The organism is Lelliottia sp. (genome assembly GCF_045627565.1).
Taxonomy (GTDB): Bacteria; Pseudomonadota; Gammaproteobacteria; order Enterobacterales; family Enterobacteriaceae; genus Enterobacter.
Genome location: NZ_JAZQNX010000026.1, coordinates 115344 through 171217, shown reverse-complemented (window position 1 = coordinate 171217; position 55874 = coordinate 115344). Strand labels below are relative to the sequence as shown.

The following is a 55874-nucleotide window of genomic DNA, read 5'->3' as shown; positions in this document are numbered from 1 at the left end:
CGAACTATACTTCTGAGAACAGGATATCGACCCGTGGATGACGGGTAAAAAGACGCGGAGCAGGAGGAGAGCCATGCCCGGGCGATTTGAACTGAAACCTACCCTGGCGAAAATCTGGCATGCGCCAGACAATTTTCGCATCATGGACCCGCTGCCGAACCTCCATCGCAGAGGCATTATCATTGCCGCCCTGCTGGTGGTGGTGGGCTTCCTGCTTCCTTCTGGCGATGACAGCGATACCGTGCCAGCGAGCCGCAACGCGCAGCTGGATATCCAGTCGCAATCACAGCCACAGCGCGATCAGCAGCCCATGCAGACACAGCTGGTGACGCCGTCAAACGATCCCGGACAAGTCGCGCCGGTAGAACCTGAACCGATCCAGGACGATCAGCCTCAGGAACAAGCCGCCGCACCACAGGCACAGCAACCTACGGGTATTGATCAGCAATGGCGTTCGTATCGCGTTGAGCCGGGAAAGACGATGGCGCAACTATTCCGCGACCACAATTTGCCACCGACGGACGTCTATTCCATGGCGCAGGTAGAAGGGGCAGGGAAACCGCTCAGCAATTTGCAAAACGGTCAGATGGTTCAGATCCGCCAAAATGCCAGCGGCGTGGTGACGGGTTTGACGATTGATACTGGAAATGGCGAACAGGTGTTATTCACTCGCCAGACAGACGGGAGTTTTATCCGCGCGAAATAATTCTCCGCCCGGTGACGCAACGTTCACCGGGCCGACTTTTTAAACTGTTTTTTTACTCGCCTTATTTACCCACCAGATTCCTGAACACACCAGCACCAGCGCAATAGCATATTTGATATCCAGAATATTTTCGCCAAGGAAAATGGCCGAAAGCACCGTGCCTGCGACAGGTATGACAAAGTTGAACGGGGCGATCATGCTGACGCGGTTAACTTTCAGCAACATGCTCCATAGCGCAAAAGCGACGGAAGATAAGAGCGTCAGGTAACCCAGGATTGCGACGGCCTCCATGCTGTGCACTTCCAACGTCCCGCCCGTCGAATAGCCGCCCACTACCAGCACCAGTCCGCCAATCGCCAGTTGCCAGCCGGTCATCACGGTGGGATCGACCGTTTGAGAGATACGCTTCCCGTACAACGTGGCGGCAGAGAGGATAAAGGCGGCCAGAACCACAAAACCATCGCCTTGCCAGACAAAACTAAAGTCCATCAGCCCACTATTGAAATTCACCAGCATCACACCCGCGAACCCCAGAATACAGCCAATGGTTTTGTTATAGCTGAGCTTGTCGTTTTGATAGATAAAGTGCGCCAGCAGGACGCTGAAAAAGGTCCCGGTGGCGTTCATGATCGAACCTTTCACGCCCGTGGTATACGCAAGGCCAATATAAAAGAAGGTGTACTGAATCGTGGTTTGCGTCAGTCCCAGCAGAGAGAGCTGCCCAAACTGTCGCGGGGTAAGTCTGGCGATGGGTTTACGCTGGGCGAGCGCAAAGATCAGCAGTAACAGCCCTGCGAAGAGAAAACGATAACCGGCAAATACCACTTTAGACGGGATATCATCGGTGGCTATCTGGAAGAGTTCATAACCGCTTTTGATTGCCGGATAAGAGCTACCCCACAGCAGACAACATAACGTCGCGCAGGCATAAGCAACATTTTTACGGGCAAAAACGGGCACAGGCGGAGCGGAGTTCATGGCAACTCTCAAAAATAAAATGACGTTTCAATTCATTATCAGAGATTACGGCAGCAATTGCTACCCTACAGGGAGAGTTGTGAGAGGTGCGGTGAGACAAAAAGCAAAACGCCGACACAAGGCCGGCGTTTTTACGCTAACTCAGTAATAAATTACTCAGCGACAACGTTTACTACCAGTTTAGCGAACACTTCGCTGTGAACCTGGAAGTCCACTTCGTGCTCACCAGTGGTACGCAGAACGCCGTTCGGCATGCGAACTTCGCTCTTAGCCACGTCAACGCCAGCTGCAGTTACAGCGTCAGCGATGTCGCGAGTACCGATAGAACCGAACAGTTTACCTTCGTCGCCAGATTTAGACGCGATAGTAACGGTGCCCAGTGCGTTGATTGCTTCAGCGCGAGCGTTAGCAGCCGCCAGAACGTCAGCCAGTTTGGCTTCCAGTTCAGCACGACGTGCTTCGAAAAACTCTACGTTTTTCTTAGTAGCAGGAACAGCTTTACCCTGTGGAACCAGGAAGTTACGAGCATAGCCCGCTTTAACGTTAACCTGATCACCCAGGCTGCCCAGGTTTGCTACTTTATCAAGCAGAATAACTTGCATTACCTTATCCTCTTAAAGTCGTATTAATGGACTGTGCCCGATTACTGATGACGATCAGTGTACGGCAGCAGAGACAGGTAGCGTGCGCGTTTGATAGCGCGAGCCAGCTGACGCTGATATTTTGCACGAGTACCGGTGATACGGCTTGGGACAATCTTACCGCTTTCGGTGATGTAGTTTTTCAGCGTTGCGATATCTTTATAGTCGATCTCTTGAACGCCTTCCGCGGTGAAACGGCAGAACTTGCGACGACGGAAATAACGTGCCATATGGCTAGTCTCCAGAATCTATCAAATCAATCTGCTCGGCATGCAGAACCATTTTGCTCAGACCGTTCTTTGCCTTGTGGCAAGAAATGAACCCCTGAACGGTTACTGCGCTACCGACCGTTATACTGTGAGTAATGGCCTGGTTTTCGTGTCCGCTAATAATAACGGGCATTTGGCACCATGCCTGCCGGTGAAACCCGGCTTCCTCCTGCACAGAACGATGCTCAAGCACGAACTGGCAATGAGGAATTCCTGATGGGCTGACCTTACGAAGGGGGGTCCTGCACACGGTACCGGACAACACCAGACGGTTGGTCATCAGAAATTACTCTTCAGAATCCCCAGCATCAGAATCATCTGCGGTTTCGTTTGCGAAATCATCGCGACGCTCACGGCGCTCGTCTTTCGCTTTAACCATCGGAGATGCTTCAGTAACTGCGTTTTTAGTACGCATTACCATGCTGCGGATAACGGCGTCGTTAAAGCGGAAGTTAGTTTCCAGCTCATCGATCGCTTCCTGCGGAGCTTCAACGTTCAGCAGAACGTAGTGAGCTTTGTGCAGTTTGTTGATCGGATAAGCCAGCTGACGGCGACCCCAGTCTTCCAGACGGTGGATCGTGCCTTCTGCTGCAGTGATTGCACCAGTGTAGCGTTCGATCATACCCGGAACCTGTTCGCTCTGGTCAGGATGGACCATAAAAACGATTTCGTAATGACGCATCGAATTGCTCCTTACGGATTATTCAGCCTCCTGTCTGGGTCAGCCGAGGCCCATGGAGGCAAGGAACGTTGTTAAAGGTCGGCTGAAAAATTGACGCGCCATTCTAATTGCGAACCCCCATAAACTCAAGCTGAATGCACAAATAATTCGCACAAAGCGCAAAGCCAGTCTAAGTGGATGATTTAAAATTAATCGCATTCGAAAGCGCCATTTTTTTGAACAACAGCATCAGAAATGGTCGCTAACCCCCGAGGGATAAGTGATTACACTTTAATCAGAACCTATTCGATATCAGAAGGAGAGCAATAAACCGTCACACAGCACGTAGTCGTGGAGCGCATATCATGAAAAAAATCGCAATCGCCATAATGGCTGCGCTTTTGCTCAGTGCAAATGCAACGGCAGCCATCAAGATAGATGGCCGGCAGGCCAGGAACATGGATGATGTGCAAAGCTTAGGCGTAATCTATATCAATCACAATTTCGCCACTGATAGTGAAGCAGATCAGGCACTTAATGTAGAAACCGATGCTCAGGGGGCGCAATATTATCACGTGATGTTAACGCGTGAACCCGGCAGCAACGGCAACATGCACGCCAGTGCAGATATTTACCGATAACGCTTTGACGCTAGCACCAGGAAAGCCAACAAAGAGAACATAGCCATAGATTGACTTGCCCCCTGCCCGGGGGCTTTTTTTGATGAATGGCTCCGGAATACCACCGGTTACAACTGTTTCGGTATCCCAGATCACTTATTCACTTCTGCCCGTAGTAGGCATTGGGGCCATGCTTGCGCATGAAATGTTTGTTCATCAGGTAACCATCAATCCCCTGAAGCTGCGGGTTAATCCCACGGGCAATCCATGCCATTTTTGCCACCTCTTCCATTACCACCGCGTTATGCACGGCGTCGTGAGCATCTTTGCCCCAGGAGAACGGACCATGCTGATACACCACGATGCCCGGCGTATGTAACGGCTCACGCTCACCCAGCGTGTCGATGATCACCTTCCCGGTATTGAGCTCGTATTCGCCTTCCACTTCCGCCTGCGTTAATGCGCGCGTGCAGGGAATGTCGCCAAAGAAGTAATCAGCATGTGTCGTGCCCAGCGCCGGAATGGGTAGCCCAGCCTGCGCCCAGGCCGTTGCATGCGTGGAGTGTGTATGCACCACACCGCCAAGTGACGGATAGCGCCGGTAAAGCGCCAGATGGGTGGCAGTGTCAGAAGAAGGACGCCATTTACCCTCGACGACGCGCCCGTCAAGATCGACAACGACCATATCGTCGGCTGTCATGGCGTCATACGCTACGCCGCTGGGTTTAATCACGATCAGTCCCTGCTCGTGATCAATCGCGCTGACGTTGCCCCAGGTGAAGGTCACCAGACCATAACGCGGCAGATCCATGTTGGCTTCAAAGACCTGCTGTTTGAGTTTAAGCATGCTCAGCCTCCAGCAATCCTGCCCGCGCCATACGCTCACGCACCCAATCGCGCGCTTTCGTCACCTCTGCCGCCGGGTCATCCGACGTTTCGCTCCACATCTCAATCAGGTAAGGCCCGCAATACCCCGTCTGTTTGAGCGTCTGGAAACACTGTTCGAAATCCACGACCCCGGTGCCGAACGGAACATTTTTGAATACACCAGGACGGGTGTCTTTAACGTGTACCGCCACGATATGTCCGATACCCGCCTGCAGTTCCATCTGCACATCGTTATCCCATGCCGACAGGTTGCCGATGTCGGGATAGAGCTGGAACCACGGATTGTTCAGGTAGTGCGCGTAGCCCAACGCCTTACTGATGGAGTTCATCAGGGGGTAATCCATGATCTCCATCGCCAGCGTGACCTGTGCACGGCTTGCCATCTCAACGCTCTCTTTTAGACCGTCACGGAAACGGCGGCGCGTCTCATCGTTGGCTTGCTGGTAATAGACGTCATATCCCGCAAGCTGGATCACCCGGATACCGACATCCTGCGCAAAACGAATCGCTTTACGCATGATCGCCAGCCCCTGCGCGCGTACCGCATCCTCTTCACTTCCGAGAGGGAATCGCCGGTGGGCACTCAGACACAGGGAAGGCACACGTACACCCGTTTCAGCAATGGCGCTCACCAGCGCCAGGCGCTGCTCGCGGCTCCAGTCGAGGCGAGAAAGACGCGCGTCTGTTTCATCTACTGACATTTCAACAAAATCGAAACCCAGCTGTTTCGCCAGTTGCAGGCGTTCCAGCCAGCACTCCCCCGCAGGGAGTGCCTTTTCATAGATGCCAAGTGGGACCTGTTTTGACAACATACCCGCTCCTTAGCCCCAAAGCTGAGCGATTGAGCGTTTAAACTGACGCGCCGCGTCCACCGGAGAGGCCGCATCACGAATGCTGCGACCGGCAATAAAGACGTGGATAGGAATGCCCTGGAACAGCGGCAGATCCTCCAGCGCCAGACCACCGGTGACGGTGACCTTAAAGCCCATATCCGCCAGGCGTTTAATCGCGCTGATGTCCGCCTCACCCCATGCGACGCCAGCGGCCTGCGCATCACGGCTACGGTGATACACCACCTGCTGGATACCTGCATCGCGCCACTCCTGCGCCTGCTCCCAGGTCCAGAAACCGGTCAGCTCAATCTGGACGTCGCCGTTAAACTCTTTCGCTACATCCAGCGCACCCTTCGCGGTGTTGATATCTGCACAGCAGATTACGGTGACCCAGTCGGCATTCGCTTCAAAACACATGCGGGAGAGAATTTTACCTGCGTCGGCAATCTTGGCGTCCGCCAGCACAATTTTGTGTGGATAAAGCGCTTTCAGATCACGAACGGCGCGAACGCCCTCGCCCACACACAGAATGGTACCCACTTCGATGATATCTACCTCTTCCGCGATCAGGCGGGTGGTTTCGTAAGCGTGAGAGAGCGTTTGGTTATCAAGTGCAACCTGCAACATAGGTAATGACATTTTCACTTCCTTCTTAAACTGCCGCCGCAGTGGCGTAATCGATTAAATCCAGTACTTCCTGCTCGGTGCGGCAGGCACGTAAACGGTCAAAATTGGCTTCATCATCAAACAGATTGACGATCTGCATGATGCCCACTTCCTGATGGGTGTTGGCATCCACGGCAGCCATGGTGATCAGGATGTCGACCGGGTCGTTATCGTCGTGGTTAAACACCAGAGGCGTTTTCAGCGTCACGAGGGCAAAGCCGGTTTTTTTGACGCCCTCTTCCGGACGGCCATGCGGCATTGCCAGGCCTGGCGCAATCACAAAGTAGGGGCCGTGCTGAGCAACACCATCAAGAATGGCCTGGTAGTAGCGCGGCTCGACAACGTCAGCCTTAACCAGCAGATCCACGCCCAGTTTTACTGCTTCCTGCCAGGTGCTGGCCTCGGCCTGTAAAAGGATGGCGTTATTCTCCGCCAGGGAATCACGTAGCTTCATGTCACGTCCTTACTTCACGTCTTGTGGAAAGTGTTCTTTGATCACTTCCAGCAGTTTTGGTCCGAAATCCGCTGGCGACAGCATGTTGCGCACGCCCACCACATACTTATTACCCGTCACGGTTATTTCACCGGCGATATGGGTAGAAGCGATGATGATGTCCGCGCCGTTCAGTTCACTTTTGTATTCACCCACTGCGCAGCTGTTTACCGTGTGGTCGATGTTTGACTGGGTTAAAAACTGGTCCACTTTCATCTTCATGATCATGGAGCTACCTTGCCCATTGCCACACACAGCCAGGATACGTACGGTCATAATCGAAACTCCTTAATGAGCAGACACTTCTGCTGTTTGTTTTTCTGCATCTTCTTCGGCGCGCAGAGAGCGGCCCGCGAAGAACATATAAGCCAGAGCAATCAGGATGATGACGGCCATAAAGATCAGCCCGACAGAGGCGAAGCCCTGCATCATCGGCGGTGCCAGAATTGACCAGTCCGCCATGCCCATCCAGGCGCTCATACCGGTGAGCTTGACTGCCCACACGCAACCGAAGATTTCAACCATGCCCATCACCAGGCAGATTTTGAGCGCCGCGCGCCAGCCGCCGAAGTGGTTAGCAAACACGCCGATGGTGGCGTTGGAGAAGAACATCGGGATAAAGCCAGGAATAATCAGGATGGATGAACCGCAGCCCACCAGAATGCCCACCGCAATCAGCTGGCCGATGGTGCCCCACATAAAGCCCCAGACCACTGCATTTGGTGCAAAGCTATAGATAGCCGCACAGTCAATCGCCAGCACTGCGCCAGGGATCAGGCGTTGCGAGATACCGTTGAAGGCTTCTGACAGTTCAGCAACGAACATGCGCACGCCCTGGGTAATGATGAAGATCGCCACGGCGAAGGAGAAACCGGTCTGCAGGATATAAACCGTCCAGTGGGTTTTACCCGCCATCGCCTGCACAACGTCGATCCCAAAGGAGAGCAAAATGGCGCCGAAGAAGACGGTCATGACAATCGCGGTGGAGACGATGTTGTCATGGAAAATATTCAGCCAACCCGGCAGCTTAAGGTCTTCAACACTCTCTTCTTTTTTGCCCAGGTACGGCGCAACTTTGTAGGCAATCCAGGAGGCAAACTGCTGCTGGTGACCGATGGAGAAGCCGCAGCCGTCAGTGACGTCCTGCGTTGGCTTGTACATCATGTTGGAGGTGATACCCCAGTAGAGCGAAACCAGCACCGCAGTGCAGATGATCGTGGTCCACATGGGGTAGCCGAAGATATAGAAAGAAACCGCAATCAGCCCCGCCTGCTGGAACATAATGTGGCCCGTCAGCATGATCGTGCGAATACCGGTTATGCGGCGCAACAGCACGTAGATGATGTTGAGCGCCAGCGCGAGCAATACCGCATACCCTACCCAGCTATAGGCATCCCCCATGCGATCGATGGTAGCCATCATTGAAGCGTAGGTATCAGAGATCGCGCCGTTGATGCCATACACTTCCGACATTTTGGCAACGACCGGCTTAAAGGTGCTGGTCAGAATGCCGGAACCCGCCTGCAGCAACATGAAACCGATGATGGTTTTGATGGTGCCCTTAATAATGACGCTGACGCTTTTGCGCAGAAGGATATAACCCAGACACGTCACGATACCCAGCAGCAACGGGGCGTTGGTCATTACCTGATTAAAGAACACGGTAAAGACGTTGTAGAGGATCTCCATAACTCTCTCCAGAAATGAGAACACGAGGGGTAATCCCTGTGTGATTGGTGCCATCACTCTAGTAATCACAAATAATCACCACAAGATTGCATTTGATTATTTGTGACGTATCACGCAAATTATTTCCATGGTATTAGCAATGATTTTCAATTCCAATTCACCAAATCAAATAAAACATTAATAATCATCAAGTTAATGACTGATAGTTGATATCCTAACAACGTATAAACGGATTTTACGTGATATCAAAAAGATAAATTTCCGCAATTTAGCCGTTGCAAAGGCATGCAAAGAGTGCCAGAGTCAATCACAACAAATCACCAAATGATTACTTTTGATTAAAGCCAGGAGTCAAACGATGAGTAAAGTGAACACCATCACCCGTGAATCATGGATTCTGAGCACCTTCCCGGAATGGGGTAGCTGGCTGAACGAAGAGATCGAGCAGGAACGCGTTGCTCCTGGCACGTTTGCAATGTGGTGGCTGGGCTGCACCGGTATCTGGCTGAAATCAGAAGGCGGGGCGAATATTTGCGTCGATTTCTGGTGCGGCACGGGCAAACAAAGCCACGGCAATCCGCTGATGAAAAAAGGGCATCAAATGCAGCGCATGGCGGGGGTTGAAAAGCTTCAACCGAACCTGCGAACCACGCCGTTTGTGCTTGATCCATTTGCTATTCGCCAGATCGACGCCGTTCTCTCTACCCACGATCACAACGATCATATCGACGTGAACGTGGCAGCCGCAGTAATGCAGAACTGCGCGGATGATGTGCCGTTCATTGGGCCGCAGACCTGTGTCGATTTATGGATCGGCTGGGGCGTGCCAAAAGAGCGCTGCATCGTGATGAAACCGGGTGATGTGGTGAAAATCAAAGATATTGAGATCCACGCGCTGGACGCCTTCGATCGTACCGCGCTGATCACCTTGCCTGCCGAGCAGAAAGCCGCTGGCGTGCTGCCTGACGGGATGGACGAGCGTGCGGTGAACTACCTGTTCAAAACGCCGGGGGGTTCTCTGTATCACAGCGGCGATTCCCACTATTCCAACTACTATGCGAAGCACGGTAACGAGCACCAGATTGACGTGGCGCTGGGTTCCTACGGTGAGAATCCGCGCGGTATCACGGACAAAATGACCAGTGCCGATATGCTGCGCATGGCGGAAGCGCTGAATACCAAAGTCGTTATCCCGTTCCACCATGATATCTGGTCAAACTTCCAGGCCGACCCACAAGAAATCCGCGTGCTGTGGGAGATGAAAAAAGATCGTCTGAAGTATGGCTTTAAGCCGTTCATCTGGCAGGTGGGTGGCAAGTTCACCTGGCCGCTGGATAAAGACAATCTTGAGTATCACTACCCACGTGGTTTCGATGATTGCTTCACCATTGAACCAGACCTGCCATTCAAGTCCTTCCTCTGATTGTGACGCTCAATCGCCAGACCCTGTGTCTGGCGATTTCATATTTCTTTTAGTATTTTCATGCTATTTCAAATATCATCTTTTCAAATCAATTCTTATCGGAATAGCTCATGACGGAAGCGCAACGGCATCAAATTTTATTGGAACTCCTGGCGCAAACAGGGTTTGTGACCGTCGAGAAAGTGATCGAACGTTTAGGGATCTCCCCCGCAACAGCGCGGCGGGATATCAACAAGCTGGATGAAAGCGGAAAGCTGAAAAAAGTCCGTAACGGCGCAGAGGCCATCAGCCAACAGCGTCCTCGCTGGACACCGATGAACATTCACCAGGCACAGAACCACGATGAAAAGGTGCGGATCGCCAGAGCCGCTTTACAACTGGTGAATCCCGGAGAGAGTGTGGTGATCAACTGCGGCTCTACGGCGTTCCTGTTGGGCCGGGAGATGTGCGGGAAACCGGTGCAAATCATCACTAACTATCTGCCGCTGGCCAACTATCTCATCGACCAGGAACATGAGAGCGTGGTGATCATGGGTGGCCAGTACAACAAAAGCCAGTCCATCACCCTCAGCCCGCAGGACAGCGAAAACAGCCTGTACGCCGGGCACTGGATGTTCACCAGCGGCAAAGGCCTTACCGCAGATGGCTTGTATAAAACCGATATGCTGACCGCCATGGCAGAACAGAACATGCTGAATGTTGTGGGCAAACTCGTTGTGCTGGTCGACAGCAGCAAAGTGGGCGAGCGCGCAGGTATGCTGTTCAGCCGCGCCGAGCAGATCGACATGGTGATCACCGGCAAAAATGCTAACCCGGAGATCCTCCAGAAACTGGAAGATCAGGGTGTAAAAATTCTGCGCGTTTAAAGGTGCTGGCGGAAAAACGCCACGGTCGCCTCCAGCGCCGTCGGCGTAATCCGGTGGCGCACACCCGCTTCCCACAGGCAGGTCAGGTTGCCATCCAACCCTTCACGCTGCAGCGCCTGCTGGAGACGGAACGTCTCACCCGCAGGAACCACATCGTCCGCGTCGCCGTGCCACAGCAGCAACGGGCGATCGGCCAGACGCGGCAGCGCATGCGTGACCTCCCAGTCCGCGAGTGGAGAAACGCTTGCGTCGATATCGCCCGTTGGCGGGAAAAGCGTGTGAGCAAGCGTGGTGAAATAGCCCGACCCCATCAGGCTCGCGACGCATTTCACTTCCGGGTATCGTGTCATGATCCCCAACGCCGTCATGCCGCCCATTGAACCTCCTGCCACGGCCAGTCGGTCATCAGCCACCCATCCCGCCTGATATAACGCATCTCGTAATCCGCTGAACTCCATCAAATTGCCGTGAAGAATGGGCCAGAACTGGCCCAGTCGCGCCTGTTCATCACCCGAAAATCGCGCGCCATGATCGGGGGCATCAGGCATCACGACACGAAAGCCCGCCTGCGCCAGTGCCACGGCAAAATAGCTGTACACCAGTTTTGATGACGTAAAGCCATGATAAAAAATAACAACCGGCAACGGCTGCTCACGCATTCCCGCCGGAAAAGCGTGTAGAATTTCGTGTTCGCCAAGCCGCTGCGTTGTAAGTTCAATCATGGTCGATCCTCTTGTCTGATAGGTGATTCATAATGTTGAGAACTGGATTACGCTTTCACGACATTTTCATTCGAAATTTACGTCACAGATAACAGTTTGGGAACATTCCCCCAAAAGGAAATTCGCAGACATCTACACTATGACTATCAGGAAACGAGATATGGTTATGCGCAGGTTCGCTGCTTTATTGCTGGTGTCGCTATTAATGGGCTGTAGCGCGTTGCAAGGCACGCCACAACCCGCTCCCGCGGCCACCGATCATCCTCAGGAAATTCGCCGTAATCAGACCGAAGGATTACAACGACTGGGTACCGTCAGTGCGTTAGTTCGCGGTTCACCGGCGGATGCAGAGGATGAAATAAAAGCCAAAGCTGTCGCTGCGAAAGCAGATTATTACGTCATCATTATGATTGATGAAACAATCATAACGGGACAGTGGTACTCACAAGCCATTTTGTACCGCAAATAACTGTCAGCATTTAAACGACATTTACACTGCTTTGCGTCCATAGACGTTTTCCTGTCCACAATAAACTCCATGCCTGTGACAAAGGAAGTGAGTTTATTTGCGAAGGATTGCCCGGCGGATACCGGAGAAATGTGAAATGGAGCTGACAATGAAACGATCTCTTGCTTTGACCTCACTGCTGCTCTCAGCTGGGCTGATGAGCACCACCGCGCAGTCAGCGGAATTTGCCAGTGCGGATTGCGTCACAGGCTTAAATGAAATTGGTCTGATCTCCGTGACTAATATTTCAGGGAGCCCGCAAGATGTTGAACGTGTGATTGCCTTAAAAGCGGATGAACAAGGTGCTTCGTGGTATCGCATCGTCCAGATGCAGGAGGACCGTCATGCCGATCAGTGGCGAGTGCAAGCCATTCTCTACGCCTGAAACGCTCCCAAAAAAGCCACTTAATTTTAGTGGCTTTTCTATTTTTACAAATCGTTTATCCTGACTGTTGCTTATTTATCACATCAATGTAACATTTTGTTACATAAGTTTGGTAAATGTTATCCCCGCTCTGCCGTTGAACTGCCATACCTTTTCGACAATGAGCAATTTATGATCAATTTTTTCCGCCGTTCTGGTTTGGGCACCAAGCTTTCGCTGCTTACCGGTACGAGCGTTGCTACGCTCTTCCTGTTATTCACCTTTCTCCTGAGTCAAAAAGCCAGCCAACAGCTCGAAGCCCTTGCTGTGGAAGATCTGCATAACCAGTCCACGGGCGTGGTGGATATGGTCGAGATGTTCAACACCAGCCTTAGCGAAGAAGTCGAGAGCTACACCAAACTCTTCGGCACATTTCTGCCCCAACCGCTGAGCAGCGATGCCAGCCAAATGCGTACCATTAACGGGCAAAATGCACCTCTGCTGAAAGGGGGCGAATCTGAACTCCACGAAAACAATACCTTTTCTGATGATTTCATGAACCGTACCGGCGCGATTTCAACCCTGTTTGTTCGCAGCGGTAATGACTTTATTCGTGTGGCGACGTCACTGCGCAAAGAAAACGGCGATCGCGCCATCGGCACCGTGCTGGATAATTCCAGCGCCGCGTTTGGCTCCGTGAGCAAAGGCGAAGTCTATCGCGGTCTGGCATTGCTGTTTGGCAAGCGCTACATCACCCAGTATCAGCCGGTTAAAGATGCGAGCGGCCAGGTGATTGCGATCGTTTTTGTCGGCGTGGATATCACCCGTTCCTGGAACGTGATGCGTGAAAAGATCCTCAATCGCCGCCTCGGCGACAGCGGTCATTTCTATGTGTTAGATCGCGGCAACGGCAAAACGCGCGGGCAATACCTGTTCCACTCCAGCGAAGAAGGAAAATTGCCGAAGTGGGATAACGAGATTCAGCAGCAACTTCTGAGCGGAAAATCCGGCACTCTGGAACGTCAAAGCGACGATGGCCGTACGCTTAAAATGGCGTATACACCGTTGCCAGGCTGGAACTGGACAATCATCGGTGAAGTGGATAAATCCGTGTTGCTGGCCAACGTCAACGCCTTGCGCGATCGCTTCCTGCTGGCGGGAATCGTGCTCTCCGCGCTGTTTGCCGCACTGTTCGTTGTGATTATTCGTCACTGGTTAACCCGTCCACTGCGCGACGTTATCGATTTGGCTCGTCAATACGCTGCGGGCGATCTTCGGGCGGAACTGCCCGTCAATCGCCAGGATGAAGTCGGCCAGTTAATTGGCGCGATTAACGGCATTGGTGCCGGATTGCAGCAGATCGTTCAGCAGGTTCGCGAAGCGGCAGGTGAAATCCACCAAGGGACTAACGCACTGGCTTCCGATACCGGTGAAATTTCTGAGCAGATTAATAAACAGGCGAGCAGCGTTGAAGAAACGTCGGCGAGTATGGAGCAACTTGCCGCGACTGTGCAGCAAAATGCGGCGAACATGGAGCAAACTCAGCAGTTGGTTGGTGAGACCTCGCGCGCCGTGCATCACGGCGGTGAAACCGTCGGAAACGCTGTTGCGACGATGGATGATATTCGCGACGCATCGAAACGTATCGAAGACATCACCCGCGTGATTGAGTCCATCGCGTTTCAGACCAATATCCTGGCGCTGAACGCCGCGGTGGAAGCCGCGCGTGCGGGTGAGCATGGCAAAGGTTTTGCCGTTGTCGCCCAGGAAGTGCGTGCGCTGGCCGCCCGCAGTGCCAATGCGGTAAAAGAAATCGAGCAGCTGATCGGCGATACGCTGAAGAAAGTGAGCGAAGGCCACCAGCTTTCCGAGCAAACCCAGCACGCGATGGCGTCAATCATTACGCATATCGATAACATCAACCAGTTGGTGACCGAGATTAACCACGCGTCGCATGAGCAATCTGCGGGGATACATCAGGTCAACCTGGCGATGACCCACATTGGCGAAGCGTCGCATATCAACGCCGATCGCGTTTCACGCAGCGAGCAAACTGCACAAACGCTGCGCGAGAAGGGATCGCATCTGGCTGAAGTGGTCAGCATTTTCCGCTTAAAACACTAAACCACCCGCCCCGTGGCGCGTAACAGCAGGTCATTTTTGACCTGCTCGCTCAGCACCAGGCTGCCACGGGCATCCAGCATCATGCGGCACCACGCCTGCGCCACCGGGGGCGATGCGTGCCGCAGCATTTGTGCACCTGCGCCCAATAAAAATATCTGCTGGGTGATCTCCCGGCCCTGCGACTCCTGAGGCTTACGCAGCTTCTGCTGCAGCTGCCGCCAGCTGCGATCAAAATGTCGGTCCTGCCCTTTTACATGGGAAAAATCCTCCTGTAGTACGTCGAGAATGGCAGGTTGCTTCGCAAGGACACGCAAAACATCCAGGCACATAATGTTGCCCGACCCTTCCCAGATGCTGTTCACCGGCATTTCGCGGTAAAGACGCGGCAATTCACTCTCTTCGCAATAGCCTGCGCCGCCCAACACTTCCATCGCCTCCGCCACAAAGGGGATTCCGGCTTTGCAGACACTGTATTTCGCGGCAGGCGTAAAGAGCCGCGCCCAGGCGGTTTCCTGCGGGTCTTCGCGCTGATCCCAGGCGCGCGCCAGACGAAACAGCAGCGCGGTTTGCCCTTCAAGCTGCAACGCCATGCGACTCAGCACTTCGCGCATCAGCGGCTGGTCGACCAGATTTTTGCCAAACGTCTGGCGTTGGTGAGCGTGGTACAGCGCAACAGAAAGCGCACGGCGCATGAGTCCGTGGCTGCCCAACGCGCAGTCAACGCGCGTCAGTCCGCCCATTTTGAGGATCTGGCGTACGCCTTCGCCTTCCTCCCCCAAAATCCAGCCAGAAGCCTCCATGAACTCCGCTTCGCTGCTGGCGTTGGAGCGATTACCGAGCTTATCTTTCAGGCGTTCCAGCCGAACGGCGTTGCGCTGCCCGTCAGGCAATATGCGCGGGACGAAAAAGCACGAAAGCCCCCCTTTCGCCTGCGCCAGCACCAGATGCGCATCGCTTTGAGGCACGGAGTAAAACCATTTATGTCCCACCAGCCGATAGCTACCGTCGCTGCATTTTTCAGCGCGCGTGGTGTTGCTCAGGACATCCGATCCGCCCTGCTTTTCGGTCATTCCCATCCCGATCAGGAGTCCGCGTTTTTGCCCGCCAGGCGCGACATGCGGATCGTAACGATCGCTCATCAGCGGCGTCAGCCAGTTGTGAAAAGGTTTAGGGAGGGATTGCTGTAACAACGGCGTGGCGGCAAACGTCATGGTGACAGGGCAAAGCGTACCGGCTTCCACCTGGGCATGGAGAATGAATCGTGCCGCGCGCGCGACAAACGATCCCCTGCGGGCCTGATCTTCCCACGCCAGGTTATGGACCCGATTCGCACACAGTCCCTGCATGAGCAGATGCCACGCCGGATGAAACCGTACATCGTCCAGCCGCTCACCCGCAGCGTTATAGCGTAAAAGTTCAGGGGGATTTGCGTTAGCAAGCCTACCAAGCTCCAGCGATTCCGCCGTGCCCAACTGCTGGCCGATACTGGCGAGCAACTCTATGTCCCACTCCGCCCCCTCGCGGATGACGGCGTCGCGCAGTGCGCAATCGGAAAGAAACAGATTACTGTTGGAAAGGGGTAACGGCTGATTAAAAACGGTATGTGTCTGCCAGTGCATGGTGCGTCCCTCCTTCAATGGCAATGAAGGTCATTATGGACAACGAGCGCGGAGGCTGCATGGGAGTCGGGTCACAAGGCAGCGATCTTGCTGAGATCATTCGTGAAACAGGTCACACAATATAAGAATAAACTATTTCACTCTGGCCATTCTGTTGAATAATTTATTCTCACCTTCCAGAAGAGAATCATTATGCAATCTTCCCAACGTGCGCCGGATGCGCATAAGCGCGCTTTAGTTGCAGGCTCTATTGGTAACTTTATCGAATGGTATGAGTTTGCGGTGTATGGCTTTATGGCCACCGTTATTGCGAAAAACTTCTTCCAGCTTGAAGGTGAAGCGGGAACGACCAGCCTCATCCTCACTTACGCTTCGTTCGCGATTGCGTTTTTCTTCCGCCCGTTGGGCGCGGTTGTGTTCGGACGAATGGGCGACCGTATTGGGCGTAAGCCCACGTTGATCATTGTGCTGGTGCTGATGACGCTCGCGACGGCAGCGATCGGTATCGTGCCGGTCTACGCCAGCATTGGCATTGCCGCGCCGCTTCTCATCACCGGGCTGCGCATTTTACAGGGGCTGTTTGCGGGGGGTGAATATGGCGGCGCTGTATCGCTGATGACCGAATTTGCCCCGCGCGGCAAACGCGGGCTTTACGGTGCATGGCAGTCCTTTACCGTGGCGCTGGGTCTATTAGCCGGTGCAGGAATTGTGGCGTTGCTCTCTGTCGTCCTCACACCCGAAGCGCTGCACGACTGGGGCTGGCGCATTCCGTTCTTCCTCGCGCTGCCGATGGGCGTGGTCGCGCTTTGGCTGAGGGTCAGCATGGAAGAGACGCCAAGCTTTGTGAAGCAGCAGGAAAAACCGGTCGTTGCGAAGGCGCAGGCCGGTGCGGCGCTCAAGGCCATCGCGATGGGGATAGGACGCGTGATGGTGTGGTCGGCTGCGGGTTATACCTATCTGGTCATCATGCCCACATATTTACAGTCAGCGCTGCACACCGGCTTTAACCAGGCGCTGCTGATTGCCGTGATCTCGAATGTCGGATTTGCGCTAACCATTATTCCATCGGGGATATTGAGCGACCGAATCGGTCGTCGCACGGTGATGCTGATCGCCACTGGGCTATTGCTGGTTCTGGCGCTACCGCTGTTAAAAGTGTTACAGGCAGAGTCCACCACGCTGGCGATTAAAGCTATTGTCGTCCTGATTGCAGGCGGCTTGGTGGGAATGCTGGCAGGGCCAGGACCGGCGATGCTGTCGGAGATGTTCCCGACGCGCGTGCGTTACACAGGACTTGGGCTGGCGTATTCGTTGTCGAACGCGATTTTCTCAGGCTGTGCGGGCTTAATCATTACAGGCTTGATCAAACAGACGGGAAATCTGGATATTCCGGCGTACTACGTGATGGCGACGGCGGTGGTCAGTATGGTGGCGCTGATGACGCTCAATAAAGATGACCATTTGCGGTCGTTAGAGGAGTAAGGTTGCCACTGGCTGGTACTCTGACCTACGGTAAAAAATAAGGCCATCCTGTGGACGGCCTTACTGTTTATTTGGTGCGCTGACGAACCGCTTCAAACAGGCAAATACCGGTCGCAACGGAGACGTTCAGAGATGACACGCTACCCGCCATCGGGATGCTGATCAGCTCATCGCAATGTTCGCGAGTCAGACGACGCATACCTTCGCCTTCTGCGCCCATCACCAGTGCCAGACGGCCAGTCATTTTACTCTGGTAAACGGTATGATCGGCTTCACCCGCCGTACCGACGATCCAGATATTCTCTTCCTGAAGCTGACGCATAGTGCGCGCCAGATTGGTCACGCGGATCAACGGAACGTTTTCCGCTGCGCCACAAGCCACTTTCTTCGCCGTTGCATTCAGTTGCGCCGCACGATCGCGTGGAACGATCACCGCATGCACACCTGCTGCATCGGCACTGCGCAGGCACGCGCCGAGGTTGTGTGGATCGGTCACGCCGTCGAGGATCAGGAAGAACGGGTTATCCAACTGGGCAATCAAATCCGGCAGATCGTTTTCCTGGTACTGACGACCCGGTTTCGCACGGGCAATAATCCCCTGATGGACCGCGCCTTCACTTTTTTCGTCGAGGAACTGACGGCTAGCCAGCTGAATCACTACGCCCTGAGCTTCCAGCGCATGGATCAGCGGGAGCAGACGTTTGTCCTCACGGCCTTTCAGAATAAACACTTCCTGAAAACGCTCTGGAGCGCGCTCCAGCAGGGCCTGCACCGCGTGGATGCCGTAAATCATTTCACTCATTGATGGACTCGTCTTTCACTCTGTTAACGGATTACCCTCACCCCGACCCTCTCCCACAGGGAGAGGGTCGAAAATGCTCCCTTGGGAGGGGTGAGGGAAAAAATTACTCAGCGATTTTTTTCTTCGCTGCGCGTTTTGCTTTGGTGGCAGCGGCTATTTTTTGCGTTTTAGCCGACGGTTTTTTCGCGCCCTTCTCCGCTTTCTCAGATTTCGCTTTTGGGGATTGTGGGGCTTTTGGCTGTTTCGGTGCCGCTTTGCCTTTGTCACCCCGGAAAGCGCTATCTGGCTCGAAGTTCACCTTTTTGCCTGCCTGACGACGTTTGCCGTTGCTCTTACCGCCAGCCCCTTTTTTCGCACTTTCACGCGCGGTTTTACCCACATTACGCGGCGCGCGTTCGCTGGAAATCAGGCTGAAATCAATCTTACGCTCGTCCATGTTTACGGCTTCGACGCGCACTTCTACGCGATCGCCCAGACGATACGTTTGACCGCCGGACTCACCGGTCAGGCGTTGTCCCACCTGATCGTAACGATAGTAATCGTTGTCCAGCGAGGAGACGTGCACCAGACCATCGATAAACAGCTCATTGAGACGGACGAAGAAACCAAAACCGGTCACGCTGGCAATCACACCTTTAAAGACGTTGCCCACCTGATCCAGCATAAAGTCACACTTCAGCCAGTCCGCAACATCACGCGTGGCTTCATCGGCGCGACGTTCCGCCATAGAACAGTGCTGACCTAACTGCAGCACCTCTTCCATCGAATAATGGTAGCCGCCGGTTTCGGTTGTGTTCCCCTTATGCCCCTGCTCTTGCGCTACCAGATATTTAAGGGCGCGATGCAGCGACAGATCCGGATAACGACGGATCGGCGAGGTAAAGTGCGCATAAGACTGCAGCGCCAGACCAAAGTGACCACGGTTTTCTGGATCGTAAATCGCCTGTTTCATCGAACGCAGCAGCATGGTTTGCAGCATTTCTGCGTCAGGACGATCGGCGATCGCAGTCAACAGTTCGGCGTAATCACGCGGCTCTGGCTTGCTGCCGCCCGGCAGTTCAAGACCCAGCTCCGCCAGAACAGAACGGAAAGAGGTGATGGCTTCAGTCGTCGGCTTATCGTGGATACGGAACAGCGCAGGCTCTTTGGCTTTCTCAACGAAACGCGCCGCCGAGATGTTGGCTAAAATCATGCACTCTTCGATAAGCTTGTGCGCATCGTTACGCTGGGTCTGCTCGATACGTTCGATACGGCGCTCAGCGTTAAAGATGAACTTGGCTTCTTCACTCTCAAAAGAGATCCCGCCACGCTCTTCGCGCGCTTGCTCCAGCGTTTTGTAGAGGTTGTGCAGCTCTTCGATGTGTTTGACCAGCGGCGCATATTGCTCGCGCAATTCCTGATCGCCCTGAAGCATATGCCAGACTTTGGTATAGGTCAGGCGGGCATGCGAGCTCATCACCGCTTCATAGAATTTGTAGCCGGTTAAGCGCCCTTTAGTAGAGATGGTCATTTCACAGACCATACACAACCTGTCGACCTGCGGGTTCAGAGAACACAGGCCGTTGGAGAGCACTTCTGGCAGCATCGGTACGACCTGCGACGGGAAGTATACCGACGTACCGCGACTGCGCGCTTCGGCGTCGAGCGGCGTGTTAGGGCGAACATAATAGCTGACGTCAGCAATCGCCACCCACAAACGCCAGCCGCCGCCGCGTTTCTTCTCGCAGAACACGGCGTCATCGAAATCACGCGCGTCTTCGCCATCGATAGTCACCAGCGGCAGATCACGCAAGTCCACGCGACCGACTTTGGCCTCTTCCGGCACCTGTTCGTTCAGATCTTTGACCTGTTCTTCAACCGCGTGCGGCCAGACATAAGGGATTTCATGCGTACGCAGCGCCATGTCCACAGCCATGCTGGTACCCATGTTATCGCCCAGCACTTCAACGATTTTACCGATCGCTTTGGTGCGGCGGGTTGGGCGTTGGGTGAGTTCAACCACCACCACAAAGCCCATTCGCGCGCCCATCACCTCTTCCGGTGGGATCAGGATGTCGAAGCTCATACGGCTGTCGTCCGGCACCACAAAGCCCACGCCGGCATCGGTAAAGTAACGACCGACAATCTGGCTGTTTTTAGGCACCAGCACACGCACGACGCGCGCTTCGCGACGGCCTTTACGATCGGCCCCCAGCGGCTGCGCCAAAATCTGGTCGCCGTGGATGCACATTTTCATCTGTTCAGATGACAGGTACAGATCGTCTTTACGCCCTTCGACGCGCAGGAAACCGTAACCATCGCGGTGACCGATAACGATGCCTTTCAGCAGGTCCAGACGTTCTGGCAGCGCATAGCACTGACGACGGGTAAAGACCAGCTGACCGTCACGCTCCATGGCGCGCAGGCGGCGGCGAAGGGCTTCAATTTGCTCTTCACCTTCAATATTTAATTCAACGGCAAGTTCTTCACGATTGGCGGGTTTTTCGCGCTTTGTTAAGTGTTCGATGATGAACTCGCGGCTTGGGATAGGATTCGCGTACTTTTCTGCTTCGCGGTCCTGGAAAGGATCATGTGACATAGCGGTTCCTCCGTTGTCAGCTCCGGCGAAAATTTTCTTCATTCCACCAGCAATAATTTATACAGCGGTTGATTCTCTTCAACCAAATCGGCCAGCGTGTAGTTATCCAGTTCCATAAGGAAACTTTGCACAGCCTTAGAAAGTGCCTGTTTGAGGCGGCATGCGGGGGTGATGTGGCAAAAATCGCTGCTGCAATTTACCAGAGACAGCGGCTCCAGTTCACGCACCACGTCCCCTACACGAATACTCTGCGCGGGTTTACCGAGACGAATTCCCCCGTTTTTCCCGCGGACGGCAGTCACGTATCCCGCACGGCTAAGTTGATTGATTATTTTGACCATATGATTACGGGACACGCCGTAGACCTCTGTAACTTGAGAGATACTGGTCATCTGCCCTTGTGGCAACGACGCCATGTAAATCAGCGCACGTAAGCCGTAATCGGTGAAACTCGTTAACTGCACATCAACCTCAGGAAAAGGGAAAAACGCGGTGTAACCGCAGAGATATTCAATAATGATGATAAACCAGCCAGATAGTTAACGGCGAATTTATTTAAACGGAAAGGGGTAAAAGCGGAAACAGAGGGCAAAAACCAGATGGAATGGCGTTTATCCGGCCTACGGATCGCTCCGTAGGCCGGCAGTCACGAAATTATGCGTCGAACGGGTCGCGCAGAATCATCGTTTCACTACGGTCAGGGCCGGTAGAAATAATATCGATCGGCACTTCAGTCAGTTCTTCAATACGCTTGATGTAATCCAGCGCCGCCTGCGGCAGGCCGCTACGCGCTTTCACGCCAAAGGTGGTTTCTGACCAGCCAGGCATGGTTTCGTAGATTGGCTCGATGCCTTCCCAGTCGTCAGCAGCCAGCGGAGTGGTTGTCACTTCGCGACCATCTGGCATACGGTAACCGATGCACAGTTTCACTTCTTTCAGGCCGTCCAGCACGTCAAGCTTGGTCAGGCAGAAGCCCGACAGGGAGTTGATCTGCACGGCACGACGCACGGCGACCACATCCAGCCAGCCGGTACGACGACGACGACCGGTGGTCGCGCCAAACTCGTTACCTTGTTTGCACAGGAATTCGCCGGTTTCATCAAACAGCTCAGTCGGGAATGGACCTGCACCCACGCGAGTGGAGTAAGCTTTGATGATACCCAGAACGTAATCCACATAACGCGGGCCCAGGCCGGAGCCGGTCGCCACGCCACCCGCAGTGGTGTTAGAGGAGGTCACGTACGGATAGGTACCGTGGTCGATATCCAACAGCGTACCTTGTGCGCCTTCGAACATGACGAAATCGCCACGCTTGCGCGCCTGGTCCAGCAGATCGGACACATCCACAACCATACCGGTCAGGATATCCGCTACCGCCATGACATCATCCAGCACTTTCTGGTAGTCAACAGCGTCAGCTTTGTAGAAGTTCACCAGCTGGAAGTTGTGATATTCCATCACCTCTTTCAGTTTGTCAGCGAAGGTGGCTTTGTCGAACAGGTCGCCAACGCGCAGACCGCGGCGAGCAACTTTATCTTCATAAGCAGGGCCGATACCACGGCCAGTGGTGCCGATAGCTTTTGCGCCACGCGCTTTTTCACGCGCCACATCCAGCGCCACGTGATAGTCGAGGATTAGCGGGCAAGCTTCGGAGAGCAGCAGACGCTCACGAACCGGGATACCACGGTCTTCCAGGCCTTTCATCTCTTTCATCAGCGCAGCAGGAGACAGCACGACACCGTTACCGATGATGCTGGTCACATTGTCGCGAAGAATACCTGATGGAATGAGATGGAGGACGGTTTTTTCACCGTTGATTACGAGAGTATGGCCCGCATTGTGACCACCCTGATAGCGTACAACATATTTAGCACGTTCAGTCAGAAGATCAACGATCTTCCCTTTACCTTCGTCACCCCATTGGGTGCCCAGTACGACAACGTTGTTACCCATTTTTAAAAATCACCGATTGCTTAAAAATGGATTCTACCACCGCTTTTTCAGATATACAGCACTTTTTGCCCGCAATATAAGGCAAATCCGACCACTTTTTGATCAGCCAATCGTTTTCCTCAACATGTAGTAGATAACGATACCGGCAACCACAAGACCCCCTCCAAAACGACGCAAAATATTATCCGGCAGTTGGCTCATGGTGGCGATCATGCGTCGCCAGGCACGCGGATAAAGCATCGGCCCCAGGCCTTCCAGCACCAACACTAACGCTAGTGCCAACAGGATGGTTGAATTCATTTTGGATCCTTATAAAAGAAAACCACCGCCTCGGAAGAGAGCGGTGGTTTGATCACTCAAACGGCGTTGAGTTTATCGCGTGGCGTTGCCTGGCGTCTTCATATAACGGAAGAAATCGCTATCCGGGCTGAGCACCATCACATCCTGGTTGCTCTGGAAGCTGTTTTCATAAGCACGCAGGCTACGGATAAAGGCATAGAAATCCGGATCCTGACTGAATGCATCAGCAAACAGTTTCGCGGCTTCTGCATCGCCTTCACCGCGCATAATGCGGCCCTGACGTTCAGATTCTGCCAGCGTTTTCGTCACTTCATAATCGGCAGTGGCGCGCAGCTTTTCAGCTTCTTCCTGACCTTGTGAACGGTGACGACGGGCAACCGCTTCACGCTCAGCGCGCATACGGTTGTAGATCGCTTCGGACACTTCGGCAGGCAGGTTGATCTGCTTAATACGCACGTCAACGACTTCGATACCCAACGCAGCCATACTGTTCGGGTTGATCACCGGCGCTTTGCCGTTAGTCTCGGTCTGAACACGTTCAGCTGCTTTCGCAATCGCATCATCTGCGGCTGGCGTTGCCACTTCGTCTTCGGTACCCGCAGAACCGGAGTTCAGCGCATCACGGACTTCAATCGTCAAACGACCACGAGAATCGGTTACGATATCTTTCACATCCAGACGACCAATTTCAGAACGCAAACGGTCAGAGAACTTACGTTTCAGCAGCACTTCCGCCTGAGAGACGTCACCGCCGCCCGTTGCAAGATAGTAGCGGCTAAAATCGCTGATACGCCATTTGATGTAGGAATCGACGATCAGGTCTTTTTTCTCTTTGGTCACGAAACGGTCGGCCTGGTTATCCATAGTCTGGATACGGGCATCAAGCATTTTCACTGATTCGATCATCGGGAGCTTGAAATGCAGACCCGGCTCGAAAACCAGCGGTTTGTTTTCATCGTCACGCAGAACTTTGCCGAAGCGCATGGTGATACCGCGTTCGCCCTCTTTCACTACAAAGATTGAGGCATAAAGCACTACCAGCACGATGATAATTATCGCAATAACTGACTTACGCATCGTTATTCCCCCTGACGCTGGCTGTCGTTACGCTGCGCGTTAGCGCGACGTTGGTCCATGATGTCACCATCGGTTGAAGACGACGTGTTTTTGGCGTTAGAGTTGCTCCCGGACGCAGGAGGCAGGCGCAGCAGATTGTTAGCTCCGCTGTTATCCTGTTTCGCGCCGGATGCATTACCGCCTTTCAGCATCTGGTCCAGCGGCAGAACCATCAGGTTGCCACCTTTGCTGTCATTCACCAGCACTTTACGGGTATGGCTCAGCACTTTCTCCATGGTCTCGATATACAGACGTTCACGGGTAATTTCCGGAGCGGCTTTATATTCAGGCAGGAGCTTAGCAAAGCGGGCTACTTCACCCTGCGCTTCCAGCACGGTCTGAGTCTTATACGCACGCGCCTCTTCGAGGATACGTTGCGCCTGACCGTTAGCACGTGGCTGAACTTCGTTGGTGTAGGCTTCTGCTTCACGGATGTACTGCTGCTCATTTTCACGAGCGGAAATCGCATCATCAAACGCAGCTTTCACCTCTTCCGGCGGACGAGCAGCCTGGAAGTTGACGTCCAGCAGGGTGATACCCATGTTGTACGGACGAATGGTCTCTTCCAGCTCACGCTGGGTATCGCTACGAATAACGGTACGACCTTCAGTCAAAATACGATCCATGGTGTATTTGCCGATCACACCACGCAGCGCACTGTCAGTCGCCTGACGCAGGCTATCGTCCGCGCTAGTCACACTGAACAGGTAGTTTTTAGGATCGGTGACGCGGTACTGCACGTTCATCTCGACGCGAACCACGTTCTCGTCAGAAGTCAGCATCACGCCGGACGCCGCCAGTTCACGAACCGATTCTACGTTGACCGCAGTCACGTTATCGACAAACGTTGGCTTCCAGTTCAGACCCGGCTCAACCAGATGGCTAAACTTGCCGAAGCGAGTGACAACACCGCGCTCAGCTTCTTTAATGGTGTAGAAACCGCTGGCGGCCCAAATGATCACCACGGCAGCGGCAACAATGCTCACTACGCGGCCACCAAGGTGCGGGCGCGGCCCCTGCGGGGCATTTCCGCCGGAACCTGAACCGGAACCTTTACCACCAAAACCGCCCAGCTTTTTACTTAGCTTGCGGAAGATGTCGTCCAGATCAGGAGGCCCCTGCTCGCGACCACCTTTGTTGCCATTTCCCCCAGAGTTGCCGCCTTGATTATTGCTGCTTCCCCACGGGTCGCGGTCTTGTCCGTTATTACCGGGCTGATTCCACGCCATGTATATGCTCCATATTTGTTATGCAAGGGCGAATATCTTCAGGACTACCCTAATCTGATCAGACTACGTAGTCGATCAACGTAGGTTCTTGTTTACAGAGGCGACGCCAGTCAACGATTGGCATACGCACCTGCATCCCCACGCTGCCGTCATCCTCCATCCACTCTTTTTCTATCGCCTGAAGTTGATAAAACCGGCTGCGCAGCTTGCCTTCCTGTGGTGGCAGACGCAGCGTGTGCTGAGCAACCTCACCGGAAAGACGTTCTGTTAAAGCCTGGAAAAGCAGTGGCACGCCAACCCCGGTCTGTGCAGATAGCCAGACCCGAATCGGTTTGTTCTCATCATCTCGGTCGATACGCGGCTCGAAGTCTTCGAGCATATCGATTTTATTCATCACCAACAGCGTTGGGATATCGTCCGCTTCAATCTCTTCAAGTACGGTATTCACCGCATCGATATTTTCCTGCAAGCGGAAATCGGCGGCGTCAATAATATGCAGCAGCAGGGTCGCCTGACGCGTCTCCTGCAAGGTCGCTTTAAACGCCGCCACCAAATCGTGTGGCAAATGACGAATAAACCCTACGGTATCCGCCAGCACGGTTTCGCCGACATCCGCAACATCAATACGGCGAAGCGTAGGGTCGAGCGTCGCAAACAACTGGTCTGCGGCGTAGACTTCAGCATTGGTAATCTGGTTAAACAGGGTGGATTTACCGGCATTGGTATACCCCACCAGCGACACCGTTGGGATGTCAGCTTTGGTTCGCGAACGACGTCCCTGCTCACGCTGTTTCTCGACTCTTGCCAGTCGCGAAAGGATCTGGGTAATACGACCACGCAGTAGTCGACGGTCAGTTTCGAGCTGGGTTTCACCCGGGCCGCGCAAACCAATACCGCCTTTTTGTCTTTCAAGGTGGGTCCAGCCACGCACAAGGCGCGTTGCCAGATGACGCAATTGCGCCAGCTCAACCTGCAATTTACCCTCGTGGGTACGTGCACGTTGAGCAAAAATATCTAATATCAAGCCGGTACGGTCGATAACACGACATTCACACAGACTTTCGAGGTTACGCTCTTGAGCCGGAGACAACGCATGATCAAACAGCACGACTGACGCGCCGGTTGCTTTTACGGCTTCCGCAATTTCGATTGCTTTACCTTCGCCTACAAAAAACTTCGGGTGCGGTGCTTTACGACTACCAGTAATCACCTGCATTGCTTCGACGCCAGCAGAAGAGACCAGAGCTTCAAACTCCTCAAGGTCTTCTTTATCTTTGTCTTGCGTAAAATAGATGTGTACCAGCACCGCATGCTCACCGGCATCATAACGGTCAAACAAGCGTATTATCCTCAATATAAATCAGCGGGGAACGCAGAAAACCTGGCTCCCCGTGTGGAAAAACAGCCCGCAACCTTATTCGGTTTCGTCGCTGTCTTGCGCAGGAGCAGAAGAACCCTGTGCGTTGCTGCCATGATGGAAGTTACTACCGGTGCCGCCGCCAGCGTTGTTGCTGTGATGAGAAACTGGACGGGACGGAACAACAGTAGAGATAGCGTGCTTATAAACCATCTGGCTGACCGTGTTTTTCAACAGGATCACGAACTGATCGAAAGATTCAATCTGACCTTGCAGCTTAATACCATTCACCAAATAAATAGAAACTGGAACACGTTCACGACGCAGTGCGTTCAAGAACGGATCTTGTAAAGATTGCCCCTTAGCCATTCTCTCTTTTCCTTATATGTTTGTTTTGTACTTAGAACCTTGCGATTCTGAAAAATTGCGCACGGTACGACTTAATTGTACACACTCAGTCTGCGATAGCACCCACAACCTGTAAAACTTCGTTGTATGACTGTTCAGGTTTTTCACTGTCTAACCAGTGAATCCCCTCCCAACCACGCAACCAGGTTATCTGCCGCTTCGCCAACTGTCTGGTGGCGCAAACACCTCGGTAAACCATTTCATCGTATGAGATCTCACCTTCAATGTATGACCACATCTGGCGATATCCGACACAACGAATGGAAGGCATGTCCGTATGCAAATCTCCGCGAGCAAATAACGCCCGCACTTCTGCTTCAAAACCTGAAGCTAACATCTGATGAAAACGCTGCTCAATTCGTTGATGGAGCAGTTCACGGCTCGCCGGGGCGATGGCGAACTGATGCACCTGATACGGCAGAGCCTCGCCTGACGTTTGCGTCAGTTCCGTTAAAGTTTTACCCGAAATGAAAAAAACTTCCAGTGCTCGGGAAAGCCTTTGCGGATCATTTGGATGAATCCGTGCTGCGGCAACCGGATCAACCTCTTCCAGTTGCTTATGCAACGCGCTCCATCCCTGCTCTGCCGCCTGCTGCTCAATCTTGGCTCTTACTTCAGGATCCGCTGATGGCAAAGGTGATAGCCCCTCCAACAGCGCCTTAAAGTAGAGCATGGTACCGCCGACCAACAACGGTATCCGTCCCGCCGCGGTTATCTCAGCCATCTCAGCGAGCGCATCGCGACGGAAATCCGCTGCGGAATATGCCTGCGCCGGGTCGAGAATATCCAGCAACCGGTGCGGTGCCGCATGCAGTTCTTCTGCATTTGGCTTCGCCGTGCCGACATCCATCCCTTGATAAATAAGGGCAGAATCGACGCTAATCAACTCTACTGGCAAAACTTTACGTAACTCAATGGCTAACGCCGTTTTACCGGAGGCCGTAGGCCCCATCAAAAAAATCGCCTTAGGCAGGCTCGCCTTACTCACATCACTCATCTTTCAGGGCTTTCATCGCCGAATGCAAATCAACAGGTTGTAATAAACCACCCGGCGGAGCTTTGACCAGCTGTGGACAAAGACGTTCAACTTCCGCCAATACGGTAATGGCCTGAGCCATACTCCACAGATTGTGGTCACTCGCCAGATGGCGGGCGATCCACTGCGCGGTATTGGCAGCGTTAAAGGATGTTTGCTGCGCCAGGTAGCCTATCAGTTCAGGAATCAAGTTTTGTAAATTTTGTTGGCGTAAGGGTAAAGGCACCGCGCGAATGGTCACATGATGTGCTTCTACAACAAATTCAATGCCCATTTCCACCAATACCGCTTTCGCACGGTTTAAAACCGCCACTTCTTCTGCTGACACTTTAAGCCGGACGGGAATCAACAGCGGCTGTGCGCACGCTGCGTTTGTTCCCGGCGTCAGTTGCACTTGTTTGAGCCAGCGCTCCGCGACGGGTAACGCCAGCAACGCAAGGTGGCTATCGCGTTCAAGTAAAGCCATGTCCGGCGCAATAATAGTCAGCACGCGCCCAAAACTCTGGATGTGCCCATCCAGTGCCGGAGCCGACTGCGCGACATTCTCTTTCCGCTCAACTGCGGGAGTATCCAGTAATTTGCTGTAAAGCGCACCCTGCTGTTTCTGATAAACCGGTGCATGGGGATAGTTCGCCCCGGTTGGACGCGGCGCACTTGCGCCCGATGAATAGCGCGGCACTTCAGGCTGTCGCGCAACCGCAGGCTCAGCAAACTGGTTGCGCCCCGCCGCGACGCGGTTTTCCGGGATCGGTCGTGGGCTGATGGCGTCTTCGGTCAGCGGTAACGACGGCTCAGCCTGCTGCTGAAGCACGCTCAGCACGCCCTGATAAATAAAATCGTGAACCAGTCTCGACTGATGGAAACGCACCTCATGCTTGGCTGGATGCACGTTGACATCCACTTGATGCGGATCGATTTCAAGATAAAGCACAAACGCAGGCTGCTGATCGGCACCCAGTTTGTCTTCACAGGCCTGGCGAATCGCATGATTTATCAGACGATCGCGCATCATGCGGCCATTCACATAGCAATACTGAATCTCAGCCAGCGTCGCGTTCATCGTTTTTGGGTCGGCAACCCAGCCGCGCATCGCTAGATCGCCATGCTGCCACTCAATCGCCAGCGCCTGTTCGAGAAAAGCCGTACCGCAAATTGCGCCCAGACGGCGCTCTTTCTGCCCGCCTTCTGCCACTGCGCGGTACTGGCGCATCACCTTGCCGTTATGGCTGAGGTTGATCGTGACATCAAAACGGGCCAGCGCGATTCGGCGAATGATCTCGTCGATATGGTTGAATTCGGTTTTTTCGGTGCGCATGAACTTGCGGCGCGCGGGCGTGTTGTAAAACAGATCCAACACTTCCAGCGTCGTACCCACCGGGTGGGCGGCGGGTTTGACCGTCACGTCCATATCACGCCCTTCGGCGTAAGCCTGCCAGGCTTCTTGCTGTTCAGCCGTGCGGGAGGTGAGTGTCAGTCGGGATACGGAGCTGATACTGGCCAGCGCCTCGCCACGAAAACCGAGGCTGATAATGGCTTCCAGATCGTCGAGCGAGGCAATTTTACTGGTGGCATGACGCGCCAGCGCCAGCGCCAGCTCGTCTTTTTTGATGCCGCAGCCGTTGTCACGGATGCGGATAAGCTTTGCACCACCGCGCTCGATATCAATATCGATGCGGGTCGCACCCGCATCAAGACTGTTTTCAACGAGTTCCTTCACAACCGATGCAGGACGCTCTACCACTTCGCCGGCGGCGATTTGGTTCGCAAGCTGCGGCGGCAGAACCTGAATCGGCATGAGTTCTCCTTAGTGGGTCGCGCTCATCTCACCGGGAAGGGCTGCGCTGGCAGTTTGTCCCCCGCCCCCTGGCGGCGCTGACTGTAACGGGTGTGACGCAAAGTAATTGCGCAAACCGTTGTAAATAGCATCGGCGATTTCCTGCTGATAACTGTCGCTCGCCAGCAGGCGCTCTTCGCCGTTATTACTGATAAAACCGGTTTCGACCAGAATCGACGGGATGTCCGGAGAACGCAACACGCCAAGACTGGCGTGCTCAGGGCGACGTTTGTGGATAGCCCCCACGCTCTGCAACTGGCTTATCACGTTAGTGGCAACATCATACCCGACGCGCTGGGAATGACCGAATTGTAAATCCAGCACCGCCTGGCTGAGATACGGGTCGGACTGACTGTTCGCCAGCACATCACCTGCGCCACCCAACAGTTCAGACTGTTTCTCGTGCTCTTCCAGCCAGTTCGCCATCTCGCTGTTAGCGCGACGGTTCGACAACACCCAAACGGAAGCGCCAGTCGCGCTGCGATTTGGCGCAGCATCCGCATGAATTGACACCAGGAAGTTAGCGTTTTGCTTGCGCGCAACGTCAGAACGCCCCATGACGGAGATAAAGTAATCGCCATCGCGCGTCATCACGCCTTTAAACATCGGGTCATCATTCAGCCGTTCACGCAATTTGCGCGCAATGGCGATGGTGACATTTTTCTCGCGCGTACCGCCAGGGCCAATTGCGCCAGGATCTTGCCCACCGTGCCCCGCATCAATGGCGATAATCACTTTCTCGCCACTCGTATTCGTGGCAGGACGAGCGCGAGCCGCTGGGCGCGTGACCGTATTGCTGCTGGTGACGCTGGTCATGCGATCGTTTTCCGCTTTGAACGGATTACGTGCGGGTTCAGACGGACGCGATGCAACAATCGGCGCTTCAACGCGTTTCGCCACGACAGGCGGTGGCGGTGGAGGCGGCGGAGCATCAGCATTAATAGTAAAGACCACGGTGTAATTCGCACCGTTTTGCTGCTTCACGGCGCGGGTTTTACCGTTTTGGGTGAGATCGACCACCAGCCGTAATGACTGCGCATCTTTCGCCGTACCGGAGCGAATACTTTTGACCAGGTTATTGCCGCTAAATTGCAGCGGCAGGCCCTGAATCACCCCGGTCTGTTTGATATCCAGCGCCACGCTGCGCTTATCAACCTGCGAAAACGCATAATCGGGATCGCCCATAAAACTGAAGGTTATCCGCGCCTGCGAATCACCGTTGGAGACCTGAATATCCGATAAACTTGCGGCTCCGGCCTGTGCGCACAGCAGCACCGTTGCAGCCAACAACCAACCTTTAACGCGATTAATCATCCCGTTATCCCTGAGTTCAGCCAGCTAAACGCGCCAGCAAGGAATTACCTGATGAGGAAACAGCACTGATGCGTGCCTCACGCCCTTGAGCCTGGTAATCTAAGTGAATTTCGACATCCGGGTCAGGCAACACACCCGCACCTTGTTGCGGCCACTCCACCAGGCAAATGGCGTCGTTGGCAAAATAGTCACGGATCCCCATAAATTCGAGCTCCTCAGGGTCCGCAAGACGGTAAAGATCGAAGTGGTACACCATCAGATTGTCGAGGGTATAGGGTTCAACCAGCGTATAAGTCGGGCTTTTCACGTTTCCTTTATGGCCCAGAGCCTGCAAAAAACCCCGGCTAAACGTTGTTTTACCCGCACCCAAATCGCCATACAAATAAATGACGGTCGCGCCCTCACAGGCCAGCGCCAGGCGCTTGCCAAGATCCAAAGTTGCCTGCTCGTCGGGTAAAGCCATCACTCGATTAGTCATTTTCTACGTCAATCACATCTGGGTTAACAACACGCCGCAGCGTGTCAAAAAGATCGGTGGCCAGCATACCGCGCGTTCCGTAGCGAGCAGCGAGCTTGTCCGCCGCCGCACCGTGGACCACGCAGCCTACACTGGCTGCTTCATAAGGGTTAAATTGTTGTCCCAGCAACGCGCCGATAATACCGGAGAGCACATCGCCCATTCCGCCACTCGCCATTCCTGCATTGCCCGCGTCAATAATGCTGAGCGCGCCGGACTCACAGGCCACAATCGTGCCCGCTCCTTTTAAAACTGCAACACCTCCGTAACGTTTTACCAGACGCTGCGCAGAAAGTAAGCGATCGTTTTCAATTTCTGCGACGCTGCAGCTAAGCAGCCGCGCGGCCTCGCCGGGGTGTGGCGTCAGGATACGATTGTGACGTTTATCAGGATTGATTGCCAGAAGGTTAAGCGCGTCGGCATCCCACAGCATCGGTTTACGACAATTCTCGACCTTTTGTAACGTTTTCTTGCCCCACGCTTGTTGCCCCAATCCTGGGCCAATGACCACCACATCGGCCCACTCCAGGCTTGCATCAAGGGAGTCTGGCGTCAGTTCATGAGCCATCAGTTCAGGGCGAGCGGTAATAATGGGCGGGATATTTTCGATGCGCGTCAGCACGCGTACCAGGCCCGCTCCTGCACGCAGCGCGGCTTCTCCGGTCATGCGAATCGCACCCGCAGTGCCGTGATCGCCGCCAATAATCACCAGCTTGCCGTGATCGCCTTTGTTCGACGTGCGGCGGCGCGGCAGCAGCCACGCCTCAAGCTGATTCGCATCCAGGCGTGCGATAGGCGGTTCTTGTCCGGCGAGCCAGCTTTCAAGCCCCAGCGCATGGTGATGCAGTTTTCCCACCACATCGCGCGCTTTGCCGGTCAGTAATCCAGGCTTGAGCGCAATAAACGTGACGGTCATCGTGGCGTGAATCACCGCACCCGGCGTCGCGCCCGTCTGGGCAATCAGGCCCGACGGAATATCCAGCGCAATAACAGGAGCCGGATGGGCATTCGCTTTTTCGATAAGCGTTGCGATATTTTCGCGAGGAGCCTGCCTGAGCCCTGTCCCCAGCAGTCCATCAACAATCAGATCAACCCCTTCTGGCCAGCTGATATCGGCGGCATGAATCTCCCCACCCGCATTCAGCCACGCCTCACGAGCTTCGCTCGTCTCTTCTGGCAGCGGTTTTTCACTTTCGATGGCCAGCAGCGTGACGCGCAGACCAGCGGCAACGGCCAGACGCGCGACCACATAACCATCGCCGCCATTGTTGCCGTGCCCGCACAAAATAAGCCAGTATTTTGCCTCAGGATATGTCTCTCGCACCACGGAAAACGCCGCCTCGCCAGCACGAAGCATCAGTTCATACAGCGTGATGCCCAGGCTATCTGCGGCCTCTTTTTCAGCGCGACGGAGGTCATCCGCAGGCCAAATGGAATGTGGTATACTGATGGGGTTTCTCTTCATTGTATGGTCCGTCATGTCACAGCCCCTCGATCTCAATCAGTTAGCGCAAAACATTAAACAGTGGGGCGCTGAGCTTGGCTTCCAGAAAGTCGGTATCACCGATACCGACCTTTCCGCGAGCGAGCCAAAACTGCAGGCCTGGCTGGACAAACAATACCACGGCGAAATGGAGTGGATGGCGCGCCACGGTATGATGCGCGCGCGCCCCCATGAACTATTGCCGGGTACCTTGCGCGTTATCAGCGTTCGCATGAACTATCTCCCCGCCAACGCAGCGTTTGCCCGCACGCTGAAAGATCCGTCGCTGGGTTATGTCAGCCGTTACGCCCTGGGGCGTGACTACCACAAACTTCTGCGTAACCGCTTAAAAAAACTCGGGGAAACCATTCAGGAATATTGTGGCTCGCTGAATTTTAGACCGTTTGTCGACTCTGCGCCTATTCTTGAGCGCCCGATAGCAGAAAAAGCAGGCCTTGGATGGACAGGTAAGCACTCACTTATCCTCAGCCGTGATGCAGGTTCGTTCTTTTTCCTGGGCGAGCTACTAATTGATTTACCGCTGCCCGTGGATGGCCCGGTTGAGGAAGGTTGCGGGCGCTGCGTGGCCTGCATGACGATTTGTCCAACGGGGGCGATTGTTGAGCCTTATACCGTTGACGCGCGTCGCTGTATTTCGTACCTCACCATCGAACTGGAAGGGGCCATTCCGGAAGCGTTTCGTCCTCTTATCGGCAACCGCATTTACGGCTGCGACGATTGCCAGCTGATTTGTCCGTGGAATCGCTACTCGCAGCTGACTGATGAAGACGATTTCAGCCCGCGCAAAGCCCTGCACGCCCCAAAGCTCATTGAGTTATTTGCCTGGGACGAAGCTTATTTCCTGCGGATAACGGAAGGGTCTGCGATTCGCCGCATTGGTCATCTGCGCTGGCTGCGAAATATTGCCGTTGCATTAGGAAACGCCTCATGGGATGAAGCGAATATCACGGCGCTGGAAAATCGCAGAGGTGAGCACCCACTTCTTGATGAGCACATAGAATGGGCGATTGCGCAGCAAATCGAGAAGCGAAATGCCTGCGTGGTCGAGGTGCAATTACCGAAGAAACAGCGACTGGTCAGAGTGATCGAAAAAGGGCTTATCCGCGACGCCTGATATATTCACAGCCTGTGAATAAAATTACCAAGCCAGATACCATCAGGCTTTGCAAACAGGTCAAGTGATCTGGATAGCATTTTGAAACGAAATTTTATTGATATTATTCATGCAGTTAAAAAATAACCCTTCACCGTGCGAAGCGTTTGGTCGTTTCGCTAAAACGGTATTAACTGTGGATAACTCTGTTTACAAGAATATTTCAAATACAATAGAAAATGTTCCCAACGAAGGAATTCGCTGTGGATAATCTGGAGACTGGAGAAGAATTTGGAGCGGGAAACGAGACTCGAACTCGCGACCCCGACCTTGGCAAGGTCGTGCTCTACCAACTGAGCTATTCCCGCTTAATCTTTGTCTTTCAAGCCGCCACTGCGCTGACTGCCTTCACTCACCTTAGTCACTTACTTAAGTAAGCTCCCAAGGATTCGTTCCGTTGCCGCCTGGCTGCAACTTGAAATCCTGCGATTGGTGGTGCGTATCTTGCGATACTTTCAAATTTGGAGCGGGAAACGAGACTCGAACTCGCGACCCCGACCTTGGCAAGGTCGTGCTCTACCAACTGAGCTATTCCCGCATAACCTTCGTCTTTCAAGACGCCACTTTGTAAGCTGCGACCCGAAATACTGCGATTAAATTTGATGCTTCGTAACGCGTAATTCTCTGTCGTTACGGGAGGCGCATTATACGAGAAATCCTTTTAGCTGCAACCCCCCTGAAAGCGATTTTTTTAAAATCACGTTCAAGTGATTAATTAATCGGCAAGCTGGACAATTTAACGGCAAATACCCGGCCGCGCAAGCGTACCGGGCATAAAAATCAAAGCTTAATGAAATTCTCGCGGTAAAACGCCAGTTCGGCCACTGACTCGCGAATGTCATCCATTGCCTGATGCGTTCCCTGCTTCTTAAAGCCGTCTAGAATTTCCGGCTTCCAACGACGCGCCAGCTCTTTTAACGTGCTTACGTCCAGATAACGGTAATGGAAATACGCCTCCAGCTCCGGCATGTACTTAAACAGGAAGCGGCGGTCTTGCCCAATGCTGTTACCGCAAATCGGCGATTTGCCCGCTGGAATCCACTGCTTCAGGAATTCAATCGTTGCCAGCTCCGCTTCGCGATCGCCCTGGGTGCTGGCTTTCACTCGCTCCACCAGCCCGCTGCCGGTATGCGTCCGCACGTTCCAGTCATCCATCAGCGCCAGTTGCGCGTCAGACTGATGCACCGCAATCGTCGGGCCTTCAGCCAGGATATTCAGGTTCGCATCGGTCACCAGCGTCGCGATCTCAATGATGCGATCGCGCTCGGGATCAAGGCCGGTCATTTCCAGATCGATCCAAATCAGGTTGTTTTCATCTGCGCTCATGTTATTTTCCACCCTTCTCGCATAACCGGCTGTAGCAGGTTAACTAGTATTAATTAGTGTGTATCATAGAGGTTTTGCCCGTTATGGGCGACCAGGAGCCAGCACGATTGAGTAAAAATAAACTCTCCAAAGGGCAACAGCGCCGCGTAAATGCCAACCATGAACGCCGTCTTAAGACCACTTCGGAGAAACCCGATTACGACGACAACCTGTTCGGCGAAGCAACAGAAGGCATGGTCATTAGCCGTTTCGGCATGCATGCTGACGTAGAAGCCGCCGACGGTGGCGTTCACCGCTGCAACATCCGCCGCACCATCCGATCGCTGGTGACCGGCGACCGCGTCGTTTGGCGACCGGGAAAAGCAGCCGCTGAAGGCGTCAGAGTAAAAGGGATCGTCGAAGCGGTTCATGAGCGCACATCGGTGCTCAATCGTCCTGATTTTTACGACGGCGTTAAACCTATCGCCGCCAACATTAATCAGATCGTGATTGTTTCGGCGATTTTACCCGAACTTTCACTCAATATTATCGACCGCTATCTCGTTGCCTGCGAAACGCTTGAAGTCGAACCACTGATTGTTCTTAACAAAATCGATCTGCTTGATGACGAAGGCATGCGTTTTGTGAATGAGCAGATGGATATCTACCGTAAGATTGGCTATCGCGTGCTGATGGTGTCGAGCCATAAGAAAGATGGGTTGAAGCCGCTTGAAGAAGCGCTGACAGACCGTATCAGCATTTTTGCGGGCCAGTCTGGCGTGGGTAAATCCAGCCTGCTGAACAACCTGCTGGGGTTACAGGAAGAGATCCTCACCAACGATGTGTCGGACAACTCGGGTCTGGGCCAGCACACCACCACGGCTTCTCGCCTGTATCATTTCCCGCACGGCGGCGATGTAATCGACTCCCCCGGCGTTCGTGAATTTGGTCTGTGGCATCTTGAACCGGAACAAATCTTCAACGGATTTGTCGAATTCCATGAGTATTTAGGCGCTTGTAAATACCGCGACTGCAAACACGACAATGACCCTGGCTGCGCCATTCGTCAGGCGGTTGAAGAAGGCAAAATCGCGGCAACGCGCTTCTACAACTATCACCATATTCTCGAAAGCATGGATCAGGTAAAAACACGTAAAAACTTTTCTGATTCTGATAACTGACAACTAAGCTAAGCGTCGCTAAAATCGTCCCCTTTTTTCAGGTTCCGGCTGCGTTAAGCCGGATCAGGAACGACAAAACAATGGCCTGGAGGCTACCTTGTTAAACTCATTTAAACTTTCGCTTCAATACATTCTGCCGAAACTATGGCTCACCCGCCTGGCGGGTTGGGGCGCGAGCAAACGAGCGGGCTGGTTAACGAAGCTGGTTATCGATCTGTTCGTTAAGTACTACAAGGTCGATATGAAAGAAGCGCAGAAGCCGGATACAGCCAGCTATCGCTCCTTTAACGATTTTTTCGTGCGCCCACTGCGTGATGACGTTCGTCCGCTGAATACCGATCCCAACGTGCTGGTGATGCCTGCTGACGGCGTGATCAGCCAGCTCGGCAAGATTGAAGAAGACAAAATCCTGCAGGCCAAAGGCCACGACTACAGTATGGAAGCCCTGCTGGCAGGAAACTATCTGATGGCGGATCTGTTCCGTAACGGCTCGTTTGTGACCACTTACCTGTCGCCGCGTGACTATCACCGCGTACATATGCCGTGCAACGGAATCCTGCGCGAAATGATCTATGTGCCAGGCGACCTGTTCTCTGTGAATCATCTAACCGCGCAAAACGTGCCGAATCTGTTCGCCCGTAACGAGCGCGTCATCTGCCTGTTTGATACTGAATTCGGTCCGATGGCCCAGATTCTGGTGGGTGCGACGATTGTGGGCAGCATCGAAACCGTTTGGGCTGGAACGATTACCCCACCGCGTGAAGGCGTTATCAAACGCTGGACATGGCCGACTGGCGAAAGCGAAGGGTCAATCGCCCTGCTGAAAGGCCAGGAAATGGGTCGGTTCAAACTCGGTTCAACGGTGATTAACCTGTTCGCACCGGGCAAAGTTAACCTGGTAGAGTCGCTGAAAAGCCTGTCCGTGACTAAGATTGGTCAACCGCTGGCCATCTCTACCGAAACCTTCGTGACACCGGATGCAGAACCTGCGCCGCTGGCAGAAGAAGAGATCAAAGCTGAACACGACGCCAGCCCGCTGGTTGACGACAGTAAAGACCCAGTCTAAAACATACGCACACCCTTCAGGCTGCCCTGAGCCAACCGCCAGCAGGCAGCCTGAAGTAAAAAATGTATGAAGGAATCGCTGACGTGCGCCTGATAATTATTTTTCTGATGGCCTGGTGCCTCAGTGTGGGGGCGTATGCAGCAACAGTCCCCGACGCCAAACAAATCACCCAGGAACTGGAACAGGCTAAAGCGGCAAAACCCGCTCAGCCCGAGACCGTTGAGTCGCTCCAGGCCGCATTGAATGCGCTTGAAGAACGTAAAGGTTCTCTTGAGCGTGCGCAGCAGTATCAACAAGTTATTGATAACTTCCCTAAACTTTCGCAAACGTTACGTTCACAGCTGACGAATCAACGCGATGAGCCGCGTGACGCGCCATTGAGTATGACGTCCGACGCCCTGAATCAGGAAATCCTGCAGGTCAGCAGCCAGTTGCTGGAAAAAAGCCGTCAGGCCCAGCAGGAACAAGAGCGCGCTCGCGAAATCGCGGATTCCCTGAGCCAACTGCCACAACAGCAAACCGATGCCCGTCGCCAGCTCAATGAAATTGAACGCCGGATCGGTGCGCAGCCAGGCAATACCCCGCAAAATCTCAGTTTGCAGGCAGAATCAGCCAAACTAAAAGCACAAGTTGATGAGCTCGAACTCGCCCAGCTGTCGGCCAATAACCGTCAGGAACTGGCGCGTATGCGTTCAGAACTGGCGCAAAAGCAGAGCCAGCAGCTTGATGCCTATCTGCAAGCTCTGCGCAATCAGTTGAACAGCCAACGCCAGCGTGAAGCCGAGCGCGCGCTGGAGAGCACCGAACTGCTGGCCGAAAACAGCGAAAACCTGCCTGCAGGCATCGTCGATCAGTTCAAAATTAACCGTGAGCTGTCTGCCGCGCTCAACCAGCAGGCTCAGCGCATGGATCTGGTGGCCTCTCAGCAGCGCCAGGCCACCAATCAGACGTTGCAGGTCCGTCAGGCCCTGAACACGTTGCGCGAGCAATCGCAGTGGCTCGGCTCATCGAATTTACTCGGTGAAGCCTTGCGTGCGCAGGTTTCGCGTCTACCGGAAATGCCAAAGCCGCAGCAGCTCGACACCGAAATGGCGCAATTGCGCGTTCAGCGCCTGCGTTTTGAAGATCTACTCAACAAACAGCCGCAAATTCGCCAGCTTAAGCAGGCGGATGGTAAGCCGTTGACCAGCGAGCAAAACCGCATTCTGGAAGCGCAACTGCGTACCCAACGCGAACTGCTGAACTCGCTGTTACAGGGCGGTGATACGCTCATTCTCGAACTCACCAAGCTGAAAGTCTCCAATAGTCAGCTTGAAGACGCGCTGAAAGAAGTCAACGAGGCGACGCATCGCTACCTGTTCTGGACCTCTGATGTTCGGCCCATGACCTTCTCCTGGCCCATTGATATCGTGCAGGATCTGCGTCGTTTAATTTCGCTGGATACGTTTGGTCAGGTGGGCAAAGCCGGTGTCATGATTCTCACCAGTAAAGAGACCATCTTCCCGCTGATGGGCGCACTGATCCTGGTTGGGTTTAGTATTTACTCGCGCAGGCATTTCACCCGCTTCCTGGAACGTTCCAGCTCCCGCGTGGGTAAAGTGACGCAGGATCACTTCTGGCTTACGCTGCGCACCGTTTTCTGGTCGATTCTGGTGGCGTCACCGCTGCCGGTTCTGTGGATGACGCTCGGATATGGCCTGCGAGAAGCGTGGCCATATCCGCTCGCCGTGGCGATTGGCGATGGCGTAACCGCCACGGTTCCGCTGCTATGGGTGGTGATGATTTGCGCCACTTTTGCCCGTCCCAATGGCCTGTTTATCACCCACTTCTCCTGGCCACGCCAACGTGTGTCGCGCGCGATGCGCTATTACCTGTTGAGCATCGGACTGATTGTGCCGCTGATTATGGCGCTGATTATGTTCGATAATCTTAACGACCGTGAATTCTCCGGCTCGCTCGGACGGCTGTGCTTTATGCTGATCTGCGGCGCGCTGGCGATGGTCACTCTGAGCCTCAAACGCGCGGGCATTCCACTGTATGTCGATAAAACCGGCAGCGGCGACAACATGGTGAACCGCATGCTGTGGAACCTGCTGCTCAGTGCCCCGCTGGCGGCAATTCTGGCCGCTGCCGTGGGGTATCTCGCCACTGCGCAGGCGCTGCTGGCCCGTCTGGAGACGTCGGTCGCGATCTGGTTCCTGCTGCTGGTGGTGTATCACGTCATTCGCCGCTGGATGCTGATTCAGCGCCGGCGACTGGCGTTCGATCGCGCCAAGCATCGCCGGGCTGAAATACTTGCCCAACGTGCGCGTGGTGAAGAAGATCCGCACAGCACCAGCAGTACAGAAGGCAATATGGATGTCGATGAAGTTGAGCTGGATCTTGACGCCATCAGTACCCAGTCCTTGCGCCTGGTGCGATCCATCCTGATGCTGATCGCGCTGTTATCGGTCATCGTTCTGTGGTCGGAAATCCACTCGGCGTTCGGCTTCCTGGAGAACATTTCGCTGTGGGATGCCACCTCGACCGTTCAGGGTGTCGAAAGCATTGAACCGATAACGCTGGGTGCAGTGCTGATAGCGATTCTGGTCCTGATTATCACCACCCAACTGGTGCGAAACTTCCCTGCTTTGCTGGAACTGGCGCTGTTGCAGCATCTGGATTTAACCCCCGGTACCGGGTACGCCATCACCACCATCACTAAATATCTGATCCTGCTGTTTGGCGCGCTGATGGGCTTTTCGATGATAGGTATTGAATGGTCTAAGCTGCAATGGCTGGTTGCCGCGCTGGGTGTCGGGTTGGGCTTTGGCTTGCAGGAGATCTTCGCCAACTTTATTTCGGGCCTGATCATTCTGTTCGAGAAACCGATTCGTATTGGCGATACCGTGACGATCCGCGATCTGACCGGTAGCATTACCAAGATCAACACCCGCGCCACGACGATCAGCGACTGGGATCGCAAAGAGATCATCGTGCCGAACAAAGCGTTTATCACCGAACAGTTTATCAACTGGTCGCTGTCCGACTCCGTGACGCGCGTCGTGCTCACCGTGCCTGCGCCATCGGACGCTAACAGCGAAGAGGTGACGCAGATTCTGTACACGGCGGCGGAGCGCTGTTCGCTGGTGATTGATAATCCGGCACCGGAAGTGTTCCTGGTGGATTTACAGCAGGGGATTCAGATTTTCGAGCTGCGTATCTACGCCGCTGAGATGGGGCACCGTATGCCGCTGCGTCACGAAATCCATCAGCTGATTCTGGCGGGCTTCCGTGAACACGGGATTGATATGCCGTTCCCACCGTTCCAGATGCGTCTGGAAACACTCGATGGACGTAAAACGGGTAGAACACTGTCGTCGGCAACGCGTAAGCGCACGGCGGGGAGTTTGTAATACCGCGCTCACCCTCTCTCATTGGGAGAGGGTGAGCGTACTGTCATGCGCGATCGACCGTAAAAGCAATCACATCCGCCAGTTGCTCAGCCCCGAGCGCCAGCATCACAAGACGATCGACGCCCAATGCCACGCCGGAGCTATCCGGAAGACCGGCTTTTAATGCTTCCAGTAAATTCGTATCAATAGGCTGCTGCGGCAATCCGCGTGCGGCGCGCTTGCGGTTATCCTGATCAAAGCGCTGCTGCTGCTCGCGGGCATCCGTCAGTTCGTGGAAACCATTCGCCAGCTCAATACCTTTGTAATACACCTCAAAACGCTCGGCAACGCGGTGATCTTCGGTGCTAATTTGCGCCAGCGACGCCTGGCTTGCCGGGAAGTGATAAACAAAAGTCGGGCGATCTTTGCCAATGTGGGGTTCAACACCAAAAGCAAACAGCAGCTGCAATAAGGTATCGCGGTCTTCTTCCGTGTCCGCGACGTTGCTGAGATCCAGCTTTGCTGCCGCTTCACGCAGCTGCGTTTTGTCCGCCGACAGCGGATCGATTTCCAGATGACGCTGGAAGACCTGCTGATAAGAGAGTGTCTCTGCCCCTGCGCAATCCAGCACCTGTTGCAGCAAGTCGTCCACTTCGTTCATCAGACGATACATGTCGTAATGCGGGCGATACCACTCCAGCATAGTGAATTCCGGGTTGTGATGACGGCCCATCTCTTCATTGCGGAAGCTGCGACACAGCTGATAAACCGGCCCACAGCCCGCCGCCAGCAGGCGCTTCATGTGATATTCCGGGCTGGTCATCATGTAGAGGTTCATCCCCTGCGAGTGGCCAGGCCCCACGAAACGGGTTTCAAACGGCACCAGATGAATATCGGTTACCGTCGCCTGGCTCATGCACGGCGTTTCCACCTCCAGTACGCCACGGTCAGCAAAGAAACGACGGATTTCCGTCATAATTGCCGCGCGTTTTAACAGGTTTGGGATGGATGCGCTCGGCTGCCAGGTGGCCGTTTCGCTCATGGGAATTTCTCCGATTTCAGACAAGGGCACGAAGTCTACTCGTTAGCGTCGGGAGTGACAAATTTTGCACACTAAATTCTCTCGATTCAGCCGACCATGTTATTTCGTGACGCAATTCATCAATTGAGATGATAAATCGGCGCACAGAACAGCAAAAAAATCGAACACGTCAAATTTCCCCGACATCCATACGGTTATACTGTTTTACCCATAAAGGAGCAGTGGAATCTCTTTCGCAATCGCCCTCGGGCAGGTGAACACCGTTAAGGCATTCGCGTTGCGGAATAACAAAAATCTGGAGGAATGTCGTGCACACTTTTCAAGCCGATCTGGTCGTTATAGGCGCTGGCGGTGCGGGATTACGCGCTGCTATTGCCGCAGCGCAGGCTAATCCGAATGCTAAAATTGCGCTGATTTCAAAAGTCTATCCGATGCGCAGCCACACGGTTGCCGCAGAAGGAGGATCCGCCGCCGTTGCGCAGGATCATGACAGCTTCGAATACCATTTCCACGACACGGTGGCCGGTGGCGACTGGCTGTGCGAACAGGATGTCGTTGACTACTTCGTTCATCATTGTCCAACCGAAATGACGCAACTGGAACAGTGGGGATGCCCGTGGAGCCGCCGTGAAGATGGCAGCGTCAACGTGCGCCGTTTCGGCGGCATGAAAATCGAACGCACGTGGTTTGCCGCCGACAAAACCGGCTTCCACATGCTGCACACCCTGTTCCAGACCTCCCTCCAGTTCCCACAAATTCAACGCTTCGATGAACACTTCGTCCTGGATATTCTGGTCGATGACGGTCAGGCGCGCGGTCTGGTGGCGATGAACATGATGGAAGGTACCCTGATGCAGATCCGCGCGAATGCCGTGGTGATGGCAACCGGCGGTGCGGGTCGTGTTTACCGTTACAACACCAACGGCGGGATTGTCACCGGCGACGGAATGGGCATGGCGTTACGTCACGGCGTTCCGCTGCGCGATATGGAATTTGTGCAGTATCACCCAACCGGCCTGCCGGGTTCGGGCATTCTGATGACGGAGGGCTGCCGCGGTGAAGGCGGAATTCTGGTCAATAAAGATGGCTATCGCTATCTGCAGGATTACGGCATGGGCCCAGAAACCCCGCTTGGCGAACCGAGAAACAAATATATGGAACTCGGCCCGCGCGACAAAGTATCCCAGGCGTTCTGGCACGAGTGGCGCAAAGGCAACACCATTTCGACGCCGCGCGGCGATGTGGTCTATCTCGACCTGCGCCACCTGGGTGAGAAAAAACTGCTGGAGCGTCTGCCGTTCATCTGCGAGCTGGCAAAAGCCTACGTCGGCGTCGATCCGGTGAAAGAGCCGATTCCGGTGCGCCCAACCGCGCACTACACCATGGGCGGTATCGAAACCGATCAGCAGTGCGAAACCCGCATCAAAGGTCTGTTCGCCGTGGGCGAGTGTTCTTCTGTTGGCCTCCATGGTGCAAACCGTCTGGGCTCTAACTCGCTGGCAGAACTGGTGGTCTTTGGCCGCATGGCCGGTGAGCGGGCGATGGAGCGCGCGGCGACGGCAGGCGAGGCAAACGGTGCCGCGCTGGATGCCCAGGTTGCAGACGTTGAAAAACGTCTGAAGGACCTGATGAATCAGGAAGGCAACGAGAACTGGTCGAAGATCCGCGATGAAATGGGTCTGTCGATGGAGGAAGGTTGCGGTATCTACCGTACGCCGGAGCTGATGCAAAAAACGGTTGATAAGCTGGCGGAACTGCAGGAGCGCTTCAAGCGCGTGCGTATCACCGACACCTCCAGCGTGTTCAACACCGATCTGCTCTACACCATTGAGCTGGGCCACGGTCTGAACGTTGCCGAATGTATGGCGCACTCTGCGCTGGCACGTAAAGAGTCACGCGGCGCGCATCAGCGTCTGGACGAAGGCTGTACCGAACGTGACGACGTTAATTTCCTGAAACATACCCTCGCCTGGCGCGATGCAGACGGTACCACTCGTCTGGATTACAGCGATGTGAAAATCACCACGCTGCCACCGGCGAAACGTGTTTACGGTGCAGAAGCGGAAGACGCCGAGAAGAAGGAGAAGGCGAATGGCTGAGATGCAAAAACTGAAAGTGGAAGTGGTGCGATACAACCCGGAAGTGGACGCCGCACCGCACAGCGCTTTCTATGAAGTGCCTTATGACGAGCAAACCTCCCTGCTGGATGCGCTCGGCTACATCAAAGACAATCTGGCGCCAGACCTGAGCTACCGCTGGTCTTGCCGCATGGCGATCTGCGGCTCCTGCGGCATGATGGTTAATAAAGTGCCGAAACTGGCGTGCAAAACCTTCCTGCGTGAATACACGAAAGGCATCAAGGTCGAAGCGCTGGGCAACTTCCCGATCGAGCGCGATCTGGTGGTCGATATGACTCACTTTATCGAGAGTCTGGAAGCGATTAAACCGTACATTATTGGTAATCCGCGTACGCCGGATCAGGGTCCAAACACCCAGACGCCTGCGCAGATGGCGAAATACCATCAGTTTTCCGGCTGTATCAACTGCGGTCTGTGCTACGCGGCCTGCCCACAATTCGGCCTGAATCCGGAGTTTATCGGCCCGGCTGCGATTACGCTGGCGCATCGCTACAACGAAGACAGCCGCGACCACGGTAAGAAAGAACGTATGGCGCAGTTGAACAGTCAGAACGGCGTGTGGAGCTGTACTTTCGTGGGCTACTGCTCCGAAGTGTGCCCGAAACATGTCGATCCGGCCGCCGCCATTCAGCAGGGTAAAGTGGAAAGCTCGAAAGACTTTCTTATCGCAACCCTGAAACCACGCTAAGGAGTGCATGATGACGACTAAACGCAAAGCCTACGTGCGGCCAATGCCGTCCACCTGGTGGAAAAAACTGCCGTTTTATCGCTTCTATATGCTGCGTGAAGGCACTGCGGTTCCGGCGGTCTGGTTCAGCCTTGAGCTGATGTATGGGGTGTTCGCCCTGAAACACGGTCCGGAAACCTGGGCGGATTTTGTCGGGTTCCTGCAAAATCCGGTGGTGTTGATCCTGAACCTGATCGTGCTGGCGGCCGCGCTACTGCATACCAAAACCTGGTTTGAGCTGGCACCGAAAGCCGCGAATATCATTGTTAAAGGCGAAAAAATGGGACCCGAGCCGGTTATTAAGGGGCTTTGGGCGGTGACTGCAGTCGTGACTGTGGTCGTTCTGTTTGTCGCACTGTTCTGGTAAGGAGGCCTGAGTGATTAATCCAAATCCAAAGCGCTCTGACGAGCCGGTATTCTGGGGTCTGTTTGGCGCAGGCGGAATGTGGAGCGCCATCGTCGCCCCCGTCATTATTCTGCTGGTCGCCATTTTGCTGCCGCTGGGGCTGTTCCCGGGCGAGGCACTGGGATACGAGCGTGTACTGGTATTCGCGAGCAGCTTTATTGGTCGCGTCTTTATCTTCCTGATGATTGTCCTGCCGCTGTGGCTGGGGCTGCACCGTATTCATCACGCCATGCATGATTTAAAAATCCACGTACCCAACGGCAAATGGGTATTTTACGGTCTGGCGACGATCCTGACCGTGGTAACTTTGGTGGCTATCGTCACTATCTGATATTGTGGTTCTTCATCCGGCCCGCCCTTTCCGGCGGGCTTTTTTTATGGAAGAGAATCAGATGAAAAAATCCCTTTGCGCCGTGCTGCTGCTCAGCGCGTCCTGCTCTACGCTTGCCGCCCCTCACACTGACAAACAGATCGCGGACACCGTCAATCGCATCGTGACGCCACTCATGAAAGAACAGGCGATCCCAGGCATGGCCGTCGCCGTGATTTATCAGGGAAAGACGCACTATTTTGTCTACGGTAAAGCGGATATCGCCGCGAATCAGCCAGTTACTCAGCGCACCGTGTTTGAACTGGGCTCTGTAAGCAAAACCTTCACCGGCGTTCTGGGTGGCGAAGCCATCGCACGCGGAGAGATCAAGCTTGACGATCCCGCAAGCAAATACTGGCCTGAGCTGACGGGTAAGCAATGGCAAGGCATTACTCTGCTGAATCTGGCTACCTACACCGCAGGCGGTTTGCCGCTGCAGGTGCCAGATGACGTGACCGATCGGGCGGCCCTGCTGCGGTTCTACCAAAACTGGCAGCCGCAGTGGTCCCCGGGCGCAAAACGCCTGTACGCCAACGCCAGTATCGGTTTGTTTGGCATGCTGGCGGTCAAGCCATCGGGGATGGATTTTGAACAGGCGATGACCACGCGCGTATTCCAGCCGCTTCAGCTGAATCACACCTGGATTAACGTCCCGGCAGCAGAAGAAAAGCACTACGCCTGGGGCTATCGTGACGGCAAACCGGTGCACGTTTCGCAAGGCATGCTTGATGCTGAAGCGTATGGCGTCAAAACGACCATTGAAGATATGGCGAGCTGGGTTCAGGCCAATATGAATCCTGCGGGCGTTAAAGATGAAATGCTAAAGCAAGGGATCGAACTGGCGCAGTCACGTTACTGGCGTATCGGTGAGATGTATCAGGGCTTAGGCTGGGAAATGTTGAACTGGCCGGTGAAAGCAAAAACCGTCGTCGACGGCAGTGACAATAAAATCGCGCTGGCACCGTTGATTGCCGTCGAGGTGAATCCCCCCGCACCTGCTGTTAAAGCCTCGTGGGTACACAAGACGGGTTCAACCGGCGGATTTGGGAGCTACGTCGCCTTTATTCCTGAAAAAAACATCGGCATCGTGATGCTGGCGAACAAGAGCTATCCTAACCCTGCGCGTGTCGACGCGGCGTACCGCATTCTGGCCACGTTGAAATAACCGATTTACCCACATTTTCCTTGCTGTCATCTACACTTAACAAAAAAACAGCAAGGAAATCGCTATGCGCATTTTGCCTGTTATCGCCGCGGTGACAGCCGCGTTTCTCGTTGTTGCCTGTAGTTCTCCGACGCCACCTCCAGGCGTCACCGTCGTCACCCCTTTCGATTCGCAACGTTATCTTGGCAAATGGTATGAAATCGCCCGGTTTGATCACCGTTTTGAGCGAGGATTACAGCGCGTGACGGCAACCTACAGCTCGATGGATGATGGCGGCATTGAGGTGGTCAACCGGGGATATAATCCTGAGCGCGGAATGTGGCAGCAGGTGGTTGGCCAGGCCTACTTTACCGGCGATCCGAACAGAGCGGCCCTGAAAGTCTCGTTCTTCGGGCCATTCTATGGCGGCTATAACGTCATCGCACTGGACAAAGAATATCGCCATGCGTTGGTATGCGGGCCAGATCGCGACTATTTGTGGATACTCTCTCGCACACCGACCATTTCAGAAGAGATGAAACAGCAGATGCTTGCTGTCGCGACCCGGCAAGGGTTTGATGTCTCGAAATTAATGTGGATTGAGCAGCCGCATTAGTGCGTGCTGATTTTCAACCCGATAATTCCTGCCACGATTAACGCGAGGCTGGCGATACGCGCCGGGCTCGCGGACTCTCCTAACAACAGAATGCCGGTGATCGCCGCGCCGACCGCGCCTATGCCCGTCCAGACAGCATAAGCGGTCCCCACGGGCAGCGTTCGCATCGCCCACGAAAGCAGCGCAATGCTGACAATCATCGCCGTCACCGTAATAATGCTTGGGGTCAAACGGGTAAAACCGTGGGTGTATTTCAGGCCAATCGCCCAAACGACTTCAAGCAAACCGGCAATCAAAAGAATTATCCAGGACATATCAGGCTCCTTAACTTAAATAACAGTATGGGGCCGTCCCCGATGTTCGAAGCGCTTGCAGGTCGTCCCGCAAGGCATAAGCAGAGCGTGTATTTTCCGCACAAAGCGAATATATTTCAATCCATTTCTTAAAGACAGGCAATAGCCGGAAATAGCAGCGGTATGCAGCGGAGTTCGCTCCTTTATCACTCATCCGACTTGTTTAAGATAGGCATGCTTTCTGATGACAGTCAGCCTATCCCTTTGCCTGATGCGAAAACGACATGTTTAAAATTCTTTTGATTGACCGTTGTCACTTCACCCGTTTAGGGCTTGAAGCATGGCTCAATCATTCTGGTTTGTTCACTGGTGATTTTACGATAACGGGTGTGAATAATCTTTTCCTTGCAAGAGAACATATTCTTCACTGGAAACCCACGCTGGTTATCGCTGACTTAAATAGTTTTATGCAGGGTATGAATGATACGCAGCAATTATCTTCGCTGTTGAATGCGAGCGAGAGGCTGCCGTTTATATTACTGCAATCCAGCGAGCAGACCGATATGTCAGGGTATATTAAGCAATACCCGCTGTGGGCCACGCTCTGCAAAAGTGCCCGGCTGGAATCGCTGGCGAAAGTCATTAACGAAGCGTTGAGCACCCGTGCTCACTGCGCGTCTCCGCGCGTCACGCCGCCGCTTCTGACACGACAAGAAGAAAAGGTTTTAACGCTCTGGATGGAAGGCGCCAGCAATCAGAAGATAGCCGGGCAGCTCAGTATTAACAGTAAAACGGTGTATACCTACAAACGAAATATCCGTGTGAAACTGCATATGGATACGCGTTTTTCACCGTTCTTGTCCCTTCAGGCAGTACAAAGCTGACGGTACGGCGATAGCTCGTACTCCGTACCGTCGGATCTCACACTGCTTAGTTCTGCGCTTTAGTCGCCGCGCCAGAAATTGCGCTACCGCCGTCCGAAATATCCTGACCCACGCCGCGCGTTGTATTACAGGCGGTTAACACCGAAGAAAGCACCAGAACAGAAAAGATCGCTGCAATTGTTTTCTTAACCATAATATCTTCCTTTTATAGACAATGTTATTTGTGTATAGCTACTTAAGGATAGACAAGATCTTGTCGTTCGACGGAAAAGGACGGATTTTTAGGAAAATTAGAAGGTTTAGCTGACGGCGTGAGAAATGGCATGACCGAGGGATTTGATGTCTTCGCCTACGCCACGCGCGGTATTGCAGCCAGACAGGATGGTGCTGGAAAGCATCAGTATCAGCAGAATTTTAATCGTACGTTTCATCATCCCTGCCTGAATATTACAGGCGCAGCGAGCGCTGCGCCTTAAGTCTTTTACATGAATTACTTCACGCGAGATACGTATTCGCCAGAGCGGGTATCGACTTTGATGACTTCGCCAGTCTGCACGAACAGCGGGACTTTAACCACTGCACCGGTAGACAGTTTGGCTGGCTTGCCGCCAGTACCTGCAGTGTCACCCTTCAGACCTGGATCGGTTTCGATGATTTCCAGTTCTACGAAGTTTGGTGGAGTCACGGAGATTGGCTGACCGTTCCACAGAGTTACGATGCACTCTGCCTGATCCAGCAACCATTTCGCGTTTTCACCAACGGCTTTCTCATCAGCAGACAGCTGTTCGAAAGTCGTGTTATTCATGAAGTGATAGAACTCACCGTCGTTGTACAGGTAAGTCAGGTTCATATCGACCACGTCCGCGCCTTCTGCAGAGTCAGTAGATTTGAACGTTTTCTCAACACGGGTACCGGTCAGCAGGCGACGCAGCTTAACGCGCGCAAATGCCTGGCCTTTACCTGGTTTAACGAACTCGCTAGCTTCAACCGCATACGGTTCGCCATCCATCATGATTTTAAGACCAGCACGAAAATCGTTGCTATAGTAAGTCGCCATAAGGCCCTCTGAAAATTGTTAACTGGTAGCTAAGCCACAAAATGGCGCATATTGTAACCCTAAATACCCCGTACAGAGAAGATTGGTTATCGCAACTTGCCGATGTCATCACCAGTCCTGATGAACTGCTGCGTCTGTTGAATATAGACTCTGATGAAAATATGCTCGCTGGCCGTGAGGCAAAGCGTCTTTTTGCGCTGCGGGTGCCGCGGGCATTTGTCGCGCGCATGGAGAAAGGCAACTCTAACGATCCACTTTTAAAACAGGTGCTTACATCGAAAGATGAGTTTGTTACCGCGCCCGGTTTTAGCACCGATCCGTTAGAAGAGCAGAACAGCGTCGTGCCCGGTTTACTGCACAAATACCGTAACCGCGCACTGCTGCTGGTGAAAGGAGGCTGCGCGGTAAATTGTCGTTATTGCTTCCGCCGCCACTTCCCGTACGCCGAAAATCCGGGTAATAAGCGCAACTGGCAGGTGGCGCTGGACTATATTGCGGACCATCCCGAGCTGGATGAGATTATATTTTCCGGCGGCGATCCGCTCATGGCGAAGGATCACGAGCTTGACTGGCTGCTCACGCAGTTGGAAGCGATACCGCACATTAAGCGCTTACGTATTCACAGCCGTTTGCCGATTGTCATCCCTGCGCGTATTACTGACGGCCTGGTTTCCCGCTTTGCAGCGTCCCCTTTGCAAATTCTGTTGGTTAATCATATTAACCATGCAAATGAGATCGATGAGACGTTCCGCTCTGCGATGATGCGTCTGCGTAACGTGGGTGTGACGCTGTTGAATCAAAGCGTGCTACTGCGCGGCGTGAATGATAATGCTCAGACGCTTGCCGACCTGAGCAATGCGCTGTTTGATGCGTCGGTGATGCCCTATTACCTGCACGTTCTGGACCGAGTTCAGGGCGCGGCGCATTTCATGGTAAGCGATGAAGAAGCCCGGCAGATTATGCGGGAGCTGTTGACGCTTGTTTCCGGCTATATGGTGCCAAAACTGGCGAGAGAAATTGGCGGTGAGCCAAGTAAAACTCCGTTAGATTTACAGTTGCGGCAGAATTAATTTCCCCATTGTCCAGAATTTGCGCCGATCCATCCCCTCTCCCGTGGGAGAGGGGATGAGTATTAAAGCGTATCGATCAATTCGGGCACTTATAAACCTGACCGTTCATGGTGCTGGCGGTCGGGACAAAGCTCGACAGCACCCCCTGGGTTGGGCTGCTGACGCCATAAATCACGTTGCCCCCCAACGCGGCAGCCTGATTACGTAGCGCGTTTGCCGCTCCGCGCATGGAACCGCCCTCGTCACCATGTTGGCCTGACATCCAGTTACTTTGTTCGCCGGTCGCCGTGCCTAATAGCTGACATTCGCTGCCCGGCTTATCTTCCACAAAGCGAACGCTCTGACCACCTGCGGATAGCTCGTTACTGGAGCTACAACCCGCCAGCAGCATTGCTGCCCCTACGATCCCTGCACAGACTATTACGCGCATGTTATTCCTCGTTTTCAATAAGCTGGACAAGAGTTGTCCCTGTCTAAACCTTATACTAAAAAGATGACCAAAAGAAAAACCCCCAGACATTTCTGTCCGGGGGTTTTTCATTTATGGGAGCTGTGCGCCCTGTATTATTCAGGGCGCAGGGCAATTACATCATGCCGCCCATTCCACCCATACCGCCTGCACCTAAGTCAGGACCGTCGCCTTTCGGCACATCGGTAATCATGCATTCGGTGGTGATCATCAGACCGGCTACAGATGCCGCGTACTGCAGAGCAGAACGAGTCACTTTAGTCGGGTCCAGGATACCCATGTCGATCATGTTGCCGTATTCTTCGGTTGCTGCGTTGTAACCGTAGTTACCGTCGCCCGCTTTCACGGTGTTAGCCACCACTGAAGGCTCTTCGCCGCAGTTCAGAACGATCTGACGCAGTGGTGCTTCCATTGCGCGCAGCGCAACTTTGATACCCACGTTTTGATCTTCGTTCTGGCCGCGCAGTTCGCTCAGTTTTGACGCCACGCGAATCAGCGCTACGCCACCACCAGCAACCACGCCTTCTTCTACTGCTGCACGGGTCGCGTGCAGGGCATCGTCAACGCGTGCTTTCTTCTCTTTCATTTCAACTTCGGTCGCTGCACCGACTTTGATAACCGCAACGCCGCCAGCCAGTTTCGCTACGCGCTCCTGCAGTTTTTCGCGGTCATAATCAGAGGTCGCTTCTTCGATTTGCTTACGAATCTGACCAACACGGCCCTGAATAGCGGCTTCTTCACCCACGCCATCGATGATGGTGGTGGTGTCTTTGTTGATGATGACGCGTTTCGCCTGGCCCATATCTTCCAGGGTCGCTTTTTCCAGCTCCATACCGATCTCTTCAGAGATTACGGTACCGCCAGTCAAGGTCGCGATGTCCTGCAGCATCGCTTTACGACGGTCGCCGAAGCCCGGTGCTTTAACAGCAGCCACTTTCACGATACCGCGCATGGTGTTAACCACCAGCGTTGCCAGTGCTTCGCCTTCAACGTCTTCAGCGATGATCAGCAGTGGTTTACCTGCTTTCGCAACGGCTTCCAGAACAGGCAACATTTCGCGGATGTTGGAGATTTTTTTGTCAGCCAGCAGGATGAACGGGCTTTCCAGTTCAACAGCGCCAGTTTCTGGCTTGTTGATGAAGTATGGAGACAGGTAGCCACGGTCGAACTGCATACCTTCAACCACGTCCAGTTCGTCTTCCAGGCCAGTACCGTCTTCAACGGTGATCACGCCTTCTTTACCGACTTTATCCATCGCTTCAGCGATCAATTTACCTACGGTTTCGTCGGAGTTAGCGGAGATAGTACCAACCTGCGCAATAGCTTTGGAGTCAGAGCATGGGACGGACAGGGTTTTCAGCTCTTCAACAGCGGCGATAACCGCTTTGTCGATACCACGTTTCAGATCCATCGGGTTCATGCCCGCAGCAACCGCTTTCAGGCCTTCAGTAATGATCGCCTGTGCCAGTACGGTTGCGGTGGTGGTACCGTCGCCTGCAGCGTCGTTCGCTTTAGAGGCAACTTCTTTCACCATCTGCGCGCCCATGTTTTCGAACTTGTCTTCCAGTTCGATTTCACGTGCTACGGAAACACCATCTTTGGTGATGGTTGGAGCGCCGAAGGATTTATCCAGCACTACGTTACGGCCTTTCGGGCCGAGGGTGACTTTTACTGCGTCTGCCAGTACGTTTACGCCGCGCAGCATTTTCACACGAGCGTCGTTACCGAATTTTACGTCTTTAGCTGCCATTTTATCTTTCCCTTAAATTCGTATGTTCAGTGTCGTTCGCGGATTACGCTTCAACAATTGCCAGAATGTCGCTCTCGGACATGATCAACACTTCTTCATTGTCGATCTTCTCGGATTTCACGCCGTAACCATCGTTGAAAATCACGATGTCGCCCACTTTAACGTCCAGTGGCTGCACAGTACCGTTTTCCAGGATGCGGCCCTTACCGACAGCGATGATTTCGCCACGAGTTGATTTGGTTGCTGCAGAACCGGTCAGAACGATGCCGCCCGCAGATTTGGTTTCAACTTCTTTACGCTTGACGATCACACGATCATGTAACGGACGAATACTCATTGATAGCTCTCCTTCGAGAAAGTCATTATCAGTTATGGAAGACGCCGGGCCGTAAAAGGTTTACCGACTGGTGACCTGAGAGATGGGGGTCGAAAACTGCCCCTTCAAGGGGTTGTCGAAAAAAAATTTACGAAAGTGTTACCATCGCTTCTCTTTTGGCAGTGGCAGGACGAGGTCAATGAGTGGACTAAAACAGGAGTTGGGACTCGCGCAGGGCGTGGGTTTACTCTCAACTTCCTTACTGGGAACCGGCGTGTTTGCGGTGCCCGCACTGGCGGCGCTGGTGGCCGGAAACAACAGCCTATGGGCGTGGCCCGTGTTGATTGCTCTGGTCTTTCCGATAGCCATTGTCTTCGCGATTCTTGGCCGCCATTTCCCCAGCGCTGGCGGCGTAGCGCATTTTGTCGGCATGGCGTTTGGTCCTCGCCTCGAGCGCGTCACGGGCTGGCTTTTTCTGTCGGTAATTCCGGTTGGCTTGCCCGCCGCCCTGCATATCGCCACCGGTTTTGGCCAGGCGCTGTTCGGCTGGCACGATGAGCAACTGCTGTTTGCAGAGCTGGGCACGCTGGCGATCGTCTGGTGGGTGGGTTCACGCGGGGCCAGCTCCAGCGCCAACCTGCAAACGCTGGTTGCCATACTGATTGTGGCGTTGATTGCGGCGATTTGGTGGGCGGGTGACATTCGCGTGGGCGAAATTGCGTTCCCGGCCCTCTCGGACGTAGATAATTCGCAACTCTTCGCCGCGCTTTCGGTGATGTTCTGGTGTTTTGTCGGGCTGGAAGCTTTTGCGCATCTGGCATCAGAATTTAAACAGCCTGAGCGTGATTTTCCGCGCGCGCTGATGATTGGCCTGTTGCTGGCCGGAACGGTTTACTGGGCGTGTACCGTGCTGGTGCTGCACTTCAATGCCTACGGCTCAGACACCGCTGCGGCCGCATCGCTGCCGGGTATCGTTGTGCACCTGTTTGGGGTGAAAGCGTTGTGGATTGCCTGCGTAATTGGCTATCTCGCCTGTTTCGCAAGCCTGAACATCTACATCCAAAGCTTTGCGCGCCTGATGTGGTCCCAGGCGCAATACAAGCCGAACAGCCGTCTGTCACGCCTGTCGAAGCGTCAGTTGCCGACAAATGCGTTAAACGCGGTGCTGGGCTGCTGCGTGTTGAGTACGCTCGGCATTTACTGGCTCAACATCAATCTGGATGCGCTCATCATCTATGCCAACGGTATTTTCATCATGATCTACCTGCTGTGTATGCTGGCAGGGTGTCGATTGCTGACGGGGCGTTTTAAAGGGCTGGCGATAATCGGTGGCGTGCTGTGCCTGCTCCTGCTGGCCATGGTGGGCTGGAAAAGCCTCTACGCGATTATCATGCTGGCGGGACTGTGGTTCTTGCTCCCCAAACGCAGCATCATTAAATAGCAAAACGCCCGGCAATGCCGGGCGTTGTTGTCTTAGCGGTCGTCGTCTTTGTGATCGAGGCGGTCACGCTGATCGTCTTTACGCTGGTATTCCCCTTCAAAGGTATCCCCATTTCCCGGTCCGGTGGTGAATCCACCGCCAGGCATCCGGTTAAATCGCAGATGCGGCAAAAGGCGCATCGTCAGCAGCTTTTGCACCGGCGGTAACAGCAACAAGAGGCCCAGGAAATCGGTGAAAAAGCCGGGCAGGATCAGCAGCAGGCCAGCAAGGATCAGCGACACGCTTTTGATCATCTCCTCAGCAGGGCTTTCACCCGCTGCCATCTTTTGCTGCATTAACAGGAAATTTTTGAATCCCTGATTACGTACCAGCGACATACCTATCACGGATGTGAATATGACCAGAATCAGTGTCAGCAGGACACCCATCACATGGGCGACCTGGATAAAAATGGAAATCTCTATGTAAACATAGAGAAAAATGGCAATAAAAGGTATCCAGCGCACTGGCTTCTCCTGTATGGCAGACGCCGTCTGGCCCCTGTCTGAATATGTTTGCGATTCGCGTTTCTT

58 protein-coding genes and 2 tRNA genes are annotated in these 55874 nt (G+C 53.9%); 21 read left to right on the top strand and 39 right to left on the bottom strand.

Annotated elements, in window-relative coordinates:
* Positions 1 to 73: 73 nt before the first annotated feature.
* The gene (locus tag ACKI5T_RS14860) at positions 74 to 706 is read left to right on the top strand and encodes an OapA family protein (protein ID WP_407438398.1); all 633 of its coding nucleotides are present in this window, start codon (positions 74 to 76) and stop codon (positions 704 to 706) included.
* Positions 707 to 745: 39 nt separating this feature from the next.
* Here the strand turns inward: ACKI5T_RS14860 and ACKI5T_RS14855 are convergent, their stop codons facing one another.
* The 5 genes from ACKI5T_RS14855 to rpsF form a co-directional block, all read right to left on the bottom strand.
* On the bottom strand, positions 746 to 1684 hold the full coding sequence (locus ACKI5T_RS14855) for a DMT family transporter (protein ID WP_407438396.1): 939 nt from the start codon (positions 1682 to 1684) through the stop codon (positions 746 to 748).
* A 152-nt stretch (positions 1685 to 1836) separates the two neighbouring features.
* Positions 1837 to 2286: a 50S ribosomal protein L9 gene (gene rplI / locus ACKI5T_RS14850; RefSeq protein WP_012015787.1), complete on the bottom strand. Its 450-nt coding sequence runs from the start codon at positions 2284 to 2286 to the stop codon at positions 1837 to 1839.
* A gap of 41 nt (positions 2287 to 2327) precedes the next feature.
* Entirely contained in the window at positions 2328 to 2555 is a 228-nt protein-coding gene (rpsR, locus tag ACKI5T_RS14845; protein ID WP_000135199.1) for a 30S ribosomal protein S18, read from the bottom strand.
* Between the two features lie 4 nt (positions 2556 to 2559).
* Complete coding sequence (priB, locus tag ACKI5T_RS14840; RefSeq protein WP_006178996.1) at positions 2560 to 2874, bottom strand: primosomal replication protein N; 315 nt, start codon at positions 2872 to 2874, stop codon at positions 2560 to 2562.
* Positions 2875 to 2880: 6 nt separating this feature from the next.
* Positions 2881 to 3276: a 30S ribosomal protein S6 gene (rpsF, locus tag ACKI5T_RS14835; protein ID WP_011915632.1), complete on the bottom strand. Its 396-nt coding sequence runs from the start codon at positions 3274 to 3276 to the stop codon at positions 2881 to 2883.
* Between the two features lie 344 nt (positions 3277 to 3620).
* On the opposite strand from rpsF, the gene yjfY reads away from it, so the two are divergent.
* On the top strand, positions 3621 to 3896 hold the full coding sequence (gene yjfY, locus ACKI5T_RS14830; RefSeq protein ID WP_407438393.1) for a DUF1471 family protein YjfY: 276 nt from the start codon (positions 3621 to 3623) through the stop codon (positions 3894 to 3896).
* 139 nt (positions 3897 to 4035) lie between these two features.
* Here yjfY and ACKI5T_RS14825 read toward each other — a convergent pair whose 3' ends face one another.
* From ACKI5T_RS14825 to ulaA, 6 genes are read right to left on the bottom strand one after another with little or no spacing between them, the layout of a single operon-like run.
* A complete protein-coding gene (locus tag ACKI5T_RS14825) occupies positions 4036 to 4722 on the bottom strand; it encodes an L-ribulose-5-phosphate 4-epimerase (RefSeq protein WP_407438391.1) in 687 nt (228 codons plus the stop codon).
* Positions 4715 to 5575, bottom strand: coding sequence for an L-ribulose-5-phosphate 3-epimerase (locus tag ACKI5T_RS14820; protein WP_407438389.1), 861 nt, complete (start codon positions 5573 to 5575; stop codon positions 4715 to 4717). The genes ACKI5T_RS14825 and ACKI5T_RS14820 overlap by 8 nt, the downstream gene beginning before the upstream one ends.
* Before the next feature lie 9 nt (positions 5576 to 5584).
* Positions 5585 to 6235 (bottom strand): 3-keto-L-gulonate-6-phosphate decarboxylase UlaD, encoded by a 651-nt coding sequence (gene ulaD, locus ACKI5T_RS14815; protein ID WP_407438387.1) that lies wholly within the window; start codon positions 6233 to 6235, stop codon positions 5585 to 5587.
* A gap of 13 nt (positions 6236 to 6248) precedes the next feature.
* Positions 6249 to 6716: a PTS ascorbate transporter subunit IIA gene (ulaC, locus tag ACKI5T_RS14810; protein ID WP_407438385.1), complete on the bottom strand. Its 468-nt coding sequence runs from the start codon at positions 6714 to 6716 to the stop codon at positions 6249 to 6251.
* Positions 6717 to 6725: 9 nt separating this feature from the next.
* A complete protein-coding gene (gene ulaB, locus ACKI5T_RS14805; protein ID WP_000218355.1) occupies positions 6726 to 7031 on the bottom strand; it encodes a PTS ascorbate transporter subunit IIB in 306 nt (101 codons plus the stop codon).
* 12 nt (positions 7032 to 7043) lie between these two features.
* A complete protein-coding gene (gene ulaA / locus ACKI5T_RS14800; RefSeq protein ID WP_407438383.1) occupies positions 7044 to 8444 on the bottom strand; it encodes a PTS ascorbate transporter subunit IIC in 1401 nt (466 codons plus the stop codon).
* A gap of 358 nt (positions 8445 to 8802) precedes the next feature.
* On the opposite strand from ulaA, the gene ulaG reads away from it, so the two are divergent.
* Positions 8803 to 9867 carry an L-ascorbate 6-phosphate lactonase gene (gene ulaG / locus ACKI5T_RS14795; protein ID WP_407438381.1) on the top strand — a complete coding sequence of 355 codons (1065 nt, stop codon included), beginning with the start codon at positions 8803 to 8805 and terminating at the stop codon, positions 9865 to 9867.
* Positions 9868 to 9977: 110 nt separating this feature from the next.
* The gene (gene ulaR, locus ACKI5T_RS14790; protein ID WP_407438379.1) at positions 9978 to 10733 is read left to right on the top strand and encodes an HTH-type transcriptional regulator UlaR; all 756 of its coding nucleotides are present in this window, start codon (positions 9978 to 9980) and stop codon (positions 10731 to 10733) included.
* Here the strand turns inward: ulaR and yjfP are convergent.
* Positions 10730 to 11455: an esterase gene (gene yjfP / locus ACKI5T_RS14785; RefSeq protein WP_407438377.1), complete on the bottom strand. Its 726-nt coding sequence runs from the start codon at positions 11453 to 11455 to the stop codon at positions 10730 to 10732. The genes ulaR and yjfP overlap by 4 nt on opposite strands.
* 139 nt (positions 11456 to 11594) lie before the next feature.
* On the opposite strand from yjfP, the gene bsmA reads away from it, so the two are divergent.
* The 3 genes from bsmA (at position 11595) to ACKI5T_RS14770 (ending at position 14451) form a co-directional block, all read left to right on the top strand.
* On the top strand, positions 11595 to 11924 hold the full coding sequence (gene bsmA, locus ACKI5T_RS14780; protein ID WP_072241921.1) for a biofilm peroxide resistance protein BsmA: 330 nt from the start codon (positions 11595 to 11597) through the stop codon (positions 11922 to 11924).
* A 136-nt stretch (positions 11925 to 12060) separates the two neighbouring features.
* A complete protein-coding gene (yjfN, locus tag ACKI5T_RS14775; RefSeq protein ID WP_011915628.1) occupies positions 12061 to 12348 on the top strand; it encodes a DUF1471 family protease activator YjfN in 288 nt (95 codons plus the stop codon).
* Positions 12349 to 12519: 171 nt separating this feature from the next.
* A complete protein-coding gene (locus ACKI5T_RS14770; RefSeq protein WP_407438375.1) occupies positions 12520 to 14451 on the top strand; it encodes a methyl-accepting chemotaxis protein in 1932 nt (643 codons plus the stop codon).
* On the opposite strand, the gene ACKI5T_RS14765 is transcribed toward ACKI5T_RS14770, so the two are convergent.
* A complete protein-coding gene (locus ACKI5T_RS14765) occupies positions 14448 to 16070 on the bottom strand; it encodes an isovaleryl-CoA dehydrogenase (protein WP_407438374.1) in 1623 nt (540 codons plus the stop codon). The two genes, ACKI5T_RS14770 and ACKI5T_RS14765, sit on opposite strands and share 4 nt — an antisense overlap.
* Positions 16071 to 16262: 192 nt before the next feature.
* Here ACKI5T_RS14765 and ACKI5T_RS14760 point away from each other — a divergent pair, with 192 nt between their 5' ends.
* The gene (locus ACKI5T_RS14760; protein WP_407438372.1) at positions 16263 to 17552 is read left to right on the top strand and encodes an MFS transporter; all 1290 of its coding nucleotides are present in this window, start codon (positions 16263 to 16265) and stop codon (positions 17550 to 17552) included.
* Between the two features lie 67 nt (positions 17553 to 17619).
* Here ACKI5T_RS14760 and rlmB read toward each other — a convergent pair whose 3' ends face one another.
* The 14 genes from rlmB to nnr form a co-directional block, all read right to left on the bottom strand.
* Positions 17620 to 18354, bottom strand: a complete 735-nt coding sequence (gene rlmB, locus ACKI5T_RS14755; RefSeq protein WP_011915624.1) for a 23S rRNA (guanosine(2251)-2'-O)-methyltransferase RlmB — start codon at positions 18352 to 18354, stop codon at positions 17620 to 17622.
* A 103-nt stretch (positions 18355 to 18457) separates the two neighbouring features.
* Complete coding sequence (gene rnr, locus ACKI5T_RS14750; protein WP_407438370.1) at positions 18458 to 20932, bottom strand: ribonuclease R; 2475 nt, start codon at positions 20930 to 20932, stop codon at positions 18458 to 18460.
* 38 nt (positions 20933 to 20970) lie between these two features.
* On the bottom strand, positions 20971 to 21396 hold the full coding sequence (gene nsrR, locus ACKI5T_RS14745) for a nitric oxide-sensing transcriptional repressor NsrR (RefSeq protein ID WP_011915622.1): 426 nt from the start codon (positions 21394 to 21396) through the stop codon (positions 20971 to 20973).
* Positions 21397 to 21586: 190 nt separating this feature from the next.
* The gene (locus ACKI5T_RS14740) at positions 21587 to 22885 is read right to left on the bottom strand and encodes an adenylosuccinate synthase (RefSeq protein ID WP_407438368.1); all 1299 of its coding nucleotides are present in this window, start codon (positions 22883 to 22885) and stop codon (positions 21587 to 21589) included.
* Between the two features lie 102 nt (positions 22886 to 22987).
* Positions 22988 to 23185 (bottom strand): DUF2065 domain-containing protein, encoded by a 198-nt coding sequence (locus ACKI5T_RS14735; RefSeq protein ID WP_011915620.1) that lies wholly within the window; start codon positions 23183 to 23185, stop codon positions 22988 to 22990.
* A 72-nt stretch (positions 23186 to 23257) separates the two neighbouring features.
* Entirely contained in the window at positions 23258 to 24262 is a 1005-nt protein-coding gene (gene hflC / locus ACKI5T_RS14730; RefSeq protein ID WP_011915619.1) for a protease modulator HflC, read from the bottom strand.
* Positions 24263 to 24264: 2 nt separating this feature from the next.
* Positions 24265 to 25530, bottom strand: a complete 1266-nt coding sequence (hflK, locus tag ACKI5T_RS14725; RefSeq protein WP_407438366.1) for an FtsH protease activity modulator HflK — start codon at positions 25528 to 25530, stop codon at positions 24265 to 24267.
* A 58-nt stretch (positions 25531 to 25588) separates the two neighbouring features.
* Positions 25589 to 26869: a ribosome rescue GTPase HflX gene (hflX, locus tag ACKI5T_RS14720; protein WP_235134587.1), complete on the bottom strand. Its 1281-nt coding sequence runs from the start codon at positions 26867 to 26869 to the stop codon at positions 25589 to 25591.
* Between the two features lie 75 nt (positions 26870 to 26944).
* Positions 26945 to 27256 carry an RNA chaperone Hfq gene (gene hfq, locus ACKI5T_RS14715; RefSeq protein ID WP_011915616.1) on the bottom strand — a complete coding sequence of 104 codons (312 nt, stop codon included), beginning with the start codon at positions 27254 to 27256 and terminating at the stop codon, positions 26945 to 26947.
* Between the two features lie 85 nt (positions 27257 to 27341).
* Positions 27342 to 28292: a tRNA (adenosine(37)-N6)-dimethylallyltransferase MiaA gene (gene miaA / locus ACKI5T_RS14710; RefSeq protein WP_407438363.1), complete on the bottom strand. Its 951-nt coding sequence runs from the start codon at positions 28290 to 28292 to the stop codon at positions 27342 to 27344.
* Positions 28285 to 30126: a DNA mismatch repair endonuclease MutL gene (gene mutL / locus ACKI5T_RS14705; RefSeq protein ID WP_407438361.1), complete on the bottom strand. Its 1842-nt coding sequence runs from the start codon at positions 30124 to 30126 to the stop codon at positions 28285 to 28287. Before mutL ends, miaA begins: the two co-directional genes overlap by 8 nt.
* Before the next feature lie 9 nt (positions 30127 to 30135).
* Complete coding sequence (amiB, locus tag ACKI5T_RS14700; RefSeq protein WP_407438359.1) at positions 30136 to 31479, bottom strand: N-acetylmuramoyl-L-alanine amidase AmiB; 1344 nt, start codon at positions 31477 to 31479, stop codon at positions 30136 to 30138.
* Positions 31480 to 31495: 16 nt separating this feature from the next.
* Complete coding sequence (gene tsaE / locus ACKI5T_RS14695; protein WP_133631910.1) at positions 31496 to 31957, bottom strand: tRNA (adenosine(37)-N6)-threonylcarbamoyltransferase complex ATPase subunit type 1 TsaE; 462 nt, start codon at positions 31955 to 31957, stop codon at positions 31496 to 31498.
* The gene (gene nnr / locus ACKI5T_RS14690) at positions 31950 to 33476 is read right to left on the bottom strand and encodes a bifunctional ADP-dependent NAD(P)H-hydrate dehydratase/NAD(P)H-hydrate epimerase (RefSeq protein ID WP_407438357.1); all 1527 of its coding nucleotides are present in this window, start codon (positions 33474 to 33476) and stop codon (positions 31950 to 31952) included. The genes tsaE and nnr overlap by 8 nt, the downstream gene beginning before the upstream one ends.
* Between nnr and queG the strand changes: the two genes are divergently transcribed.
* A complete protein-coding gene (queG, locus tag ACKI5T_RS14685; protein WP_407438355.1) occupies positions 33475 to 34614 on the top strand; it encodes a tRNA epoxyqueuosine(34) reductase QueG in 1140 nt (379 codons plus the stop codon). The two genes, nnr and queG, sit on opposite strands and share 2 nt — an antisense overlap.
* A gap of 271 nt (positions 34615 to 34885) precedes the next feature.
* On the opposite strand, the gene ACKI5T_RS14680 is transcribed toward queG, so the two are convergent.
* The 3 genes from ACKI5T_RS14680 to orn form a co-directional block, all read right to left on the bottom strand.
* A tRNA-Gly gene (locus ACKI5T_RS14680) sits at positions 34886 to 34961 on the bottom strand.
* A gap of 154 nt (positions 34962 to 35115) precedes the next feature.
* Positions 35116 to 35191, bottom strand: a tRNA-Gly gene (locus ACKI5T_RS14675).
* Positions 35192 to 35433: 242 nt separating this feature from the next.
* Positions 35434 to 35979: an oligoribonuclease gene (orn, locus tag ACKI5T_RS14670; protein ID WP_011915609.1), complete on the bottom strand. Its 546-nt coding sequence runs from the start codon at positions 35977 to 35979 to the stop codon at positions 35434 to 35436.
* Positions 35980 to 36086: 107 nt separating this feature from the next.
* Between orn and rsgA the strand changes: the two genes are divergently transcribed.
* The 3 genes from rsgA (at position 36087) to mscM (ending at position 41600) form a co-directional block, all read left to right on the top strand.
* Positions 36087 to 37139 carry a small ribosomal subunit biogenesis GTPase RsgA gene (gene rsgA / locus ACKI5T_RS14665; protein WP_190275361.1) on the top strand — a complete coding sequence of 351 codons (1053 nt, stop codon included), beginning with the start codon at positions 36087 to 36089 and terminating at the stop codon, positions 37137 to 37139.
* 97 nt (positions 37140 to 37236) lie between these two features.
* Positions 37237 to 38205 carry an archaetidylserine decarboxylase gene (asd, locus tag ACKI5T_RS14660; RefSeq protein ID WP_407438353.1) on the top strand — a complete coding sequence of 323 codons (969 nt, stop codon included), beginning with the start codon at positions 37237 to 37239 and terminating at the stop codon, positions 38203 to 38205.
* A gap of 83 nt (positions 38206 to 38288) precedes the next feature.
* The gene (mscM, locus tag ACKI5T_RS14655) at positions 38289 to 41600 is read left to right on the top strand and encodes a miniconductance mechanosensitive channel MscM (RefSeq protein ID WP_407438537.1); all 3312 of its coding nucleotides are present in this window, start codon (positions 38289 to 38291) and stop codon (positions 41598 to 41600) included.
* Positions 41601 to 41643: 43 nt separating this feature from the next.
* On the opposite strand, the gene epmA is transcribed toward mscM, so the two are convergent.
* Positions 41644 to 42621 (bottom strand): elongation factor P--(R)-beta-lysine ligase, encoded by a 978-nt coding sequence (gene epmA / locus ACKI5T_RS14650; protein WP_011915605.1) that lies wholly within the window; start codon positions 42619 to 42621, stop codon positions 41644 to 41646.
* 308 nt (positions 42622 to 42929) lie between these two features.
* Here epmA and frdA point away from each other — a divergent pair, with 308 nt between their 5' ends.
* The 6 genes from frdA (at position 42930) to ACKI5T_RS14620 (ending at position 48022) form a co-directional block, all read left to right on the top strand.
* A complete protein-coding gene (gene frdA, locus ACKI5T_RS14645) occupies positions 42930 to 44720 on the top strand; it encodes a fumarate reductase (quinol) flavoprotein subunit (protein ID WP_407438351.1) in 1791 nt (596 codons plus the stop codon).
* Positions 44713 to 45447, top strand: coding sequence for a succinate dehydrogenase/fumarate reductase iron-sulfur subunit (locus ACKI5T_RS14640; protein WP_047346110.1), 735 nt, complete (start codon positions 44713 to 44715; stop codon positions 45445 to 45447). Before frdA ends, ACKI5T_RS14640 begins: the two co-directional genes overlap by 8 nt.
* 10 nt (positions 45448 to 45457) lie before the next feature.
* The gene (frdC, locus tag ACKI5T_RS14635) at positions 45458 to 45853 is read left to right on the top strand and encodes a fumarate reductase subunit FrdC (protein ID WP_407438535.1); all 396 of its coding nucleotides are present in this window, start codon (positions 45458 to 45460) and stop codon (positions 45851 to 45853) included.
* Positions 45854 to 45863: 10 nt separating this feature from the next.
* Positions 45864 to 46223, top strand: coding sequence for a fumarate reductase subunit FrdD (gene frdD / locus ACKI5T_RS14630; protein WP_407438349.1), 360 nt, complete (start codon positions 45864 to 45866; stop codon positions 46221 to 46223).
* 61 nt (positions 46224 to 46284) lie between these two features.
* Positions 46285 to 47427 (top strand): LAQ family class C beta-lactamase, encoded by a 1143-nt coding sequence (gene blaLAQ / locus ACKI5T_RS14625; protein ID WP_407438348.1) that lies wholly within the window; start codon positions 46285 to 46287, stop codon positions 47425 to 47427.
* Between the two features lie 64 nt (positions 47428 to 47491).
* Positions 47492 to 48022 carry a lipocalin family protein gene (locus ACKI5T_RS14620; protein ID WP_011915599.1) on the top strand — a complete coding sequence of 177 codons (531 nt, stop codon included), beginning with the start codon at positions 47492 to 47494 and terminating at the stop codon, positions 48020 to 48022.
* Here ACKI5T_RS14620 and sugE read toward each other — a convergent pair.
* Positions 48019 to 48336, bottom strand: a complete 318-nt coding sequence (gene sugE / locus ACKI5T_RS14615; protein ID WP_011915598.1) for a quaternary ammonium compound efflux SMR transporter SugE — start codon at positions 48334 to 48336, stop codon at positions 48019 to 48021. The two genes, ACKI5T_RS14620 and sugE, sit on opposite strands and share 4 nt — an antisense overlap.
* Before the next feature lie 263 nt (positions 48337 to 48599).
* On the opposite strand from sugE, the gene ACKI5T_RS14610 reads away from it, so the two are divergent.
* Positions 48600 to 49199 (top strand): LuxR C-terminal-related transcriptional regulator, encoded by a 600-nt coding sequence (locus ACKI5T_RS14610; RefSeq protein WP_407438345.1) that lies wholly within the window; start codon positions 48600 to 48602, stop codon positions 49197 to 49199.
* A gap of 46 nt (positions 49200 to 49245) precedes the next feature.
* Here ACKI5T_RS14610 and ecnB read toward each other — a convergent pair whose 3' ends face one another.
* The 3 genes from ecnB to efp all read right to left on the bottom strand — a co-directional run bounded on the left by ecnB (position 49246) and on the right by efp (position 50256).
* Positions 49246 to 49392, bottom strand: coding sequence for a lipoprotein toxin entericidin B (gene ecnB / locus ACKI5T_RS14605; RefSeq protein ID WP_011915596.1), 147 nt, complete (start codon positions 49390 to 49392; stop codon positions 49246 to 49248).
* Between the two features lie 106 nt (positions 49393 to 49498).
* Entirely contained in the window at positions 49499 to 49630 is a 132-nt protein-coding gene (locus tag ACKI5T_RS14600) for an entericidin A/B family lipoprotein (RefSeq protein WP_407438343.1), read from the bottom strand.
* A 59-nt stretch (positions 49631 to 49689) separates the two neighbouring features.
* Positions 49690 to 50256, bottom strand: coding sequence for an elongation factor P (gene efp, locus ACKI5T_RS14595; protein WP_011915594.1), 567 nt, complete (start codon positions 50254 to 50256; stop codon positions 49690 to 49692).
* A 41-nt stretch (positions 50257 to 50297) separates the two neighbouring features.
* Here efp and epmB point away from each other — a divergent pair, with 41 nt between their 5' ends.
* A complete protein-coding gene (gene epmB, locus ACKI5T_RS14590) occupies positions 50298 to 51326 on the top strand; it encodes an EF-P beta-lysylation protein EpmB (RefSeq protein ID WP_407438341.1) in 1029 nt (342 codons plus the stop codon).
* A 76-nt stretch (positions 51327 to 51402) separates the two neighbouring features.
* Here epmB and ACKI5T_RS14585 read toward each other — a convergent pair whose 3' ends face one another.
* The 3 genes from ACKI5T_RS14585 to ACKI5T_RS14575 form a co-directional block, all read right to left on the bottom strand.
* A complete protein-coding gene (locus tag ACKI5T_RS14585) occupies positions 51403 to 51756 on the bottom strand; it encodes a DUF4156 domain-containing protein (RefSeq protein WP_133631921.1) in 354 nt (117 codons plus the stop codon).
* A 154-nt stretch (positions 51757 to 51910) separates the two neighbouring features.
* Positions 51911 to 53545: a chaperonin GroEL gene (gene groL / locus ACKI5T_RS14580; protein ID WP_407438339.1), complete on the bottom strand. Its 1635-nt coding sequence runs from the start codon at positions 53543 to 53545 to the stop codon at positions 51911 to 51913.
* Between the two features lie 43 nt (positions 53546 to 53588).
* Positions 53589 to 53882 (bottom strand): co-chaperone GroES, encoded by a 294-nt coding sequence (locus ACKI5T_RS14575; protein WP_011915590.1) that lies wholly within the window; start codon positions 53880 to 53882, stop codon positions 53589 to 53591.
* Positions 53883 to 54060: 178 nt separating this feature from the next.
* On the opposite strand from ACKI5T_RS14575, the gene yjeH reads away from it, so the two are divergent.
* Entirely contained in the window at positions 54061 to 55302 is a 1242-nt protein-coding gene (gene yjeH, locus ACKI5T_RS14570) for an L-methionine/branched-chain amino acid transporter (RefSeq protein ID WP_407438336.1), read from the top strand.
* A 32-nt stretch (positions 55303 to 55334) separates the two neighbouring features.
* Here yjeH and ACKI5T_RS14565 read toward each other — a convergent pair whose 3' ends face one another.
* Complete coding sequence (locus ACKI5T_RS14565) at positions 55335 to 55808, bottom strand: FxsA family protein (protein ID WP_166638671.1); 474 nt, start codon at positions 55806 to 55808, stop codon at positions 55335 to 55337.
* Positions 55809 to 55874: the final 66 nt, after the last annotated feature.

What these genes read in the sequence shown, in the direction of transcription:
- ulaG (WP_407438381.1), top strand. Translation starts at nt 8,803, where the DNA reads ATGAGTAAAGTGAACACCATCACCCGTGAATCATGGATTCTGAGCACC.
- ACKI5T_RS14860 (WP_407438398.1), top strand. Translation starts at nt 74, where the DNA reads ATGCCCGGGCGATTTGAACTGAAACCTACCCTGGCGAAAATCTGGCAT.
- tsaE (WP_133631910.1), bottom strand. Translation starts at nt 31,957, where the DNA reads ATGACTAATCGAGTGATGGCTTTACCCGACGAGCAGGCAACTTTGGAT.
- ACKI5T_RS14760 (WP_407438372.1), top strand. Translation starts at nt 16,263, where the DNA reads ATGCAATCTTCCCAACGTGCGCCGGATGCGCATAAGCGCGCTTTAGTT.
- frdC (WP_407438535.1), top strand. Translation starts at nt 45,458, where the DNA reads ATGACGACTAAACGCAAAGCCTACGTGCGGCCAATGCCGTCCACCTGG.
- blaLAQ (WP_407438348.1), top strand. Translation starts at nt 46,285, where the DNA reads ATGAAAAAATCCCTTTGCGCCGTGCTGCTGCTCAGCGCGTCCTGCTCT.
- yjeH (WP_407438336.1), top strand. Translation starts at nt 54,061, where the DNA reads ATGAGTGGACTAAAACAGGAGTTGGGACTCGCGCAGGGCGTGGGTTTA.
- rpsF (WP_011915632.1), bottom strand. Translation starts at nt 3,276, where the DNA reads ATGCGTCATTACGAAATCGTTTTTATGGTCCATCCTGACCAGAGCGAA.
- ulaC (WP_407438385.1), bottom strand. Translation starts at nt 6,716, where the DNA reads ATGAAGCTACGTGATTCCCTGGCGGAGAATAACGCCATCCTTTTACAG.
- orn (WP_011915609.1), bottom strand. Translation starts at nt 35,979, where the DNA reads ATGAGCGCAGATGAAAACAACCTGATTTGGATCGATCTGGAAATGACC.
- groL (WP_407438339.1), bottom strand. Translation starts at nt 53,545, where the DNA reads ATGGCAGCTAAAGACGTAAAATTCGGTAACGACGCTCGTGTGAAAATG.
- ACKI5T_RS14825 (WP_407438391.1), bottom strand. Translation starts at nt 4,722, where the DNA reads ATGCTTAAACTCAAACAGCAGGTCTTTGAAGCCAACATGGATCTGCCG.
- ACKI5T_RS14855 (WP_407438396.1), bottom strand. Translation starts at nt 1,684, where the DNA reads ATGAACTCCGCTCCGCCTGTGCCCGTTTTTGCCCGTAAAAATGTTGCT.
- ACKI5T_RS14575 (WP_011915590.1), bottom strand. Translation starts at nt 53,882, where the DNA reads ATGAGTATTCGTCCGTTACATGATCGTGTGATCGTCAAGCGTAAAGAA.
- ACKI5T_RS14610 (WP_407438345.1), top strand. Translation starts at nt 48,600, where the DNA reads ATGTTTAAAATTCTTTTGATTGACCGTTGTCACTTCACCCGTTTAGGG.
- efp (WP_011915594.1), bottom strand. Translation starts at nt 50,256, where the DNA reads ATGGCGACTTACTATAGCAACGATTTTCGTGCTGGTCTTAAAATCATG.
- ulaA (WP_407438383.1), bottom strand. Translation starts at nt 8,444, where the DNA reads ATGGAGATCCTCTACAACGTCTTTACCGTGTTCTTTAATCAGGTAATG.
- rpsR (WP_000135199.1), bottom strand. Translation starts at nt 2,555, where the DNA reads ATGGCACGTTATTTCCGTCGTCGCAAGTTCTGCCGTTTCACCGCGGAA.
- epmA (WP_011915605.1), bottom strand. Translation starts at nt 42,621, where the DNA reads ATGAGCGAAACGGCCACCTGGCAGCCGAGCGCATCCATCCCAAACCTG.
- hfq (WP_011915616.1), bottom strand. Translation starts at nt 27,256, where the DNA reads ATGGCTAAGGGGCAATCTTTACAAGATCCGTTCTTGAACGCACTGCGT.
- yjfP (WP_407438377.1), bottom strand. Translation starts at nt 11,455, where the DNA reads ATGATTGAACTTACAACGCAGCGGCTTGGCGAACACGAAATTCTACAC.
- ulaB (WP_000218355.1), bottom strand. Translation starts at nt 7,031, where the DNA reads ATGACCGTACGTATCCTGGCTGTGTGTGGCAATGGGCAAGGTAGCTCC.
- amiB (WP_407438359.1), bottom strand. Translation starts at nt 31,479, where the DNA reads ATGATTAATCGCGTTAAAGGTTGGTTGTTGGCTGCAACGGTGCTGCTG.
- yjfN (WP_011915628.1), top strand. Translation starts at nt 12,061, where the DNA reads ATGGAGCTGACAATGAAACGATCTCTTGCTTTGACCTCACTGCTGCTC.
- mutL (WP_407438361.1), bottom strand. Translation starts at nt 30,126, where the DNA reads ATGCCGATTCAGGTTCTGCCGCCGCAGCTTGCGAACCAAATCGCCGCC.
- sugE (WP_011915598.1), bottom strand. Translation starts at nt 48,336, where the DNA reads ATGTCCTGGATAATTCTTTTGATTGCCGGTTTGCTTGAAGTCGTTTGG.
- hflK (WP_407438366.1), bottom strand. Translation starts at nt 25,530, where the DNA reads ATGGCGTGGAATCAGCCCGGTAATAACGGACAAGACCGCGACCCGTGG.
- queG (WP_407438355.1), top strand. Translation starts at nt 33,475, where the DNA reads ATGTCACAGCCCCTCGATCTCAATCAGTTAGCGCAAAACATTAAACAG.
- priB (WP_006178996.1), bottom strand. Translation starts at nt 2,874, where the DNA reads ATGACCAACCGTCTGGTGTTGTCCGGTACCGTGTGCAGGACCCCCCTT.
- epmB (WP_407438341.1), top strand. Translation starts at nt 50,298, where the DNA reads ATGGCGCATATTGTAACCCTAAATACCCCGTACAGAGAAGATTGGTTA.
- ACKI5T_RS14640 (WP_047346110.1), top strand. Translation starts at nt 44,713, where the DNA reads ATGGCTGAGATGCAAAAACTGAAAGTGGAAGTGGTGCGATACAACCCG.
- miaA (WP_407438363.1), bottom strand. Translation starts at nt 28,292, where the DNA reads ATGAGTGATGTGAGTAAGGCGAGCCTGCCTAAGGCGATTTTTTTGATG.
- yjfY (WP_407438393.1), top strand. Translation starts at nt 3,621, where the DNA reads ATGAAAAAAATCGCAATCGCCATAATGGCTGCGCTTTTGCTCAGTGCA.
- nnr (WP_407438357.1), bottom strand. Translation starts at nt 33,476, where the DNA reads ATGACGGACCATACAATGAAGAGAAACCCCATCAGTATACCACATTCC.
- ulaR (WP_407438379.1), top strand. Translation starts at nt 9,978, where the DNA reads ATGACGGAAGCGCAACGGCATCAAATTTTATTGGAACTCCTGGCGCAA.
- ACKI5T_RS14770 (WP_407438375.1), top strand. Translation starts at nt 12,520, where the DNA reads ATGATCAATTTTTTCCGCCGTTCTGGTTTGGGCACCAAGCTTTCGCTG.
- bsmA (WP_072241921.1), top strand. Translation starts at nt 11,595, where the DNA reads ATGACTATCAGGAAACGAGATATGGTTATGCGCAGGTTCGCTGCTTTA.
- rplI (WP_012015787.1), bottom strand. Translation starts at nt 2,286, where the DNA reads ATGCAAGTTATTCTGCTTGATAAAGTAGCAAACCTGGGCAGCCTGGGT.
- ulaD (WP_407438387.1), bottom strand. Translation starts at nt 6,235, where the DNA reads ATGTCATTACCTATGTTGCAGGTTGCACTTGATAACCAAACGCTCTCT.
- ACKI5T_RS14600 (WP_407438343.1), bottom strand. Translation starts at nt 49,630, where the DNA reads ATGAAACGTACGATTAAAATTCTGCTGATACTGATGCTTTCCAGCACC.
- ACKI5T_RS14585 (WP_133631921.1), bottom strand. Translation starts at nt 51,756, where the DNA reads ATGCGCGTAATAGTCTGTGCAGGGATCGTAGGGGCAGCAATGCTGCTG.
- ACKI5T_RS14740 (WP_407438368.1), bottom strand. Translation starts at nt 22,885, where the DNA reads ATGGGTAACAACGTTGTCGTACTGGGCACCCAATGGGGTGACGAAGGT.
- ecnB (WP_011915596.1), bottom strand. Translation starts at nt 49,392, where the DNA reads ATGGTTAAGAAAACAATTGCAGCGATCTTTTCTGTTCTGGTGCTTTCT.
- ACKI5T_RS14765 (WP_407438374.1), bottom strand. Translation starts at nt 16,070, where the DNA reads ATGCACTGGCAGACACATACCGTTTTTAATCAGCCGTTACCCCTTTCC.
- ACKI5T_RS14820 (WP_407438389.1), bottom strand. Translation starts at nt 5,575, where the DNA reads ATGTTGTCAAAACAGGTCCCACTTGGCATCTATGAAAAGGCACTCCCT.
- ACKI5T_RS14735 (WP_011915620.1), bottom strand. Translation starts at nt 23,185, where the DNA reads ATGAATTCAACCATCCTGTTGGCACTAGCGTTAGTGTTGGTGCTGGAA.
- hflC (WP_011915619.1), bottom strand. Translation starts at nt 24,262, where the DNA reads ATGCGTAAGTCAGTTATTGCGATAATTATCATCGTGCTGGTAGTGCTT.
- rlmB (WP_011915624.1), bottom strand. Translation starts at nt 18,354, where the DNA reads ATGAGTGAAATGATTTACGGCATCCACGCGGTGCAGGCCCTGCTGGAG.
- rnr (WP_407438370.1), bottom strand. Translation starts at nt 20,932, where the DNA reads ATGTCACATGATCCTTTCCAGGACCGCGAAGCAGAAAAGTACGCGAAT.
- ACKI5T_RS14620 (WP_011915599.1), top strand. Translation starts at nt 47,492, where the DNA reads ATGCGCATTTTGCCTGTTATCGCCGCGGTGACAGCCGCGTTTCTCGTT.